Below are 57671 nucleotides of genomic sequence, written 5' to 3'. Positions count from 1 at the left end.
GTTTTTTGTTTGTGTTTGCAATTTATGTATTTGCAAATAAAAAACTAGATATAAAAAAATATATTATATCTAGTTTAGGACTAGCTATTAGTATGTTTATAGTAAGAAATTTTCCAATAGGATATGGAACACATACTATACTTAATATAATTTTATTAGTTTGTATTACTAATTTTTTTAATAAAATAAATACTGTAGAATGTATAAAAGGTGGAATAATAACAGCTATACTTTTGTTTTTTTCAGAAGGTATAAATTTATTTTTAATACAGCTTAAAGTTGGTGAAAATGTTACATCAGTATTTAGTGATCCTGTTTTAAAAACAATTTATGGATTACCATCTTTAATTATATTTTTAGTAATTATATTATTAATAAATTTTTTGAAGAAAAGGAAAAAAATTAATAATGATTAATTTAGATATTATATCAAAAAATATTGCAAGTAAAATTTCCTCTGAAAATAATGAAATAGATAAAGATAAAGAAGAAGTAATAGCATATGGAATATATGGTATACTTCAAATAGGAATGTCAATATTACTTGTAATTATATTTGGAATTATATTTAATGTGCTTATAGAAGCATTAATAATGTCTTTTGGAATTAGTATACTTAGAAAGTATTCTGGGGGAGTTCATTCAAATAGCGCCTTAGGATGTTTAATTATTGGAACTTTAGTATGTATTTTAATTCCAATTTTAATTAATAATTTAAATATTAGTTTAAATTTTACTATGTTAATATCAATTTGCATCTTTTTATTTTCTTATATTGTTATTTATAAATTAGCACCTGTAGATAGTGTTAATAAACCTATAAAGAAAATAGAAAAAAGAAAAAAGCTAAAAAAAATATCTATACAAATATTAACAATTTATTTGCTAATATTAATAGCATTTATAGTAGGTTATTATGTAAATAATAATTATACTTTATTATTATATGCTAATGCTTTAGGATTTGCTGTTTTATGGCAATCATTTTCACTTACTAAGTTAGGACATAAATTGTTAGGTGCTTTAGATACTTTTTTATAAAAAATTTTCATTTATAAATTAAGGGGGAATAAATTATGAAAAAACTAAACAATAAGGTATTAATGGCTCTTGCAACAGTAGCAACAGTTGTTGCTGGAACAGTAGCTACATCAGCTTGTTTCTGGTGTTTTCATCAACCAGAAGAACCAAAATCTTTAAGAGAAGAGTAGAAGTATAAAGGGCCAGAGAAATTCTGGTCCTTTAGATTATGAGGAAGTAATTATGAATGAAATAGATAAACAAAAATATAAACAGTTAAATGATATAGTTGCAGTAGTTAAAATTTCTACACTTTTATTTACAGGAATGATAATTATACAATATTTTTTTAATGGAGGAATATTAAAAGATAATATATTATATAGTCAATATGGAATATTATTAGTTGGATTTATAACATGTTTATTGTTATTTATTTATGTTATATGGAAATTTTATACGCCAAATAAAGTTAAAAATAAACATCCACTATTATTTCAAATTATAGAAAATATAACTTTTGTTATTATATTTTCTGTAGTTATAATAATTTCAGGGGCTAATACTAGTGAATATAAAATATTATTTTTATTTATAATAATAACTACAACAATACAGTCAGGTATGAAGCAAGGAATGATATTTGCTACAATTTCATCAGTTATAGTATTAGCAATAGATATGATTTGCATGCCTAATGTTCAGATAAATAAATATTTTGAAAATGATTTAATATTAGTTGGTGTCTTTTTCTTGACTGCATGGCCATTAGGTTTTTATGTAAAAATAGAAGGTGAGCATATAGAAAGGTTAAGAGATTTAGCCAATGAGGATGGGCTTACTGGAGTTTATAACCATAGATATTTTTTTGATGCATTAGAAAAAGCATTAGAAGTTTCGAAAACAAAGAAAGAAAAGTTATCTGTTATTTTTATAGACATAGATTATTTTAAAAATTATAATGATTTATATGGTCATCAAGAGGGAGATAAAGTTTTAAAAAAAGTAGGAGAAATATTAAAAGAAAGTATAAGACATAGAGATATTGTTGCAAGGTATGGTGGTGAAGAATTTGCCATAATTTTACCAAATACAAATGAAATTATTGCAAATGAAATTGCTGAAAGTATAAGAAAGAATATTGAAACAGAATATTTTTATGGTCAACAAAATCAACCTAATGGAAACTTAACAGTATCAATTGGAATTTCGATTTACCCAGATAAAGCAAAGGATGAATTGGAACTTATAAAAAGTGCTGATGATGCGCTTTATAGAGCAAAATTCTTTAACAAGAATAGAGTTGAAACGTATGCATCTATACTGGAGGAAATAAAAAGAGATATTAGTGAAGATGAAGTTAAATTAGTTACATCTATAAAGACTTTAATAAGTGTAATAAATGCTAAAGATAGATATACATATGGACACTGTGAGAGAGTAGTTCTTTATAGTAGATTACTTGCAAATAAGTTAAATCTTAATGAAGAAGATAAAAATAGTTTAATATATGGTGCCTATATGCATGATGTTGGTAAAATTAATATAGCAAAGGAAATATTAATAAAGAGAATGCCGCTTAATAATGATGAATGGAATACGCTTAAAGAACATCCACAAAATGGAGTGGATATTATAAAGCCAGTAACTTCTTTAAAAAGAATTGAACCTATAGTACTTCATCATCATGAAAAATATGATGGTACTGGATATCCAAAAGGGTTAAAAGGAGAAGATATACCTTATTTGGCTAGAGTTTTAACTGTTGTAGATAGTTTTGATGCCATGACATCAAATAGACCTTACAATAAAAGAAAAACTTATGAAGAAGGAATAGAGGAGTTAAGAAAATGGAGTGGAAGGCAGTTTGATCCGGAAATTGCTGATAAATTCATTGAAGTAATAAAAGAAAATAAAGATAAATTAGGTGAATTACCAGATCATTAAGATGGTTGTTATAAGCAATCATCTTATTTTTTTATATAAAATGGAAGGAAATGTATGATGACAGTAGAAATATATTATTAATAGTATATTTAGAATTTTGGGGGAAGAAGCATGGCTATATTTCATGGTAATTTAAAAGGGATATTACCAAATTTAAATGATTCTTCTTTAAATTTAATAAAAAAATTTAAAGAAGAGCTAGATAATAGTTTTAATATATTTTTAAAGCATAATGTAAATGGAGATGATTTTAATATATTAATAATTAGAGAAGGGGCAGGAATATTAATTTTAGATGTATTAAATTGGAATCTAGAAAATTATATATATGTAACTGGTGGAAATGCTGGAAAGTATGGAATTATAATAAATAAAAACAATAGAAATAATAAAATACCATTTATAACACCTTTTGAAAAAATTACAAGACTTAAAGAAAATATTTATAAATATCATATAGAAGAATTTATGAAAAGAAGTATATTAAATTTAAATTATATAAATTTAATTCATACTTCAATATATTTTTCAGGATGTAAAAGTTATGATATAACAGATAAATTTAGCAATAATACAAGAGAGATGAAAAAGATAAAATTATGGGGAGATAATTCAAAAATTTTAAATGATATAAAGTTTATATTAAAACCAAATAAATTATTTGATCAGGAACTTTATAATATAGCTTTAAGAAATATTAAATATAAAAGTTATAACAATAGTAATAGCAAGTATTTAAATTTAGATAAAAAGAAGATAGAACTTATGAAAAGTAAAGAAGGAGTAAATGCAAAAATAAAAGGAATTGCTGGAAGCGGAAAGACAACTTTGTTATGCAATAGAGCAATATCTGCATATAAAAGAATACATGGAAATGGAAGAATTCTTATATTAACATATAATATTACTTTAAGAAATTATATAAAGGAAAAAATGAGTAGTTTTAAAATTAAATTTAATTGGAGTGCATTTTATATAAATAGTTATTATATGTTTTTAAATCAGAGAGCATTAGAATTAGGGGTAGATATAAAAAATATTAATAATGAAGGTATATATAAGTTATTTAGTATATTAGTAAAAGAAGAAAATAAATATGATGCTATTTTTATAGATGAAGTTCAGGATTTTGAAAGAGAATGGCTTGATTTACTTAAAGATGTATTTTTAAAAGAAAATGGTGAATATATATTATTTGGAGATGAAAAACAAAATATTTATAATAGGGAGTTAGATACTAAAAAAAGAGTAAAAACTAATGTTAGAGGACGATGGAACGAACTTACAACATCATATAGAATATCAAGTAATATTGCAATATTACTTAAAGAATTTCAAAAAGAGTTTTTTATAAAGAAATATGAATTAGATAATATTATAATTGAAGAACAAATAGGATTAAATATAAATGAAGATGAAATAACTTATATATATTGTGACAATTTATTTCCATTAGATATATTTGAAAAAGGAAAATTTTATTTAGATGAAAAGAAATTAAATTATAAAAATACATGTATTATATGTGCAAATTTAGAAGAATTAAGAGAAATGGAGTACTATGCAAGAAATGAATATAATATAAAGGTTGAAAGAATGTTTGAAACAAAAGAAGAATTTTTAGAAATATGTAAAAGAGAAAACAAAATAAAAATATTAGAAGATTTACGTGAATCAAGACAATTTAATTTTTTTGTTACATCTGAAGGTTTGAAAATGTGTAATATAGAAAAATTTACTGGACTTGAAATTGATAATTTGATTTTTGTTATAGATAAAAATGATAAAAATATGGAACTTATATATACTGCAATAAGTAGATGTAGAAAGAATTTATTTATAATAAATAGAGGTAATGTTAAGTTTGATAATTTTATAAATAGTTTAAACATAAAATAAGAAGGAGGATATAGGTATTATTTTTAGAAGGTTTATCTATAAGTCTTAGTTAATGCTTATAAAATATTTAAAGGAGATTAAATATATTAAAGTATATCCTCCGATTCTTAGTGATGCATTTAAATTATTGACAATATTTATAATAATATACAAAAAAAGTATTAAAAACATAATTATTGAAAATAATTTTATGGTACAATAATATAGGGGTGGGGATAATGAATTTAGATGAGCTTATAAATAGCAATTATAAAAGTTTAAATTTTAATGATATGCATATATGGAAGTGTATATCTAAAAATAAAAGGGATTATTCAAATTTAACAATAGAAGAATTAGCAATTAAATGCAATGTTTCTAAAACAACTATATTAAGATTTATACAAAAGTTATCCCTTAGAGGATATGAGGAATTAAAATTATATTTAAATTATGAAGATAATGAAATTGAATGTGATTTAGATGAAAACAATAAATTGATATGTAATGTTTTAGATTATAATATAGGCGGAATAAAAGAAAAAGATTTTAAAAGTGCATGTAAGATGATATATAAGGCTAAAAAAGTTTTTATATATGGAACAAGTCATATTCCTAAGTATGTTGTAAAAGAAATGAATAGAATATTTATTTTATATTATAAAAATGTAAGTATATTAGAGCCGTTTTATAAAAGTAATATAAGTTTAAATAATATATCAGATGATGATTTAGTAATATTAATATCGTTGAGTGGTGAATCTGAAGAAATATTAAAATTGGCTAAGGAGTTAAATAAAAATAAAATAAAAATATTATCAATAACTAAATATAGTAACAATAGACTAGCGAAGTTAAGTAATGAGCATTTATATACTACAGAGTGTATAAGTATTAATAAAAGTTTTGAATATGAAACTACATCAGAATTTTTTGTATTAGCAGAAGTTTTATTTGTAAAATATAGAAATTATAATAAAAATGTATTTAAAGAGCATAATTATAAAAAAGTGAAACTTGTCTAAATAGATAAGTTTCATTTCTTTTTGTACATAAATTTAGTATATAATATAAGAAAAAAGTTTGGAAAGTAGGGAGTTATTATGTATAGTATGCCACTTTATAGACCACCTAGTGAAGCAAATAGTTTAATAGTTCAAGCAACTATAGGATGTTCTCATAATAAATGTACTTTTTGTAGTATGTATAAATCAAAGAAATTTAGAATAAAAAGTTTAGAAGAAATAAAAAAGCATATAGATGAACTTAAAAATATATATGGAGATATAAGAAGAATTTTTTTAGCTGATGGAGATGCTTTAATTATAAAATTTGAAGATTTAAAGGAAATATTAAAATATATAAATTATAAATTTCCAAGTTGTGAAAGGGTAACAATGTATGCTTCACCAAAATCTATAGCATCTAAAACAGTAATTCAACTTAAAGAATTAAGAAATCTTAATTTGAAGATGGTTTATATTGGTATAGAAAGTGGAAATGATGAAGTATTAGAAATTATAAATAAAGGAGCATGTAGAGAAGAGTTAATAAAAGCATGCAATAAAATAAAGATGAGTAATATAGCAATATCTGCTACTATAATTGCTGGAATTGCACCAAGGGAACTTTCAATGAGGCATAGTATAGATACTGGAACATTAATAAGTGAAATATCACCAGAATATGCTAGTGTATTAAGTCTTATGTTAGAAGAAGGAACACCTTTATATAATCAAGTTAAATGTGGAAATTTTAATATGTTAAATAGTATTGAAATTTTAGAAGAAATAAAAAATATAATAAAAAATATAAATGCTAGTAAGAATATAATATTTAGAGGGAATCATGCATCAAATTATATAAGTTTAAAAGGTGAATTTATGAAAGATAAAGATAGATTAATAGAAGATATTAATTGGTGCATAAAAAATAATTATTTAAGTAATAAAGAATATAGAAGATTATAAAAGAAAAAGAAGTACAATTTGTACTTCTTTTTTTATAAATTAATTAGTTTGTTTCAACTACTTCTTGAGCAATTTGATTTTTTCTTGCTTCTAATTCATCACTAGTATATATGAACTTATGAACAATATTTTCTAATTTTGGCATAAAGAATTGTATTGATGGTCCTGTAAGTAAAGCTGCTATTATAGTTCCAACCCCAACAACTCCACCAAGGAAAAATCCAACTATTAAGAAAGTTGCATCTAAACACATACGAACAACACGGTATTCCTTTTTACTTTTATCTGATAATATAAATGGAATAACATCATTTGGAGAAACTCCAAGTTCTGTAGCCTTAAGTAATGAGAAACCAATAGCTATTATTATACAACTAACTGCTAATAAGATCATTTTTACTATAAGGTTATATTGTGAAAAATTAAATGGTTCAAAAAATCTTATCATTAAATCAATAAATGGACCTGCAGCAAACATGGCAAGAACAGTACCGATATTAATATAACGTCTTTCAACTATTAATATAATAACTAAGAATGTAAATGTAATTATCATATTACCAATACCAGGAGTTATTCCTATAACATCCGCTAAACCTTGAGTAAATACAGTGAATGGGTCAGACCCTATGTTAGTTCCTATAAATATTGCTACACCAGTTTGAATTATCCATAAACCAAGAAAGAAAAATACTAATTTCTTAGTTAATTGTTTACAGTTAAGTTTCTTCATCATTAGACCTCCGTAATTTTAAAATATAAAAAAGCTTCTAAACTTGTCCCAGAAGCATCGTGAATACAGAATATCATAAATGTGAATCTAAATAAAATATTTGAAATTTTAAATGTTCATGTTTACATAAGCGTTTACATAAAAAATTATTAATAGAAAAGAATAATACTTAACAAAAATACAAAGAAATGATAAATTCATTAGTAAAAATACAAAAATAATACTAATAATAAGTGTCAAAATAGTGGATAATTATAGTATAAGTGTAACTGAAAATATGACAATTTAAACATCTGTCATCATAATATTATAATATATGGTTTTATATGGAATTTCAAGTGCTTTTATGGTATATTTTATATATTATGTATAAAGAGGTGTTGGATGAGAAATAAATTAAAAGAAATTTTTATGACTTTTTACATGCTTATAGTTTCTTTATTATGTGCTATATTATTGGTTTTTAATTGCACTTATATATACAAACTATGTATAGAGATTTTTAATTTGGAAAGCAAAAGTAATATATCAAAAAATTTATTAATGGGAGATTATAAAAAAATAATATCATATGTTACAAACCCATTTATAAAAAAGCTTGAGTTTGATAATTTCAATATGAGTGCTCAAGGGGAATTTCATTTTTTTGAAGTTAAAAATATAGTCTTTGTAGTAGAAATTATATTTATATTTTTATTAATATTAGGAATTATATTATTTTTATTAAAAAGAAAAAGAAGATTTAAATTTCCAATTAGAAGTTTAAATTATTTTTTTTATTTTACTATTATAATTATAGGAATTTTATTAATATTAATTTACTTTGATTTCTCATATGTATTTGATAAATTTCATGAAATGCTTTTTAATAATGATTACTGGGTATTCAACCCGAATACAGATCCTATAATAAAAGTATTACCGGAAGAATTTTTTATGTTTTGCGGGGTTATAATCCTATCCATTACATTAATAGTATCTATAATTTCAAAAATTATTTATTTAAATTTAAAAAGATTAATGAAGAATAATAAGTAATATTATTTTTATTTATTTTAGTTGCTATGGTATTAGCAACTTTTTTTTATTTGTAGTTAACTATTATTTTATATAGAAATTTTAATATTATTATAAGTGAATTTGAAATTTAAAAGTATATATTTTAGGTAATTATAGAAATGTTAAAGGTTAACATAAAATATTGTTAATTTTTTGGACATAAAATAGTAAAAGTAAATAAAAAAAATTAAGTTATAATAAATTAGACAATTAATAAAAGACAACTAAAGTTAAGGAGAAAATATGGACTTTATAAAAATTTATAGTAATATTTTAAAGAATAATATGGAAAACCCAGATAAAGTAAAGAAATTACTTAAAGCAGGATATAATTTAGAGTACTTAAATTTAAATTTATTAGGGGATAGAAATTTACCTAAATCTCTTAGATATTTATCAAAACTTTGTATGAAATTCACATTGGAACCATTAAAAGATCCTGATAATACAGCTTTTGTAAATGTATTTACACCAACTGAATTTTTGCATGCATTTGATATGAATCCACAACTTATAGAAGCTTTTTCATCATATATATCAGGAACAAAGCTTGAAGATGTTTTAATTGATAAAGCTGAAACTTATGGTATATCAGATAGTCTTTGCTCATATCACAAGACTTTTTTAGGTGCTGCAATGACTAAAATTTTACCTAAGCCTAAATTTGCAATAACAACATCAACAGCTTGTGATGGAAACATTAATACATTTAGATATATATCAAATATTTATAATATAGAAAAGTTTATTATAGATGTACCTTATGAATACAATATTGATGCAGAAGAATATGTTAAGGAACAACTAAAGGAAATGGTGGTTTTCATTGAAGATAATACACATAAAAAATTAAAAGAAGAAAAATTAAAAGAGATTATTTTAAATGAAAATCAATCAGTAGAATATTATAATAAATATTTAGATAATTTAAAAAATAAGTATTTCCCAAATACAATAACTTCAGAAATGTTCAAAGTATTTGCAACTCATCCTGGAATGGGAAGAAAGGATACTTTGAAATTTTATAAATTATTAGCAGAGGATATAGAAAAATATCCTGATGAAAAGGCTAAAAAAAGGTTATTATGGGTACATTTATTGCCATTTTATAGTGATGGAATGAAAGAATTATTAGACTTAAATAAAGAATATCAATTACTTATTTCAGATATGAATGTAGATTATATGAAACCATTAGATATAAATAATCCATATTCATCTATAGCAAAAAAAATAATTTTAAATTCATATAATGGCTCATATGAAAGAAGAGCAAACAATATATTAAAATATTCAAAAGAGTTAAATGTAGATGGGGTTATTAATTTTTGCCATTTTGGATGTAAACAATCAAGTGGTGGTTCATTAATACTTAAAGATACATTAGAAAAAAATAATATTCCTATATTAAGTATTGATGGTGATGCTGTAGATAGAAGAAATAGTCAAGAAGGACAAAATAAAACAAGACTTGAAGCCTTCTTTGAAATGTTAGATAGTAAGGAGGGATTTATAGATGATAGCTTGTATGTGCAAATATAGTCCTTTTGCAGTATTTGATGCTTTTGACGAAAAAGGAATTATTATAGATGATGAAGTTGATCAATTTAATGAGTCAGATAAACTTTTGCATCCTAATATGTGTTCATATAGTAAAGGACTTTTAGATACAATAATTTTAAAAAAGATAGATAAGGTATTTTTAGTAAATTGTTGTGATTCTATAAGAAGACTTAAAGATACTTTAGATAAAATACCTTCAATTAAATTTGTTTATATTATGGATCTTCCAAGAAAAAATAATTGCTGCGCAAAAAATATGTTGAAAATAGAAATTTTAAAATTTATTAATGAGTATGAAAAATTTAGTGGAAAAAAATTTGATATAGAAAAGTTTAATAAAGGTCTTTATAAATATTTAGATAATAATAAAAATCCAAGTATTCCATATATAGCTGTAATTGGTGCGAAAATATCAAGAGAATTTATACATAAAGTAGAAGATTTATTAGAGTATCCTTTAGTAAATCATACTTGTTCTAGAGAACATTATTTAACGAATGTTAGAAGTTTTAATAATAAAGAAGAAGCTATTAAATGGTATTCAGATGAAATATTAGGTTATACACCTTGTATGAGGATGGAAGATACTACAAATAGAAGAGCACTTATAGAAGATCCTAATTTAAAGGGTATAATTTATCATACAGTTAAATTTTGTGATCATTATTCTTTTGAATATGTAGATTTACAAAGGGGAAAAACTCCTATTCTTAAAATAGAGACAGATCTTACAAGTCAAAGTGCAGGACAAATAAAAACACGTATTGAGGCTTTCAATGAACAGCTAAGTGGAGGAAAAATGCAAATGAAAGAAATAAAAAATAAAGATAAAATTTATGTTATGGGAATAGATAGTGGATCAACGTCTACAAATGCAGTTATTATGGATAAAGATAAAAATATGTTAAGTAGTATAATAGTTAAAACTGGTGCAAAGAGTATGGATTCAGCAAATTTAGCTTATAAATTAGCTCTTAAAGAAGCAAATCTTTCAAAGGAAGATATTACACTTATAATAGGAACTGGTTATGGTAGATATAATATACCTTTTGTAGATGAAAATATAACGGAAATAACATGTCATGGAATGGGAGCTCATTTTTTTAATCCAGAAGTAAGAACAATTATAGATATAGGTGGACAGGATAGTAAAGCTATAGCATTAGATGAAAAAGGAAATGTAAAAAGTTTTGTAATGAATGATAAATGTGCGGCTGGAACAGGAAGATTTTTAGAGATGATAGCTAAAACTTTAGAGATTGATTTAAAAACTATGTCAGAAGAGGGCTTATCTTATAATGAAGATCTTACAATAACAAGTGTTTGCTCTGTATTTGCAGAATCAGAAGTTATAACTCTAATTGCTGAAAATAAAGAGAGAAGAGACATAATACATGGAGTAAACAAATCAATAGCAACAAAAACAGTAGGTCTTGTAGAGAGAGTTGGAAAGTGTGAAAAATATATGATGACAGGTGGAGTTGCTAAAAATAAAGGAGTAATAAAAGCTATAGAAGAAAAGTTAAATAGTAAATTAGTTATAGCAGATGAACCACAAATATGTGGAGCTGTTGGAGCAGCTATATTAGGATTAAATAAAATTTTAGAAAATATTTAATGTTAATTTACTTTTTTTATTAAATATAATATCATACTAATATATTATATTATGGAGAGGTATTTATGTTTAATATAGATGATTGTATTGGTTTTATAACAAATAAGTGTGCCAAAAAGATAGCAGATGAATTTAATGGAAGATTACAAGAACACGGTGTTACAAGAGTTCAGTGGATAGCTCTTTTTTATATAGGAAAATCTGATAGTATGTCTCAAAAAGAACTTTCAGATCTTATGAATGTAAAAGAATCATCCATGGTGAGACTTATTGATAGAATGGAAAAAGAAAAATTGGTTGTTAGAAAAAAGAATATAAATGATAGAAGAATAACTAGTATAGTATTAACTGATAAAGGAATAAATCTTAGAAATGAATTATTACCTTTAGGAGAGCAATTTCAAAAAGATGCTACAAGAGGAATTAGTAATGAGGAACTAGATAATTTCAAAAAAGTTTTAGAAAAAATGGTAAATAATATAAGTTAACGTTGACAATACCACCTAATGGTGGTATTTTTATATTATAATACTTGCTATACTAAGTATTAGTATTACAAGTAAATTGAGGATTTATATTTAGGAGGATTATTATGAAAAAAGATGTAAGACAAATGTTAAACGATTTTATGAATGGATTAAATAGTTTAGGAGAAACAAATGGAGAAAATGTTAATGCATTTATGAATTTGTTAGGTACAAACTATGCAGAAGGAGCTATAAGCACAAAAACAAAAGAGTTAATAAGTGTTGGTATAGCAACTTACAATAGATGTGAGTATTGTATAGTATTCCACACATATAAAGCTTTAGAAGCAGGTGCTACTAGAGAAGAAATATTAGAAGCTGCTATGGTTTCAGTCGCATTTGGTGGTGGCCCAACTATGGCATATACAGTTACTTTATTAAAAGATTCAATTGATGAATTTGAAAAGGATTTTAATTAAAGTTATATATGAATTAGATGCCATGTAAATTAAGAGATTGCTATAAAAGTTATAATATATTAATTTTTTTAATATTTTAGGGGAAGTTGAAAAAATTAATAAGTCAAATAACTTTTAAAGCAATCTTTTTAATTAATATATTAATTGAAAATTTTTGGGAAGAAGAGGAATAAATATGGATATAATTTTAAAAAACATAAATGGAAATTCTGCAAAAATAGGTAAAATAAATGTTTCTGTAGGAGATGTAGTAAAGAATAATGAAATATTATTACAATTAGAGACAAATAAAGGAAATAGTCCATTTAAAGCAAATGGAAACTTTAAAATAAAAGAAATAAAAGTTAATGAAGGACAAGAAGTGAAAAAAGGTGATATTTTATTTTTAGTAGATGATTTAGAGGAAAATTCCGATAAAAATACCAAAAATGATAATCCAAAAGTAGATTACTTTGGAAATTTAATTAAAGGTAAGAAGGAAAATATAACTACAGATTTGTTGATTATAGGAGCTGGTCCTGGAGGATATGTTTCAGCTATATATGCAGCTAAAAATGGATTGAATACTGTATTAGTAGAAAAAGATAATCTTGGAGGAACTTGTTTAAATGTAGGGTGTATACCGACAAAAGCATTTGTTAAATCATCTGAAGTATATAATGAAGCTATATTAAGTGAAAAATTTGGATTTGAAATAAAAGAAATAAAACTTAATATGGAAAAGGTTGTTGAAAGAAAAAATAATATAAAGAATAATTTAAAGTCAGGAATTGAATATTTAATAAATAAAAATAATGTAAAATTAGTTAGGGGAAATGCTGAATTTATAGATAATAGAACTGTTATTGTAAAAAAAGGAAAAGATGAATATAAAATTAATGCAAAAAATATTATAATTGCAACAGGGTCTAACATTTCAAAAATAAATATAGAGGGAATAGATTTACCATTTGTACTAAATAGTACTTCTATTTTAGATAATAAAAAATTACCTAAATCAATTACTATAATTGGTGGAGGGGTTATTGGAATGGAATTTGCTTTCATATATTCAAATTTTGGAGTAAAGGTAAATGTTGTTGAATATATGGATAGACTTTTAACTATGGTTGATTATGATATATCAGATGGAATTATTAAAATAGCAAGAGAAAATGGAATCAATATCTATACAAGTTCAAAAGTTAATAAGATTGAAAAATCAGAAAATGGAGAAGCTATAGTATCTTTTGAAAATGAAGGTAAAAATAAATATTTAGTATCAGAAAATGTATTAGTTGCAATAGGAAGAGAACCTAATATTAAAAATTTAGGAATAGAAAAAACTGATATAAAATTAAATGAAAATGGTAGAGGGATAAGTGTAGATAATAAGTTAAGAACTAATTTAGAAAATATATATGCTATAGGAGATGTTACTAATAAAATACAACTTGCACATGTTGCATCACATCAAGGAATTGTTGCTGTAGATAATATACTTTGTAAAGATAAAGAGATTAGTTATGATTATGTTCCAAATGTAATATTTACTTCACCTGAAATTGCAAGTATTGGATTAACAGAAAAAGAATGTAATGAGAAAAATATAAATATAAAAATAAGTAAATTTCCATTTTCAGCAAATGGGAAAGCATTAACTATGGGAGAAACAGAGGGATTTATAAAATTAATTAAAAATATTGATAATAATAAAATAATTGGAGCTTCAGTAATAGGACCAGATGCCTCTACATTAATAAGTTCATTAACATTAATTATAAAAAATAATATTAGTGAAGAAGAAATAATTGATACAATATTTGCACATCCAACAACTTCAGAAGTTATTCATGAAGCAGCACTTGGATTTGGTATAGGAGCTATACATTATCATGAATAGAATAGTCATATCAGAAGAAACAGATCCATATTATAATTTAGCATTAGAAGAAGAACTTTTAAATAATGTTAAATATGATGAAAATATTTTATATCTTTGGCAAAATGATAATACAGTAGTTATTGGAAGAAATCAAAATCCATATTTAGAATGTGATATTGATTATATGGAAAAAAATAATATAAATTTAGTTAGACGTATATCTGGTGGAGGAGCAGTATTTCATGATTTAAATAATTTGAATTTTACATTTATAACTAAAAATAATAATGCAGACTTAGAAAAACAATTAAAAGTTATAAAGAGAGCAATTGAAGAGTTTGGATTAAGTGTAGAATTTTCTGGAAGAAATGATTTATTAGTAAAGGATAGAAAGTTTTCAGGAAATGCATTTTATGATGATGGAGAAAATTATTTTCATCATGGAACTATTATGATAAATGTAAATACAGATATTTTAGTGAAAGTTTTAAAACCTTCAAAGTTGAAATTGGAATCTAAAGGGATAAAATCTGTAAAAAGCAGAGTAGTTAATCTTAGTAGTTTAAATGAGGAAATAAATGTTAGTACTTTGAAATTTACTTTAGAAAATTCTTTTAAGATGGTATATGGAAATATAACGAAAAAAGATATATATAGTAAAGATGTAAAAATACCTTATTTATATGAAAAATATAAAAGTAAAGAATGGAATTTTGGAGAAAGTCCAAATTATAATGTTTTTTTAGAAGAAAAATTTAAATTTGGAAATATGCAAATTTTATTAACTATAAAAAACAATAAAATAGATAGCATAAAAATATATTCAGATACACTAGAAAAAGTAGATTTTGATAAAATTAAAAATGAACTATTAGGTAAAAGTTTTTCAAGAAGATATATTTTAAAATATATAAAAAATAATATAAATTAATAGAATTAAGAAAGAAGATTATGTAATTAATCTTCTTTTTTTACTTTTTTATACAGTCTAGTTAAAAATAATTTTTAAAAATTACTTTTTTTATTGAATAAAAGTATTATAATAAGAGAATATGCTTTATAATAGTAATCTAGATTAGAAAATAATATAATAGGTTAATAATTATAGATAGAAGGTGATAATATGACAGAAAATAGATTTTTACCAATAAGTAAAAAAGATATGGAAGAAAGAGGATGGGAGCAATGTGACTTTATTATAGTTACAGGAGATGCTTATGTAGACCATCATAGTTTTGGTACTGCCATAATTTCAAGAGTTTTAGAAAATGCAGGATATAAGGTTGGAATAATACCACAACCAGACTGGCATAGCACAGATGATTTTAAAAGACTTGGTAGACCTAGACTTGGTTTTTTAGTTAATGGAGGAAACATGGATTCCATGGTTAACCATTATACTGTAAGTAAAAGAAGAAGAGATAAAGATATGTATACTCCAGGCGGTAAAATGGGAGCAAGACCAGATAGAGCTACTATTGTTTATTGTAATAAAATTAGAGAGGCGTACAAGCACGTTAATGTTATAATAGGTGGAATAGAAGCTAGTCTTAGAAGATTTGCACATTATGATTATTGGGGAGATAATGTAAGAAACTCAATACTTATAGATAGTGGTGCAGATTTACTAGTATACGGTATGAGTGAAAAGCAAATAGTTGAAGTTGCAAATAGTTTAAATGATGGTTTTGATGCTAAGTACATAAGACATATAAATGGAACATGTTATACAATAGAATCATTAGATGAAGTATATGGAGATTATAAAATGTTACCTTCATTGGAGGAAGTAGCAAGTGATAAAGTAAAATATGCAAAAGCATTTAAAATTCAATATGAAGAACAAGATCCAATTAGAGGAAAGCAACTTATACAAAAGCATGGAAATAGATATGTTGTTATAAATAAACCAGAAATGCCATTAACAAGAGAAGAACTTGATGAGGTTTATGCACTTCCATATACAAAAAACTATCATCCTATATATGAAAAGGATGGGGGAATACCAGCAATAGAGGAAGTTAAATTTTCTATAGTAAGTTCAAGAGGTTGTTTTGGTAATTGTAACTTCTGTGCTATAACATTCCATCAAGGTAGAGCTGTTCAAAGTAGAAGTGAGAAATCAATACTTGAAGAAGCAAGAGAAATAACAACATTTAAAGATTTTAAAGGATATATTCATGATGTAGGCGGTCCTACAGCAAACTTTAGAAAACCAGCTTGTAAACATCAACTTACAATAGGAGCATGTAAAAATAAACAATGTTTAACACCAGGAGTATGCAAAAATATGGATGTTGATCATAGTGAATATTTACATCTTTTAAGAGAAATAAGGAAAATTCCAAAGGTTAAAAAAGCTTTTGTAAGATCTGGATTAAGATATGATTACATAATGGCTGATAAAGATGATACTTTCTTTAGAGAACTTGTAGAGCATCATGTAAGTGGTCAACTTAAAGTTGCACCAGAGCACGTTGCACCACAAGCTTTAAAATATATGAATAAGCCATCAGGAAAGACATATGATAGATTTAGAGAAAAATTCTTTAAAATAAATAGACAACTTAAAAAAGAGCAATATATAATTCCTTATTTAATGTCAAGCCATCCAGGTAGTGGATTAAAAGAAGCAATTCAACTTGCTGAATATTTAAGAGATATTAAATATCAACCGGAACAAGTTCAAGATTTTTATCCAACTCCAGGAACAATGTCAACAACAATGTTTTATACAGGACTTGATCCATTAACTATGGAAGAAGTATATATTCCTAAGACAAAAGAAGAAAAAGCTATGCAAAGAGCACTTCTTCAATTTAAAAATCCTAAAAACTATAATCTTGTTTATGATGCTTTAATGAAAGCAGGAAGAGAAGACTTAATAGGTAATGGACCTAAATGTTTAATTCAATCAAAAGAAACAAGATATATAGCAAGTATGCATGGAAAATCTAAGTCTAAAGGAAAAGGACATCAAAAAGATAATAAAAAATCAAGAGATAATAGAAGTTCAAGAGATAATAAAAGAGGTAGAAATTCTAGTAAACAATCAAAAGGCGAAGAAACTAGAATGTATAAAGGTAAGAAAAGCAGAGGTCCTGCAAAATTAAGACTTAAAAAGAAAAAGTAAAATAATAAAAGATATTTAAGAGAGTTATTTTTGAAATAACTCTCTTTTTTATATAAGAAAGTAGAAAGATATTTTATTTAAAAGGATAAAATGTAGTAATAAATCTAGTAAAAATAAAGTAAAAAAATCTAGTAAAAATAAAGTAAAAATATATTGAAAATGTTTTCTTGAGGTGTTAATATTATATTAACAAATAAATTTGTATAAAAGGGTGTGGATGTTTTGAAACAAGAAATGTTAAATATTTTTACTAAAGTTTATGGAGATAATGAAGGAACTAGAGTGTTTTTTTCACCTGGAAGAGTTAATTTAATTGGTGAACATACTGATTATAATGGAGGGAATGTTTTTCCTTGTGCAATAAGTTTTGGAACTTTTGGAGTAATAAGATTAAGAGATGATAAAAAAATAAGAATGTATTCAAAAAACTTTGAGGATTTAGGAATTATAGAATTTAACGTAGATAATATAAAATATGAAAAAGAACATGATTGGGCGAATTATTGTAAAGGGGTTATAGATGTATTACAAAAAGAGGGTCACAATATAGATAAAGGATTTGATGTTGTAATATATGGAAATATTCCAAATGGAGCAGGACTTTCATCATCAGCTTCTCTTGAATTATTAATTGGAGTTATGATGGACAAGCTATTTAATTTAAATATTAATAGAATAGATATTGTTAAATATTCTCAAAGGGCAGAAAATAAATTTATAGGTGTAAACTGTGGGATAATGGATCAATTTGCAATAGGAATGGGAAAAGAGAATAAAGCTATATTATTAGATTGTAATACTTTAAAGTATAGTTATTCAAATATAGATTTAAAAGATGAAGTTATAATTATAGCAAATACAAATAAAAGAAGAGGACTTGCAGATTCAAAATATAATGAAAGAAGAAGTGAGTGTGAAAATGCTTTATCTGAGTTAAAAGAAGGATTAAATATTAACTCTTTAGGAGAGCTTACAATTGAGGAATTTGAGAATAATAAGAATTTAATAAAAGATGATATTAGAAGAAAGAGAGCAAAACATGCTGTATATGAAAATGTTAGAACTCTTAAAGCAAAAGAAGCACTTGAAAATAATGATTTGAAATTATTTGGTGAGCTTATGAATCAATCACATATTTCATTAAGAGATGATTATGAAGTAACAGGAAAAGAGTTAGATACATTAGTTGAACTTGCATGGGAGTGTGAAGGAACTATAGGTTCAAGAATGACAGGTGCTGGATTTGGAGGTTGTACAGTATCTATAGTTAAAAGAGATTTTGCAGAAAGATTTATAAAATATGTTGGCGATAAATATAAAGAAATTATAGGCTATGATGCAGATTTTTATATAGCAAGTGTAGGAGATGAAACTAGAGAAATATAGGGGGTTACCATGGGAATTTATAGAGATATTGATAGATTAATAAAGTATTCTGTAATGAAAAACTTAATAGAGTGTGAAGATGAAGTATATATAAGAAATAGTTTACTTGAACTTTTTAAGTTAGATGATTATGAGGCAAGTGATATAGAAGATGAGGTATTAAATACTCCAACACCAATTTTAGAAAGTCTTTTAGACTATGCATATGAAAAAGGATTAATTGAATATAATACTCCAATTTATAGAGATCTTTTTGATACTAAAATAATGGGGATTTTAGTTAAAAGACCTTCTGAGATAATTAGAGATTTTAATTATAAATATAAAAAAAATCCTGAAGAAGCAACGACTTATTTCCATAATATAAGTAAAGCTTGTGATTATATAAGAACAGATAGAATAGCTAAAAATCTTGTATGGAAAACAAATTCAGAATATGGAAATATTGATATAACTATAAATTTATCAAAACCTGAAAAAGATCCAAAGGCTATAGAAGCTGCCAAAAGTCTTCAACAATCAGGATATCCAAAATGTTTACTTTGTAAAGAAAATGAAGGATATGCCGGAAGAGTAAATCATCCAGCAAGACAAAATTTAAGAGTTATACCTATAGAGCTTTTAGATGAAAGATGGTTTTTACAATATTCACCTTATGCATATTACAATGAACATTGTATAGTATTTTCTGGAAAACACATTCCTATGAAAATAACAAAGGATAGCTTTGATAGAATTTTAGAATTTGTAGAGAAATTTCCACATTATTTTATAGGATCAAATGCAGATTTACCAATAGTTGGTGGGTCTATACTTACTCATGATCATTATCAAGGTGGAAATTATAAATTTGCAATGAATGATGCAAAAGATGTATTTAAATTTAATATAGATAATTATAAAGATATAGAATTATCTATAATTAAATGGCCATTAACAGTTATTAGATTAAGGGGAAAGGATAGGGAAAAGTTAAGTGAACTTTCAGGTAAAATATTAGAACATTGGAGAAATTACTCTGATGAAGATGCAGGAGTATTTGCTTATACAAAAGATGTGCCTCATAATACAATAACACCAATTGGAAGATTTTTTAATGAAAAATATGAATTGGATCTTGTATTAAGAAATAATAGAAAAAATAATGAGCATCCAGATGGAATATTCCATCCACATAAAGAACTTCACCATATAAAGAAGGAAAATATAGGACTTATAGAGGTATTAGGACTTGCAGTATTACCAGCTAGATTAAAAGAAGAACTTAAAGTTATAGAAAAGAATTTAATTTTAAATGATGAAAATAGTATAAACAAAGAAGAAATAGGAATACACTTAGATTGGTTTTATGAAATAATAAGAAATAATAAAGATATAAATGAAAATAATGTGGAAAAGATAGTGAAAGATGAAGTAGGAAAAGTGTTTGTAAAAGTTCTTGAACATTGTGGTGTATTTAAATGGAATGAATCTGGAATAAAATCAATTAAAAAATATATAGATTCATTAAAGAGTAGTATTTAAAATATAAAAATAAATATGGACTTGAATTTTAAAGTTCAAGTCCATATTTTTTATTATTTTGATATTTAAAATACCTTAATATATAATAAATTATGAGAAAGAGGTGAAATATATTGGCAACTATAAAAGATATAGCAAATATTGCAGGAGTATCAATATCAACGGTATCAAGGGTTTTAAATTTAGATAAGACATTAAATGTTTCAGAGGAAACTAGAGAAAAGGTTTTAGAAATTGCTGATAAAATGAATTATATGACTGCAAAGCAAAAGAAACTTAAAGATAAAGGTCATACTATAGGGATTGTAAGTAGTTTTGTAGGTGGAGAATCAAATGACCCATATTTTTTATATATTAGAATGGCAATTGAAAAAAGATGCAATGAAAAAAATATAGAATTTAAGTCTGTATATATAGATAAATTAGTTGATGAGCCTGTATCAAAATATAAAGAGATAAATGGAATAATAGCTATAGGAGTATTTACTTCTGAAGAAATAGAAAAGTTAGAATCTATAACTAATGAAATTATATTTGTAGATTCATCACCAGATGAGTGGAAATATGATTCAATAGTTGTAAATTTTAAACAAGGTGTTTTAAGTGCCTTAAATTATCTTGTTGACTTAGGTCATATAGATATAGGATATATAGGTGGAAGAGTAATAGCTCATAATGATAAAGAAAAAAAAGAAATGTTTAATGAGAGAGAAAAAATTTATATAGAATATATGAAAGAAAAAGGCAACTATAAAAAAGAGTGGGTATATAAAGGTGATTTTACATTAGAAGATGGATATGATCTTATGAAAAAAATGCTTGAAAATAAAAATATACCGACAGCTGTCTTCGTAGCAAGTGATCCTATGGCTATAGGAGCTTATAAAGCAATTAATGAAAAAGGATATTTTGTCCCAAAAGATATAAGTATAATTGGCTTTGATGATATTGCAACAGCAAAATTTTTAACACCATCTCTTACAACAATTAAAGTATTTGTAGAGCTTATGGGAGAAACTGCATTAAATACAATTTTAGAAAGATTAGAAAATAGTAGAGAAATAAGTAAAAAAATAGTTTTACCAGTAAAACTTATAGAAAGAGAAAGTTGCAAGTCAATTAAATAGAAAAACGTGTCAAAAGATAGACACGTTTTTTATTAAAAGTTAGAAAATGCATTAGATGGACGTCCTTTATAAGGACAAATTTTCATTGATTTTTTTATTAAATGTTGTTTTTCTAAATAAGAACAAATTGAACTAATATGTTCTGATGGATCTATTGAATTTTCAGCATTTGTAAAAGACAAAGCTGATTTTAAATTACTATAAGGTATTGAGTGTATATTTTCACTAATTTCTGTTGGAGTAAAAAAATTATTAGGATTAGACATTAAAAAGGTCCTAATATCATCTGCTAATGAATGAAATTCTAAATTACTTTCAGTATTTGTATAAAGTTCCATTTAAATCACTCCTTAAAATTTAATTTATAATTTATAGTATATAAATAAATTCAAATACTATGTAAATGTTTACTTAAATATATTATAACAAATATAAACAAGGAAATAAATGGGTTTTGAAAAATAAAATTATTGTCATCTAAAATTAATGAAGAAAAGTTGACAATATAAAAATCTGAATATATTATATAAATATAAAATAGTTTGATAATCAAAGTATTTGGAGGAGAAATTATGAATTTAAAAACTAGAGATTTAATATTGATTGCAATGTTTGCAGCTCTTACAGCAGTAGGAGCATTTATAAGAATACCAATACCTATAGTACCATTTACATTACAATATTTTTTTTGTGCATTAGGTGCAATTTTACTCGGAAGTAAAAATGGAGCATTAGCACAGATTTTATATGTATTTGTAGGATTAATAGGAATTCCAGTTTTCACAAAAGGTGGAGGTCCACAATATATATTACAACCTACTTTTGGTTACTTAATAGGATTTATAGTAGCAGCATTTATTATAGGCAAATTGACAGAAAGTGTTAGAAATTTAACTTCAGCTAAAATATTTTTTTCATGTTTATTTGGATTAGCAATTATATATTTATTTGGGGTAATACATATGTATGTTATTTATAACTTTTATTTAGGTAGCACAATGAGTATTTTTACAGCAATTAAAATAGGAGTTATAGCATGTTTACCTAGTGATTTATTATTAAGTTTTATAATATCTTTAGTTGGCCTTAAAATTACTAAGGTATTAAGAAATATAGGATATCAAAATTAAATTTAAGAGGTAAGTAATATGAGTTTTTGTGAACAATTAAAATTAAAAGTTATTAATGGATATAATGTAAAAAAAGATGAGGCTCTAAGGTTGTTTTTAGAGCCTTCTTCTGAATTATTTAAATGCGCTAATGAAATAAGAAAAGTATTTTGTGGTGATGAAGTTCATTTATGTTCTATAATAAATGGTAAAAGTGGAAAGTGTAGTGAGAATTGCAAATATTGTGCTCAATCTGTCCATTTTAAAACTAATATAAAAGAATATGAGTTATTGGAATATAAAAATATATTAGATGTTGCAAAAGATAATGAGAAAAATGGAGTAAATAGATTTTCGATAGTTACAGCTGGAAGAGGGGCAAGCAATTATGAAATAGATAAATTATCAAATTATTATAGGTTATTAAGTGAACAATGTAATATTTCTTTATGTGCTTCTCATGGAATAATTGGAAAGGAAAGTTTAATTAAACTTAAAGAGGCTGGAGTCGAAAGATATCATCATAATATAGAAACTTCAAAAAATTATTATAATAAAATATGCACAACACATAGCTTTGAGGATAGAATAAAAACTATAAAATATGCAAAGGAAGTTGGATTAGAAGTTTGCTCAGGTGGAATAATAGGAATGGGAGAGACCATAGAAGATAGAATAGATATGGCAATTGAACTTAGAAATTTAAAAATAAAATCTATTCCTATAAATGTTCTTATTCCTATAGATGGAACACCGTTTGAAAGTTTAAATGTTTTAAGTGAAGAAGAAATATTAAAAACTATATCAATATTTAGATTTATAAATAAGGATGCGAATATAAGACTTGCAGCTGGAAGAAGCACTATGAAAAATAATGGAGAAAATGCTTTTAATGTTGGTGCTAATGCAACAATTACAGGTAATTTATTAACGACATGTGGAAATAAAATAACAGATGATTTAAATATGATATATAAAATTGGGTTAAAAGTATGTAAAAAAAATATGAAATTGGAAGAAATATTTAATAAAAAATGATAAACTATTATAGATAGATTTTTAGCTTATAGAGTATTAAAGTAGTAGAGTAAGAAGGTTAAGTTAAAGTTTATTATTTTAAATTTACAAAAATAAAAGAAATGTAGGATGGAAGGTGAATACATGAGCGTAGGAATATTTGTAACAGGAACAGATACTGATGTAGGAAAAACTTTTGTATCTTCATTATTAGTAAAAGGACTTAGGGAATATGGTATTCAAGCAGGTTATTTCAAAGGGGTTTCTAATAAAGCCGCTGAAGATGCTAAAAAAGTATGTGAAATGTCAGGACTTAGTGAAGATTATAAAGAGATGTCATCTTATAATTTAAAAAATAATTATTTTCCTCATTTAGCAGCACGTATTGAAGAAGTCAATATAGATATGCAAAAAATAATTTTTGATTATCAAAAAATGATGAAGAAGTATGAATTTTTAGTTGTTGAAGGTAGTGGAGGAGTTGTTTCTCCTATAAAGATGGAAGGTAATGAAATAATTTTATTAGAAGATATTATTAAAAATTTAGGGTTATCTACTATATTGGTTGCAAGATCAACTGAAGGAACTATTAATCATACAGTTTTAACTGTTGAACATTTAAAAAGAAAAGGGGTCTCTGTTAAGGGAATAATATTAAATGGATATGATAAAAATAATATTATACACTTGACGAATAAAGAGGTTATAGAGAAGTTAACAGGGATAAAAAATATATGTACTATACCAGCTATTGAAGATAATAAAATAAGTAATGAAATAATTATGGATTTAATAAAAATGATGAATGAAGTCAGATAAGAAAAGAATGAAAAGGTACCTAAAATAAAGGTATCTTTTTATTTTCTGTGTAAATATTTAAAATATAATGTATAAAATAATAAAAAAATAAGGTAAAGTGTGAATTTATTACAATAGATTTATATAGAATAAGTATAATATTTACACACATTTGTAACTAATATAAGAAATAATATATAAATACAAGTAAAATAGCTAATTTAAAATGTTGGCATATTATTTGCTATAAAATATAGTATAAAAATATTTTTATAGCAAAGGGGTATATTTATGGATAATTTAGAATTAGTATCATTTCAAATAATAAGTAGTGTAGGAGAAGCAAAATCAGCTTTATTTGAAGTTTTAGAACTATCAAGAAATGAAAACTTTGAAGAGGCTGAAAAGAAAATAGAAGTGGCAGAAGAAGCAATTTTAAAAGCACATGAGTCACATTTTTCATTAATCCAAGAAGAAGCTAATGGAAATAAAGTTGAACCATCTTTATTATTAATTCATGCAGAAGATCAATTAATGAATGTTGAAACATTAAAAGCATTTGCAAAAGAAATGATTTTATTACATAAAAAATATAGTAAATAAATTTATAATAAAAACTAGATACTAAAAATTTAATATATGAGCTTAAGTTAGTGCAAGAAAAAAGAGAGTTTAAAAAAAACTCTCTTTTAGCTATTTAAAATAGTATTTAAATCATCAATTAAAACTTTTAAGTCATAAGCATCTTTAGGTACTAATACTCTATATTTTCCTGAGCTTTCGTCTTCAAATTTAGTTTTTAAAGTTTTGAAATAATTTTTTATTTCACTAAATTTATGCTCACCTAATTTTTGTCTATTTTTAGAATCAATAGTGATTTTATGGCAATTGATAGAACATTTTTTATCATCATTTTGCTCTACATTTATGTAATCATGTATATTTTTCATATTTATCACCTCTATTATATTTTAACATTAAATAATGAATAATATTAAAAAAAATATATTATTTTACCATAATTTAATAATTAAAAAGATAGATAATAAAGTGTTTTATTATCTATCTTTTTATGAAGGTACAAATTCATAGTGAACTATTTGTTATGAGATAATTTTGAACGTTTAGTATATTTTTTACCATTTGCATGGCTACCAAGTTTCTTGCCATGTTCTATGCCTATTTCTGCACCTTGTTCAGAATACATCTTTCTAAGTTCAGCATTAGATTTTGGTCTATCTTTTAATCTGTTTTTATTATTATCCATAAAAGAAAACCTCCTAAAATAAAAATTTGCACAAAAATAGTTTGCGTAAATAATATTAAATTATTTACGCAAACTATAATTAATTAAATGTTAAACTATTTTAAAATAGGATTAATTGTATTAATCTTCATATAAATATTTTCTAGTTAAAGGTAATTCGTTATTTATACCTTTTGAATATAAAGTTTGATGAATATCTATAGTCCAGTAATGGAAAGCAGCAGCACATGAAGCAAGATATATATGCCACATTCTTAAAAATCTTTCATCAAACATTTCTCTTTCTTCTTCTAGATGTTCTTCGAAGTTTTTAAGCCATTCTTGTAAAGTCTTCATGTAATGAAGTCTTAAACTTTCAACATCAAGAACGTGGAAGTTTAATTCACTTGCAACTGAAATTTCTTCTCTTAATGTTGGTAAGTATCCACCTGGGAATATGTAAGTTGTTATCCATTTGTTACCTTCAGTTTCAACAAGATTAGTTATATTATGAAGTAGGAATAGACCGCCTTCTTTTAATACAGAATCTACATTTTTAAAGAAAAGTGGTATGTTAGCATGGCCTACATGTTCAACCATACCTACACTTACAACTCTATCAAACATAAGACCAGATTTTTCTAAATTTCTGTAATCCATAAGTTTAACAGTTACTAAGTCTTCTAAACCTTCTTCTTTGATTCTTTCATTAGCTTTAGCAAATTGTTCTTCGCTTAAAGTTATACCAGTAGCTTTAACTTTATAAAGTTTAGCTGCTTCAATTATTAAGAATCCCCAACCACATCCTATATCAAGTAGTGATTGTCCTTCTTTTAAGTTTAATTTTTTTAATATATGTTTGATTTTATTCATCTGAGCATCATAAAGCGTATCATCTTCGCTTTCAAAATATCCACATGAATAACTCATTGTTTTATCTAACCATAAGCTATAGAAATCATTTCCTATATCATAGTGATGGGCTATATCTTTTTTTGATTTTAAAAGTGAAGGAGCTTTAACTTTTCCTGCAAGTTTTAAAAGAGTAGAGTGATTTAAAAAACTATCTTTATTTCTCATCATACTTTCAAATATTTCTTGAGGGTCTCCTTCAAAATCTATATCTCCATCCATGTAAGCTTCGCCTAAAGCTATACTTGCATCAGATAATAAATCTTTTTTACTTGGGAATTTATTTATTATTATTGTGAATTTTGGTTCACCTTCGCCAACCTTAACAGTTTCTCCATCCCAAAGTTTTAAGTTAAATGTCTCATCAGATAAATGTTTAGTAAATGATTTTACTATAGTTTTATTCATTTCCATAATTAACACCTCATTTGTTTAATTCATATTAAATTATAGACTTTATAAAAAATAAAATTAACATGCATAAATTTTATTATATTAGTATTTTTTGACTACTCATTAAGAAAGTTTTTAAAATACTCCTAAATTCTTTTAAATACTTTACTTTGCTTTTGATTTTGAAAAGTTTGAATAATATTTGAATAAAGGAATACTGTTATTTAGATGTATCTGATATAATGTAAATAGAATATGTTACAAAATTTTATATATTATAATTTTTTTTAAATAAAATATAAAATACGTTAATTTAACTAAGAAAATTTAGTATAATGATGAAATATAGGATTAATTTTTTAAAATACATTTATTATAAGGTTAAATTATTAATTAATATAGATAAAATGTAAATAATGTTTATAAAATAAATAACTAAAATATTTATATTTAAGGGGGAAATATGAAAAAATTAATAAGTCTAATATTAGTATCCATGCTTTCATTTAGTTTAGTTGCTTGTGGTGGAGATAGTCCAAGTGCTGTTGTAGATAAATTTTATTCTGCTTTAAAAAAAGGCAACATAAATGAAATTAGTGAATTAGTTAATAAGGATATAAGTACTAAGGAAAAAACAGATAAAAAATTAACTGCTGAACAAGAAGAAGCTTTAAAGAAAGTTTTATCAGGTACAGAAATAAAGATTAGTAACACAGAAGAAAAAGATAATGAAGCTAAGGTAACAGCTACAGTAACAGCTGTAGATGCTGGTGACATAATGGGGAATTATATGGTTACTGCTATACAAAAATCATTAGCAGCATCAATGAGCGGGAAAAGTGATAAGGAATTACAACAAGATTTAGAAAAAGATTTAATTAATACAGTAAATAAAGGTGATTTAAAGAAAATAACTCAAGATATAAATATTGAGTTAATAAAACAAGATAAAAAATGGGTAATAAATGATCCAGAATCTGTTTTATTAAAAACTTTTAACTTAGAAAAATTCTCAAAATTTATAAAAGAATTTTCTGATAAAGAAAAATAAAATAAAAGGTAGCTAATATTTTAGCTACTTTTTATTTTATTTATAATATTAAATGTAGAGATTAATTTTTAATAAAAATATATAAAAAGTTTATGTTAAAAATTAGTATACTTAAAAGTGATATATAACCACTATGTATTAAAAATATAAATTTAGTGGTTCTTTCTATAAAGTTAAAAAGATTTATAATAGTATTATAGAGACAATAGTAATTTAGAGGTGAACTTATGGAAAAATTATTAAGACCTGTATGGGCTGAAATAGATTTAGATAAAATAGCATTAAATATGAGAAATATAAAAGAATTAGTTAATAACAAAGAAGTAATAGCAGTTATAAAAGCTGATGCTTATGGGCATGGAGCATTAGATATTGCACCGGTTTTAATAGAAAACGGTGCTTCAAGACTTGCAGTTGCTGTTATAACAGAAGCATTAGAACTTATTAATGGTGGTATAAAATGTTCTATAATGATATTAGGATATACTCCTTTAGAATTTGCAGAAGATTTAATAAACAATAATATAGAGCAAACTGTATATGATTTAAATTATGCGAAAAAATTATCTGAAATTGCAACTAAGATTGGAAAAACTGCAAAAATTCATATAGCTTTAGATACAGGTATGGGGAGAATAGGATTTATTCCAAATAGAAAAAGCTTAGAAGAAGTTATTGAAATATCAAAATTGAAAGGAATAGAAATAGTTGGCATATTTACACACTTTTCAACATCAGATGAAGAAGATAAAGAATATACAAATAAACAATTTAAGAAAATACAAGATTTTAATGAGGAACTTATAAAAAATGGATTAAATATAAAAATAAAACATGTATCAAATAGTGGAGCTATAATAGATCTTCCAGAAACATATCTTGATTCAGTAAGAGCTGGAATAATATTATATGGATATTATCCATCAGATGAAGTTAAAAAAGAAAAGCTTAATATAGAACCTGTATTAACATTAAAGACTAAAGTGGCTCATGTAAAAACATTAGATAAAGATATGTATGTAAGTTATGGAAGAACATTTAAAACAGATAGAAAAAGTGTAATTGCAACAATTCCAATAGGTTATGCAGATGGTTATTCTAGAGCTTTAAGTGGAAAAGCTAAAGTAATAATAAATGGAAAATTTGCAAATGTAGTAGGTAGAATATGTATGGATCAATGTATGGTAGATGTTACTGATATTGGTGAAGTAAAAGTTGGAGATGAAGTTATTTTACTTGGAGAAAAAAATGGGTTGAAATTTAATGCTGATGACATGGCAGAAATAATTGGAACAATAAATTATGAAGTTCTTTGTATGCTTAAGCATAGAGTTCCTAGAGTTTATAAAAGAAATGGAGAAGCAGTGCATATAAGAAATTATATTTAATTAATTTTCTGATATAATAAAGGAAGATTAAATTAGAATAGAAGGTGAGAATATTTGATTTTTTCGTCCTTTAAAATAAATGAAGAGGAAAAGATACACACTCAAATAGAAAGACACATAAAAGAAAATATAGAAAATGGAATGTTACAAAAGGGGTGTAAATTACCTTCAACAAGAGAGGTTAGTAAGATAATTTCAGTAAGTAGAAATTCTGTAATATTAGCTTATGATACTTTAGAAGAAGAAGGTATTATAGAAAGTATAAAAGGAAAAGGAACCTTTGTAAAAATAGAAAAAAAGTTAAATGATGGTGATTTAAATATAAATTGGGACAATATGATTAGTGGTTATTGTAAATGCTGCGAAGACCTTGATATAGTTAAAAATGAATTACCTTGGAAGAAGGGTATGATTTCTTTTAAAAGTATTGCACCGGATGAAAGTCTTTTTGATTTAGAAGAGTTTAAAAGATCATTTTTGACAGTTTTCTCACTTGAAGGAGATAAACTATTAAATTACGGTTATGCAAAAGGATATAAACCTTTAATAGAATATTTAATGAGTTATATGAAGCATAAAGGTGTTAATATAGAAGGAAAAGATATATTAGTAACAAATGGATTTACAGAAGGTTTTGATATATTGTTAAGTGGAATTATGAATGAAGGGGAGTCAATAGCTTGTGAAGAACCAACTCATAATACTGCTATAAAAATTATGAAAAGTCATAATCTTAATATTAAACCAATAAGTATGGATAAGGATGGAATAAACTTAAATGAATTAGAAGATACAATAAAAAGATGTAATCCAAAGCTTATATATTTAATACCATCTTATCATAATCCAACAGGAATTGTTATGAAAGGTGAAAAGAGAAAAGCTGTATATAATATATGTGAAAAATATAATTTACCAATAATAGAAGACGGATTTAATGAAGAACTTTTATATACAAGTTCGCATGTAGTACCACTAGCATCACTTTGTGACAAAGGAAATGGAATAGTTTATATAGGAAGTTTTTCAAAAATATTATTTCCAGGTATTAGAATTGGGTGGATATTTGGTGATAAAAATTTAATTTCTAAATTAGAAAGTATAAAAAGAACTAGAAATATACATTCATCTTTTTTAGATCAAGCAATATTTTGTAAATATATGGAAAGTGGATCTTTTCAAAAGTATATGAAAAAAATAAGAAAACATTATAAGGACAAGTATAACTTTACATTAAAGCAAGTTAAAAAGTATATTCCTCATGATTATATTTTAGGTGAAGGAGGACTTCATATATTTATAAAATTAAAAGGGGTAAATGGAAGAGATGTTTTAAAAGAATGTTATAAAAGAGGTGTAGTTTTTATGCCTGGTGATATATTTTATAATAATAAAGATGGTTTAGAAAAAATAAGAATAGGGTTTTCAAGAGTTAGTGAAGAGGATATAGAAAAAGGTATAAAAATAATTGGTGATGTTGTTAAAAGTTTAAGTAATAAAAAGGGCTAGTTATAGCCCTTTTTAAATTGCCTGTGATAAAACATATACTTTTTTAAATCCGCTATTAAGTAAAATTCTTGAAGCGATAGATGCTCTATTGCCATTTGAACAAGTAGTTATTATTAGCTTATCTCTATAATTTTCTAATTTATGCAATGACTTTGGTAAATCTTTAAGGGGTATATTTATATAATTATCAAAATTATTATTATTTTTAATTTCTCCAATTTCTTTAACATCTAAAATTACTATATTTTCATAGTTGGATTTTAATAGTTCACTAAAGTTTTTGTTATTTATATATATAGGACTAATTTTAGGAACTTTAATATACATACTTTGACAAATACCTTCTTCAGAAGGTATTTTTATTGAATTTATACTTGTATTACACATAGTATTTAATGAAACAACTTCAAACATCCAATTTGGTGGTTTTTCTGTATATGTTGTTAATTTAAGAAATTCTTTTCTATTTTTTATTTTAAAGTATTGATTTATTTTTTTTATATAGTGAAGTGTATATGGTGGAGAATCTGTATAGTTATGAGAAGGATACACAATTAAGTGAGAAGGAAGCTTAGATATATTAAATAAGCTATTATAATGATCTAAAGGGTTACCAGTTGGTAAATCATCTCTACCACCACAATTATCTAAAAAAATAGTATCTCCAGTTAATAGTTTATCTTCGAATATAATGCACATACTATCTATTGAATGGCCAGGAGTATGTATGCATTTTAATATAATTCCATCTATATTAAGTATTTCATGATTTTTAATTTTTTTTGTTATAAGACTAGATTTTGTATTTTCGTTCATTAAATAACTGCACCCAGTTTGCTCTTTTAGACTGTGGCAAGCACTTAAATGATCTGAATGTGTATGAGTATCTATAACTGCTTTAAGAGTTAAGTTATTTGTAGTTAGATGACTTAAGTAATAATCTTCATAATCAAGTTTTGGATCAATTAATACACAGGAGTTATTTTTAGTATTTACTATTAAATAAGTAGAGCAATAATCAGGGTTTAATCTATAAAATTTCATAAAATACTCCTAAAAATTAATATATTTTATTATATTATATGTAGTTACTTAAAAGAGTGTTTTATAAAGTATAAATAAAAAAGGAATTACTAAAAGTAATTCCTTTAAATTATTTATTTCTATACTTTTCAAGTTCTGCATCTAGATTATCAGTTTCAAGTGCTTTGAATTCGTCATCTAATAATGGTGTTCTAAGATCTTGTAATCCTTCAGCGTAACTTTCTTCTTTAGCGATTTTTCTTTCAATATCATCTAAGTTTATTGAATTTTTCTTAGTTTGAACATTTGCCATAATTTCATTAACTTGTTTAGTTGCATTTGCAGTATTAAGTCTTGCAGCAGCTTCATCTCTATAACTTCTAGTTTTTTCAATTTCTTCTTGAAGTTTAACTAAGTTTTCTTTAAGAGTTTTTGCTTTAACTTCTAATTCACTATGAGAATTAGTTAATGTTTGAAGCTTTTTATCAGCATCAAGTTTTAATTTAAGAGCTTTTTTAGCAAGTTCTTCATTATTTTTACTCATAGCAAGCTTTACTTTCTCGTCATATTCAACAGAAAGAGATTTAGTCTTGTCCATTTCTTTTTCAATTTCTTTTAGATTACCAAATATTTGAGCTGATGAAAGTTTTGCTTTATTTAAGCTTTCTTCCATATCTCTTATTTTTTGATCTAATAATTCTATTGGATTTTCCATACTATCTAAAGCTGAATTAGTTTTTGCTTTTAACATGTTTGAGATTCTATCAAATATACCCATAATTATGAGCCTCCTTTTAAGTTTACACAATATAGTATTGATTAACTTTTCTTATAATTATATAATTTTTTGAAAATTTGGCAAGGTTCAATTATAATATTAATAAAATTTTAATTAAGATTATTATTTTTTAAACTTAAAGAAAATAAAATAAATAATAAAGAAAATAATTGTAATTACACAAAGAATAACTATTGCTTTAAAAATAAATGACATTCCAAAAAATGAATGACCAAACGATGAAAAGAATGGGAATGCACTATAATTTCTGTTGTATCCTCTAGGTATTTCAGAATCATTGGTATCTTTTTTAGCGTTGTCATTATTAGTAGTATTATTTTCATCAGAAGTATTATTGTTTTTATTACTATTATTATATTTATCTGATGTATTGAATTTAGAATTAAATTTGTCATTAGTAGAATTTTTGTTTGAGCTATTTGGTTTACTATATTTATCTGATGTATTAAATCTTGTGTTCCAATTAGAACTCTTTGGGGTGGAAGTACTACTTTTAGTTGATGATGAAGATGATGGTTTACTGTAACTAGATGAACTTTTAAAACTAGTAGCATAAGCTGGAACTATAAAAGATAAAATATTAGATAAAAATATAGTTAGTATAATTATAAATTTAATTATTGACTTGTTCCGAAGTTTCATTAAATATAATCCCCTTTACAGCATATTTTGATATTCTATTATTTAAATAATATTATAAAGTAAAGTAGAAAAATTAACAAATTGTATTATTTTAATAAATTAATATTTAAGTTATTTAAAAAGTATGATAGTCATTTATAATAAATATTAGAGAGGTGATAAAATGAATATAGAAAAGGCAAAAGAAATTATAAAAAGTGAAAGAGATAATATAACAGAATATTATACAAATATAACTTTTTCTATTAATGATATTATTGAATTTTCAGAAGGCACTGATATAAAGACAAGATATTTTATGAAAAATATAAAAATTTTGGACAAGTATATAGAGCTTTTAGATAGTGCTGAGAGTAAATTAAATAAGAAAAAGAAAGTATTATTTTTTGAAGTTGATGCAGCAACAGCTAGTGAAATAAATGATTCTATAAATAGTATATTAGATTATAAAAATAAATATAATGATATATTTTTAAAATTGAAATGTTGTTCTAAATGTCAATGCTTAAGCTGTATGAGAGATTGTAAGTTTAAAGCATGTCTTTCATGTGGTAAAAGTGGTAAAGTTACAGAATGTGATAAGGAAAAATATAATATAACAATGTTTAATGGAGAATTTTCAAAGCTATACAATGGTGAAACCAATATGTATGATAGTGTAGAAATATTGGCTCAAGTTGATATATTAACAGAAAAAACTTCATTTAGAGTAGTAAAATCAAATAATGAATTTTTAATACTTACATATGAGCATAATCCTAAAGATGGGGATAGTTATGGAAGTGTAAGTGATAAAGATACATTTAATTTCATAGCAGATTTATATGAAAGAAATGTTGAAAATATTATATAGAAAAAATCTCTTATATTTTATAAGAGATTTTTTAATTACAAATAAAAAGTATATACTTTTTATTTACAAAGTATATTGTTTTGTTATAATAAAATTATAAAATAAATTTAGGAGATAATTATGCTTAAATATGAAGAAATAGCATCTTATTTAAAAGAAGAGATTTTAAATGAGAAGTATAAAGCAAATGAACAATTACCCTTTGAAAAAGATATATGTAAAAAATTTAATACTAGTAAAATGACTGTAAAAAAAGCTTTAGATATATTAGTTAATGAAGGACTTATAGTAAAAAGAAGAGGCTCTGGAACATTCGTAAAAGATATATCAAAAAAAGATATACTTTCTTTAAATGAAAAAAGACAGTTATTAGGACTTACAAATAATAAGACTGGGCATAAAATTACAAGTGAATTATTAGAATTTAAAATAATAAATGCTAATAAAAAGATTGCATATGCTTTAAAAATAGATGATGAAGATTTTGTATGTTTAATACATAGAGTTAGGTATATAGATAATGAAGCCTTTTCAATAGAAAAGACATATATGCCAATATCTGTAGTTGAAGGAATAAAAAAATCTGATGCATTAGGATCAGTATATAATTTTTTAGAAAATAAACTAAATTTTAAAATACAAAGTGCTCACTCAACAGTTAGGGCAAGTAAAAGTGAAATTTTAGATAGAAAGTATCTTTTATTAAAAGAAGATGAACCAGTTATTGAGGTTGAGCGAATTGGTTATTTAGAAAATGGAAGAGTATTTGAATATTCATTTTCAAGACATAGATATGACAAATTTGAATTTAAAGCTGTTACAGTAAGATAATATAATAAAAGGATAGGAGAGTTTGGGGAATATGGGCGAATTTTTAAAATTTAAAGATAATTTTTGGTGGGGATCTGCAACTTCTGGGCCACAATCAGAAGGTAGATTTAATAAAGTAAATAAAAATATATTTGATTATTGGTATGATAATAATCCAGAAGATTTTTTTGATAAAGTAGGACCAAATGTTGCTTCAAATTTTTATAATAGTTATAAAGAAGATATCAAATTAATTAAAGAAATTGGACTTAATTCACTTAGAACATCAATTCAGTGGACAAGACTTATTAAAGATTTTGAAACTGGTGAAATAGATGAAGATGGAGTAAGGTTTTATAATAATGTAATAGATGAATGTATAAAAAATAATATAATACCTGTAATGAATTTGCATCACTTCGATTTACCAATAGAACTTTATAAAAGATATGGCGGATGGGAATCTAAATATGTTATAGATTTATTTGTAAAGTTTTCTAGAAAAGCCTTTGAATTATTTGGGGATAGGGTTAAGTATTGGACAACTTTCAATGAACCTATGGTTATAGTAGAAGGGTTATATTTATATAAATTTTATTATCCTAAATTAGTAGATGGTAAAAAAGCAGTTCAAGTTATGTACAATTTAAATTTAGCATCAGCAAGAGTAATTGAAGCTTATAGAAGTTTAAAACAAGATGGGAAAATAGGAATAATACTTAATTTAACACCATCATATCCAAGATCAAATAGCTTAGAAGATTTAAAAGCTAGTCAGTTTTCAGATGACTTTTTCAATAATTCATTTTTAGATCCAGCTATAAAAGGTGAGTTTCCTAAAAATTTAGTTGAAATTCTAAAGAAAGATAATGTAATTTGGGAATCAACAAAGAAAGAACTTAATATTATAAAAAATAATACAATAGATTTTTTAGGAGTTAACTATTATAGTCCAAGAAGAGTTATGGCTAGAGAAAATGAATTTAATAATGACTGCTGGATGCCAGATAAATATTTTGAAAATTATGATATGCCTAAGAAAAGAATGAATCCTTATAGAGGTTGGGAGATTTACCCTAAGTGTATGTATGATATAGCTATTAATATTAGAGATAATTATAATAATATTCCATGGTATATTTCTGAAAATGGAATGGGTGTTGAAGGTGAAGAGAGATATGTAAATAATTATGGAGTAATAGAAGATGATTATAGAATAGAATTTTTTAAAGAACATTTAGAATATCTACATAAAGGAATAGAAGAAGGCTCTAATTGCTTTGGATTTCATTCATGGACTCCTATAGATTGTTGGTCATGGGCAAATGCATATAAAAATAGGTATGGTTTTATTTCTGTAGATTTAAAAACTCAAAAGAAGACTATTAAAAAATCAGGTAGATGGATAAAAGAAGTTTCTAAAAATAATGGGTTTGAAATAAAAAAAGCACTAAATAAATAGTGCTTTTTTTATGAGTCAATAGATGAAATTGCAGCATCTTCAACTAATTCTTTTGTTCCTAAAACTTCATCTGAAGAATTAGTATTTAAAGAATCATTCAAATTATTTAATTCAGTTTCTAAAGATTTATATTTTAAATATTTTTTATATAAAAGGAAAGCAACTATTCCAAATAATACAGGACCGCCTCCAACCCATATACTATTTTCAATATTTCCTTCAAGTGCTGGTTCTATTATTGAAAATATATTTGTAAAAGTAACAACAATAAAACATATTGTAGCTACAAATATTCCTGATTTTTTTGAGAAAAATTCATATTCTTTTTTTATTTCATCATTTTTTTTGAACTTTATATAAGAATATATAATAAATGATAGTGGTACAGTACCAGATACAAATGTCATAAGTGTCATTTTATTAAATATAGAAGATACACTTCCACCACCAAATCCAAGTAATAGAACAAAGAATACTATAATACAAGTTTGAAGAATTATTGCATTTTGAGGCATTCCATGTTTATTATCTTTTAATAGTTTTTCAGGTAATAATCCCTTTGGTAATCCTTCAAACATATGCTTTATAGGAGTGTATATTCTAAGAGGAACAGAAGTTAAACCTATTAAAGTTAAAATTTTCATAATTCTATTAATCCATTGACCTAAAATTACAGCTTTTGAAGGGTCAAAACCTAATAAAATACCAAGTCTATAAAATTCTTGTTGATATATATATACTGAAAAATTAGCCAAGTTTACTTTATCAGAACCAAAAGTGTCATTCCAATTACATACCATACCTAATATTAAAACTCCAACTACATAAAGTATAGTTATAACTATAGTTGAAAGAACAATAGCTTTTGGTACATTTTTTTTGGCATTATGAACTTTATCAACTAATCCACCGCTATTTTCCATTCCAGCAAATGTGAATATAGTAAATACTAAAAATCCAAGTGCAGGTAAAAATGTTGAATAATTTGGATTTGGGCCATAAAAATAAGAATTTATATTTGTAAAATCAAAACCTTGTTGAAACTTAAATCCTTGAAGGGCAAATATTACTAATCCTCCACCTAATATAAGAATATGTCCTAAAATAACAGTAACTATTGATATATTAGAAAGGATAGTTAATTTTTTTAAGCCTTTTGTTGCAACAAATGCAACTATTATCATATAAAATGCACCAACTAAAGCCAAAGTTTGTGGTGAATTAAATCCTAAGAAGTGCCAATTTGAAGTAGTATCAACACCAAATATTGCAACTGATAAAGAAATACATATAGTAGAAGCAGAGAACCATAATATTACAAATCCTCCGTACCATATAAATGTACCTATAAGTGAGAATTTCTCACTTACACTTTCACGCATCCATGAAAAAATACCACCAGATTTTTCTTTAAAAGCTGAACTCATTTCAGCAACTATAAATGAATATGGAATAAAGAAAAATACTGCTGCAATTAATAAATAAGTAATTGAAGCATATCCCATTTGATAATATACTTGTAGACTATTTCCAAGCCCATATACAGTTAAGAAAATCATTGAAACGAAACTCCAAAATGATATAGAGTATTTTTCATTACTTTCTTTTATTTTTACATTTTTTGATTTATTTTTACTCATAAAGTTGCTCTTAATAAAATAAGAGCTTACCCCCTTCCGCGTATTAAACAAGAAAATATTAATAACGTTGATTTATTGTGTGCTCATATGATAAACAAATGTTTATAAAACTTGTATTTGTCCTTAGTGTAAATACAGATGTATTTCTAAATTAATATAAGTTTATACCTAAAAAATTAACTTAAAATAAATAAAATAAATATAAAATGTAAATAAAATTGAATTAACTGTATAACGTAAATAAAAAAAAGGCTAGTTTTCCAGCCTTTTAAAATGAATATAAATGTTTGTATTTTTTAATAAAATAAATTGATATTAAAATTGTCAATATTTCTGCAAATGGTACTACAAGCCAAAGTCCATCTAATTTAAATAGTGGTGGCAATATTAAAGCTCCTATTATTACGAATACAAATGATCTTGCAAAAGATATTAAAGAAGATATTTTACCATTTGAAAATGCTGTAAATAATCCAGAGGCAAAAATATTAATACCAACAAATAAAAAGGCAATAGAAAATATTTTTAAGCCATTAAGTGCCAATAAATAAACAGGATTATCTGGTTTTACAAATACAGAAACAATATTTTTTGCAAAAATTATAGAAACTATAAAAATTAATACAGAAGATATAATTAAAAATAATTTTGAATAGTTAAAAGTCTCTTTAAGTTTTTCAGGATTATTAGCCCCATAATTATAACTTATAAGTGGTGAGATTCCTGATGTAAATCCTAAGTAAGTAGAAATTAATAAAAAGTGTGCATATAAAACTATAGTAAGAGCTGCAACACCATCTTCACCAGCATAATTTAGTGCTATAACATTAAAAATAAGAGTTGTTATACCAGTAGATAATTCTGTAACCATTTCAGATGATCCATTGATTAAAGTTTTAATTAAAGTTTTACTATGAAACTTAAATTTAATAAATTTTAAAGTTGAAGTATTTTTAAAAAAATATACTATACCAAATATAAGAGATATAAAGACTCCAAGAACTGTTGCGTAAGCTGCACCAGATATTCCAAGGTTGAAAATTTTTATAAATAAGTAATCAAATACTATATTTATAATACCACCCATAACTGATATATATAAACTAAATTTAAAATCTCCATCAGTTCTTATATAATATTCTGCTAATGATTTCAATATGAAAACTGGTGTAAATAAGGCAATTATTTTTCCGTAAGAAATACAATAAGGTAATAATTTAGAAGTTGCTCCAAGAATTATAGATATATTATCTATAAATATAAAAAGAATAATACCTATAATAGTACCTATTAATAATGCAGTGAAGCTTAAAAATGAAAATATTTCACTAGCTTTTTTTATATTTTTTTGTCCAAGCATCCTTGAAATTATTGCACTACCTCCAGTTCCAAACATAACAGCAATGGAAAAAATTATGCTTATTATAGGAAGTATTATATTTATACTAGCTAATGCATTAGATCCAACAAGAGTTGAAACAAAAATTCCGTCAATAATTGTATATAAAGATATAAAAATCATTGAAATTATAGCTGGTGAAATAAATTTTAAAAACTCAATAAAGCTTAACTTTTTGCTAAATTCTAATTCCATAAATGTCTCCTTTTATATATTTTTTTATATGTTCGTATTATAATGTGTATATTAACTATACAGTCAATATAATAATAAAAATTATTTTTGAAAGGACTTTTTATGGATTTTAAAAGAGAAAATTATTTAACAATAAGTGAGTTTGGTAAATTGTGTGGAGTAGAAAGAAAAACTTTAATATTTTATGATAAGGAAGGGGTATTTTCACCTATATATAGGGATGAAAAGGGATATAGATATTATAGTATAAAACAATATGATACTTTAAATATAATATTAGATTTAAGAAATGTTGGAGTAAGTTTATCTTTTATAAAAAAATATTTAAATAATAGAAGTCCAAAGCAGTGTATAAGCCTTTTGGAAGAAGAAAATATAAATATAAAAAAACAAATAAAAAGGTTAAATTATATATCAAAGGTTATTGAGAAAAAAATAGAGATAACAAGAGAGGGTATAAAAGAAATAGAAAATAATGATGTATATATAGAAGAGGTAGATGATGAATATTTAGCTTATAAGGAATTAAATGAGGCATTTGATGAGAAAAATTCAAATAAAATTTTTTTAGATTTTATAAATTATTGTTTAGAGAATGACATAAATTATGGATATTCAATAGGGGCTATTATAAATATAGAAAATATAAAAAATGAAAAATTTTCAAGTTTAAATAAATTATTTGTTAGAGTTAGTGAAAAAAAAGCTAAAAGTTTAGAAGATTATATTTTAAAGTCTAAAGGTATATATGCATCTATAAATCATAAAGGAAATTATAAAGATACATATAAATCATATAACATTCTCTTAAAATACTTAAATAAAAATGGATATGAAATTTTGGGCGATTCATATGAATATGGACTCCTAGATTATTTATCATCCAAAGATGAAGATGGATATTTAACTAGAATTTCAATAAAAGTAAAGAGAAAAGTATAAATATGTTTTTTTTTAGTACAAATTTTTATTAATAATTAGTTAATAAAGTTTACTAATTGACAATAAAAGCTTACTATGTGAAAATAAATGTATAATTGGATAAAATTTGTCGAATGATGGGGGATGAATGATATAAAGAGGGGTAAGTTTATAATAAAGATATTATGTGTATTTATAATGATAAATACTTTTTTTTCTATTGGGGCAAATGCAGTTGAAGAAAATAAATATTTAAAGTTTACTAATATAACAGTAAAAGATGGATTATCGCAAGGGTCAGTTTTTGCCATTTTAAGAGATAGTGACGGATATATGTGGTTTGGAACAAATGATGGGTTAAATAGGTTTAATGGATATGAGTATGAGGTTATAAAATCTGAAGATAAGGATAACAATACTATATTTCCAGGTATAATTGGTTCTATAGTTGAAGATAAGTATGGCTATCTTTGGATAGGAACAAGTTCTGGATTAAGTAAGTTAGATAGGAATACATTAAAAGCAGAAAGAATTGGAGCAGATAAAAATGATCCATATAAAACTTCAGGAAATCATATTTGGGACATTTATATTGATAGTTCTGGAACTATGTGGGTTGGAACTGAAAATGGTCTTAATGAATATAATCCTAAAGATAAGAAATTTAAGAAATATTTTAGTGAAAAGGATAATGAAAATACACTATCAGATAATTTTGTTACATCTATAATGGAAGGTTCAAATGGCGACATATGGATAGCTACTTCAAAAGGTTTAAATATATTAAATAAAAATACTGGTAAAATTACTAGGGTTTTAGATAATAAACTTCCAAGCAAAAATATATTAAAACTTTACAGAGATATGAATAATAACATGTGGATTACAACTCAGGATAAAGGTGTATACAAATATAATCTTAAGACTAAAGAATTTGATAACTTAGATGAAATAAATAAAAAATATGCATTTGAAAAATATGCTATAAACAGTATGTATGAAGACTTTAATAATAATATGTGGCTTGGTAGCAAAGGTGGTTTAATAAAATATAATATTAAAGATAAATGTGTTAATTTTTACATGAATAAACCATATGATCCAGAAAGCTTAGTAAATAATAGTGTTCAAAGTGTTTATAGAGATAGTGACGGACTTATGTGGATTGGAACATATAATGGAATTAGTATGTTAAATCCTAATCCAGAATTTACTCATTATAAAAGTCAACCAGGCGAAAAAAATACACTAAGTGGTAATAGTATAGGTGGAATTTATGAAGATGAAGATGGTATCTTATGGATAGGAACTAGTAATGATGGATTAAATAAATTTGATAGGAAAAATGATAAAATAACCCATTATAAATTTGATAGAAATAACCCTAATAGTATACCAAGTAATACAATATTTCAAGTTACAGGTGATAATAAGGGAAATATATGGATAGCAACTAAAGAAGGATTAAGTAAGCTTAATAAAAAAACAGGTGAAATAAAAACATATAGACATGAATCAGGAAAGAATTCTTTAGTTTATAATGATGTTAAAGAAGTTTATTTTGATAAAAATGGATTGCTTTGGATTGGAACTCGTCAAGGATTAGATGTTTTTGACCCTAAAACAGAAAAATTTACAAATTTAAATTATTTATTTGATAAAGCTGGAGTATGTGAAAATTATGTTAGAAGAATATTTCAAGATTCTAAGGGGAATTATTGGATAGCAACTGGATGGAATGGAGGAATATTAAAATTAGATGTAGAAAAAAAGAAAGCTATAAACTATACATCTATAGAGAATAATCCAAATTCTTTAAGTAATAATGCTATAAAAGGTATAAATGAAGATAAAGAAGGAAATATATGGTTTTCTACATCGGTTGGATTAAATAAATTTAATCCAGAAACAGGAGAATTTGTAGTATTTACAGAAAAAGATGGACTTGCAAATAATTATGTATATGGTGTACTTATAGATGATAATGATAATATTTGGGTAAGTACAAATGGTGGAATTTCAAAATATGATAAATTAAAAAAAAGATTTGAAAACTATAATGTACTTGATGGACTTCAAGGAAACGAATTTAATGGAACTGCAGAGTTTAAGAGCAAAGATGGTGAAATATTTTTTGGTGGAGTAAATGGTGTTACTGCATTTTATCCAAGGGACATATATACAAAGCCACTTTCAAACCCAAATATAAAAATAAGTAAATTTAAAGTGTATAATAATAAAGATATAAATCTTAAAGGAGATTCTATAGAATTAAAGCATAATGAAAATGCATTCTCTTTTGAATTTTTTCTACCAGATTATAAAAGCATGGGATCTGGAAATTTCGAATATAAACTTGAAGGTTTTGATAAAGATTGGATATATTTAGGCAAGAGAAATTACGTAAGTTATACTAATATACCACCAGGAAAGTATACATTTAAGGTAAGAGCTAGAGATAAAAATGGTGAAGTAACTGATGTTAAACAAGTTAAGATAAAAATAAATAAGCCTTGGTATAATTCAACATTTGCTTATTTAGTTTATTTGTTTTTAATACTACTTATAATATATTTCATAGTTAATTATGTAAAAATATTAAACAGTTTAGTTAAGCAAAGAACGGAAGAATTAAATAAAGAACTTTTAGAAAATGAAAAAATGTATAATAAATTATTAAAATATGAGAAGTTTAGAAATACGTATTTAGTAAATCTTTCTCATGAACTTAGAACCCCTCTTAATGTAATATTATCAAGTGAACAACTGATTAGTTCATTAAATAATACTGAGAATGGAATTAATAGAAAAGATTTATCTAAATATATGAAAATAATAAAGAAAAATTCCAATACTCTTTTAAAAGTTATAAATGATTTAATAGATAGTTCCAAAATAAGTTCAGGGGCATATAAGCTTAATATAGGAGAAGAAGATATTGTTTATTTAGTGGAAGAAGTTGCATTATCTATGAAAAGTTATATTGAAAGTAATGGCTTAGAACTTATAGTAGATCCAGAAATAGAAGAAAAAATTATAGAATGTGATAAAACTAATATAGAAAGATGTGTAATTAACTTAATTTCTAATGCTGTTAAATTCACAAATGCTGGAGGAACTATATTTGTTGGAATAGAAGATAATGGAGATACTATAAATATAATAGTGAAAGATACTGGAATTGGAATTCCAAAAGATCATCAAGATATTATATTTGATAGATTTGCACAAGTTGAAACACAAGTTTCAAGTAAGCATTGTAGTAGTGGAATAGGATTAACTTTAGTTAAAAATCTTGTTGAACTTCATAAAGGGAAAATAACATTAAAAAGTGAAGTTGGAAAAGGTAGCGAATTTATAATAACTCTTCCAGTAAAGCAAGATAAAAGTGAAGAATAAAACTTTTTAAAAGCCTGATGTATATTAGGCTTTTTATTTATACATTAAAAGATAGAAAAATAATTGAGTAGATTTTTTAATAGTTTGTTAATGTATAATTAAATAATGGATGATAAAATTAAAATAAATAAATTTAAATTACTATTTACTATATAACTATATTCCTATATAGTTATATAGTGAGGTGATAAGATGAAAAAAATAGACTTAACTGAGGGAGATATTACAAAATCACTTATAACATTATCACTACCAATAATAGCAACTAATTTTATACAAACTGCTTACGGTATGATAGATATGCTTTGGATTGGGAGAGTTGGAAGCGATGCAGTTGCAGCAATTGGTACAGCTAGTTTTTTTATAAATCTTGCAATGGCAATTTTTACAGTTGTATCTATAGGAACAGGGGTTAAAATATCTCATGCAATAGGGCGAGGAAGAGAAAAAGAAAGTAAGATATACATACAAAATGGTATAATACTTACAATAATTATAAGTTTGATATATACAATTTTTCTTTTAGTATTTAAAAAACAATTAATAGGTTTTTATAATTTAGGAAGCGATGTAGATATTATGGCTCAAAAATATCTTTTAATATCTGCAATAGGAATTATATTTATGTTTTTTAATACACTATTAACATCTATACTTAATAGTTATGGAGATAGTAAATTGCCATTTAAAGCAAATACAATTGGATTTGTTTTTAATATAATATTAGATCCAATTCTTATATTTGGTATTGGAATAATAAGTCCTTTAGGTGTAGTTGGAGCTGCACTTTCAACTCTTATTTCAAGAATAGCTGTATTTTTTATGTTTATTAAAATGGCGAAAGGAAAATTGAATATATATTCAAAAGAATTTAAATTTAATAGAGATAAATGTTTGGAAGTATTTAAGCTTGGGTTACCAATAACTATGCAAAGAGTTATATTTACATTAATATCTATGTCCATTGCAAAGTTGGTTGCAGATTATGGAGCTACTGCTATAGCAGTTCAAAAAGTTGGAGTTCAGATTGAATCTATATCGTATATGACGATTGGAGGTCTTCAAGGTGCGATTGCTGCCTTTGTAGGTCAGAATTATGGAGCAATGAAAAAGGAAAGAATAAAAGAAGGTTATTATAGAGCTTTAAGGTTAACTATAATATTTGGACTTACAATAACATTAATATTTATAGTATTTTCAAAACAGATATTTGGAATATTTTTATCTGATAGTGAAAGTTTAATTATGGGAAGTACTTATATGAAAATACTAGGTTTATCCCAAGTATTTATGTGTATAGAATTATTAACTGTTGGAGCCTTTAATGGTATAGGAAAAACTTATGCACCTCCAATTATTAGTGTTGTATTTACAGCACTTAGAATACCAATGGCAATAGCTTTATCTAGTATAACAATTTTGGGTATTAATGGTATATGGATGAGTATAAGTATTAGTAGTCTTTTTAAGGGTGCAATATTACTTAGTTGGTTTTTAATAGATATGAATAAATTAAAGTTTAATAATATTATTAAAAAGGAGATAAAGAGAAATGTATGATGAATTATTAGAAATAATTAAAAAAAATAATTTAAATAGAAAATTACTACAAAGTGGATTTGGACTTGAAAAAGAAAATTTAAGAGTAGAGAAAGATGGAAATCTTGCTTTAACTAAGCATACAAATATATTTAATGAAGATAATCCATATATAAAAAGAGATTTTTCAGAAAGCCAAGTTGAAATGATAACACCTGTATGTAAATCAATAGATGAAGTTTATGATTTTATGGAAAATCTTCATAATATAGTTTCAACTAGTTTAAAAGGAGAATATTTATGGCCACAAAGTAATCCACCTATAATACCTAAAGATAACAAGATACCAGTTGCAGATTTAAAAAATAAAGATGAAGTAAAATATAGAGAAGGACTTCTTAAAAAATATGGAGCTAAAAGACAGTTAGTAAGTGGAGTTCATTTTAATTTTTCATTTAATGAAGAGCTTTTAAAAGAACTTTATGATATTAAAAATATAAAGGAAAGTTATAAAGATTTTAAAAATAATATATATTTTAAAATTGGTAGAAATTTAATAAAATACAAGTGGTTTTTAATATATTTAACAGGAGCAAGTCCAGTTTTTCATAAAAGTTATAAAGGAACTTGTAAAAGAAGAAGCGAAACATTAGGAAAAGATGAGCATTATTTTAAAGGAGTTAACTCTCTTAGAAATAGCGAATGCGGATATAAAAATGTAGAAGATTATTATGTGTCTTATAATAATATTTATGAATATGTTGAAGATATAAAAAGACTTATAGAAGATAAATGTATACAAGGGGCAAGAGAATATTATAGTCCTATTAGATTTAAAACAAAAGAAACAGGAGATATGTTAGAAAATTTATTAGAACATGGTGTTAAATATATAGAAATAAGACTTCTTGATTTAGACCCATTAAGCCCAATTGGTGTAAGTAAAGATACATTAAATATAATTTTCTTATTTTTATTATTTACATTATTTACAGAAGATGAAAAGTATACAACTAGACTTCATGATGAATATGTAGCAAATGATAATAGAGGTATAGAGACAAAAGAATTTAATATGATAAAGATGGCTGGAAAAGAAGTTTCATTGAGACAAGAAGGCCTTAAAGTTTTAGATGAAATAGAAGAGATATGTAATGTTTTATTTAGCGACAATGAAGAGTTAAAGGAAGTAGTTAGAGTTGCAAGGAGCAGGTTTACACATTATAAAGAAACTATATCTGCAAGACTTATAAAAAACATAAAGAAAAACGGATATATAAATTATTTTATGGATTTAAGCAAGGAATATTTAAAATATAGTGAAAAAAATGTATTTAAGCTAAAAGGTTATGAAGATTTAGAACTTTCAACACAAATATTAATTATTGATGCAATAAAAAATGGTATACAATTTGATGTGTTAGATAGGTTAGATAATTTTATATCACTTAAAAAAGGCAATCATATAGAGTATGTAAAACAAGCAACTAAAACATCAAAAGATACTTATATAACAGCTTTAATTATGGAAAATAAATTAGTTACAAAAAAAGTTTTAGAAGAACATAAAATAAGAGTCCCAAAAGGTGGATATTACGATAATATAGAAGATGCATTAGATGACTTTTATAAGTATAAAAATAAACAAATAGTTGTAAAACCAAAATCAACAAATTTCGGAATAGGAATTACTATTTTTAAAGCTAATTTTACAGAAGATGAATATAAAAGAGCTTGTGAAATTGGATTTGAAAATGATAATGAAATATTAATAGAAGAGTTTATAAAAGGAAAAGAATATAGATTTTTAGTAATTGATGATGAAGTTGTAGGAATACTTCATAGAGTACCTGCAAATGTAATTGGAAATGGAATAAATACAATTAGAGAACTTGTAATAGAAAAAAATAAAGATCCACTTAGAGGAAAAGGATATAAAACTCCACTTGAAAAAATATCTTTAGGAGAGGCTGAAAAGATGTTTTTAAAAGATCAAAATAAGGATTTTAATTATATTCCTAAAAAAGATGAAATAGTATATTTAAGAGAAAATTCAAATATAAGTACTGGTGGAGATAGTATAGATTTTACAGATGATATAGATTCTAGTTATAAAGAAATTGCAATTTTGGCTGCAAAAAGTGTAAATGCTAAAATAACTGGTGTAGATATGATGATAAATAATATAAAGGAAAAAGCTTGTGAAGAAAATTACGGAATAATAGAAATAAACTTTAATCCAGCTATACATATTCACAGTTATCCTTATAAAGGAATAAATAGAAAAGTTGCTGGAAAAGTATTAAAGTTACTTTTTAAGGAGAGTAATTAAAATGGAAGAGAAAACAAGTGAAGTTTTAAAAGCTCTCTCTCATCCTGTTAGAATAAAAATAGTAAAACAATTATATGACGGACCTATTTGTGTCTGTCATATAAATAGTAATATTGAATATTCTCAAGCAAATGTATCGAAGCATTTAAAGATTCTTAAGTCAGCAAAAATAGTTGAATCAACAAAGGAAGGAATGTTTAGATATTATAAACTTACAAATGAAAAAATAAAAGATTTAATAAAATTAGCAGAAGATATAGTACTAGAAGGAGAAAATTAGGATGAAAATAACAAATCCTTATGGATATAAAGGTGAGTATTTAAAAGGAAACTTACATACTCATACTAAAAATAGCCCATGTGGACATTATGATGTAAAGAGGATAATAGAACTTTATAAATCATATAAGATGGAATATGATTTTTTAGCTATTACAGATCATTATTTTTTAACAGATTTAAATGAATTTAATAATGATGAGATAATTATGATACAAGGTGTTGAATATAAAAGAAAAGAGCATCAAACATTAGGTATAAATATTGAAGAATATGATGATGATTTAGATGACGATAATAATCATCAAGAGTTGTTTAATAAAGTAAATAATCAAGGTGGGATAAACATTATTTGCCATCCTCATGTTGTATCAGATGATTATTGGACTTTGGATAGACTGTTAAAATTAGATAATTATTTAGGTATAGAAGTTTTTAATAATAATGTAAGGATGGATTGCAAGGGTAGAGCAATTGCATCTGATTTATGGGATGAGTTATTGAGTAGAGAGAAGGTTATTTTTGGATTTGCAAATGATGATATGCATATTTTTTCAAGAATTGGAGGGGCTTATAATATGGTTCTTTCAGAAAAAAAAGATAAGAACAGCATAATAAATGCACTAAAAAGAGGTAGTTTTTATGCTAGTTTTGGAATGACATTAAAAGATATAAAGTTAGAAAATAACAGAATATCATTAAAAAATGGTGATAGTAGAGTTCCGTACATACATTTTAAATTTATAGGTAAATATGGTAAAATATTAAAAGAATCAAAAGGAAATGAGGCCTTTTATGATATTAAAGGTGATGAGGGTTATGTAAGAGTTGAAACTTATAGAGAAGATGGGGCAAAAGCATGGCTTCAGCCATTTATAATAAACAATTAAAATTTAGAATATTTTGAAAATTCACTTGAAATAATTAATAAGCGGTGATATACTAATTTTGTAAATTAAATCAAATAAAGGTCAAAGTAGTTAATTATTTTCTGTTTTTCTTGGTTACTCCAAAGTTCAGAAAGTTTAATTATTTGGATGCTTTATATATTTTGGAGGAATGAAAAATGGAAGATAAGACTATCGTATGTAAAGATTGTGGAAAAGAATTCGTTTTCACAGTTGGAGAACAAGAATTCTACAAAGAAAAAGGATTTGATAACGAACCAGTTAGATGTCCTGAATGTAGAAAAGCTAGAAAGCAAAGATTCAATAAAAGATAATATTGAACATTTATAGCCATAGAACAATTTTGTTCTATGGTTTTTTTAAATTCTTTTGCTATAATTATTTTAGACAATGATTAAAGAAAGGACAATAGATATGAATTATTTATTTGATAATCATATAAATGTAGCTAGAAATTTTAAGGAAGAAGGAAATAAATTAAAAGCACTTCAATTTTATAAAAAAGCATATAATTTATTAGATGAAAAAAATGATATTGAGCTACTTTTAGATATGGCACTTTTATATCATGAATTAGAACAATTAGATTTAGCAGAGGAAAAATATAGAGAAGTAATACATATAGATAGTGAAGAACCACGTGCATATTATGGACTTGGTACATTATATGATGAAGATGGATTTTTTGAAGATGCAAAGAAATATTATTACAAAGCTATAGAATTAAATAAGTCATATGATAAAGCATATTTTTTTCTTGCAAATATATATGATGAAGAAGGCAATAAAGAAGAAGCAATAAAATTATACAAAAAGGTTTTGGAAATAAATGAAAATGATTTGTGGGCCAATGCTAATTTAGCCTGTATAATGGAAGAATTAGATAGATTAGATGAAAGTGAAAATTATAATAAAAAAGCTTTATCAATAAATTCTAAGCAATATAGAATATTGTTTAATATGGGTGTAGTTCAAAAAAGGTTAGGAAATATTGAAGAGGCAGAAAAGTATTATAGAAAATCTATAGAAAATAATGAAAAGTATCCTTATAGTTATTTAAACTTAGGAGTGTTATATAGAGAAAAAGGTAACTATAAAAAAGCAATAGAAATAATAACAGAAGGTATAAAAAATAATGAATATGAAGGATTTCTTTATTATAATAGAGCTTGTTTTTATGCCTTAATTGGAGAAAAAGAAAAAGCTTTAGAAGGGGTTATTAAGTCAATAGAATTAAATGATTTTTTTATTGATTATATGAAAGAAGATAAAGAATTAGACTGTATAAGAAGTTTAAAAAAATATAAAGAACTTTTTAGAGAATAATTAGATAAAACATGTAAGTATATAAATATTTACATGTTTTAATTTTTAATAAAATGTAGTATATTAGAAAAAATATAATCTTGAATTAACATATTTTTAATAAGGTGTAAAATATAAATTATAATATATAAATATAAAAAAATTTGATGTAAACTTATAAAGAAGTTAAATAGTTTAAAGTAAGGTGACTTAAAATGGGAGAAGCAAAGAGAGCATTATATATTTTTTTAGGGATTATATGCATGATTCTAGCACTGATTGGTGGAATATTACCTATAATGCCAGGGGCTATATTTTTAGTTCTTGCAGGAGTATGTTTTGCCAGAGGTTCTAAAAAATTTAATAAGTGGCTTGTAAATAGAAAGTTTTATAAAAAATATTTACAAAAACATATGGGAAAATATATAGAAAAAGATTTAGAGAAAGATATGAAAAAATATAATAAATCTTTAAAAAAGAAAAAAAGGATAAGATCAAAAAAAGGTTTTGTTTAAAATAAAAATAAATTATATAAGAGAAGGAGCTTTATTTATAAAGTTCCTTTTTTATTTGTAGATAAAAATATAAAGTATTATATAAAAACAAAAAATAACTTTTTTATTATAAGATATTGATAATCGATATCAATTATGATAAAATATCATCGAAATAATTAGAAAGGGGATTTTTAATATGATGATTAATAAAAGATTAATTAATCTTTGTAGTGAATCAAAAAAGTACATAAAACTCACTGTGCTTTCAAGTCTAATAACGACTATATGTAATTTAATTATGGTACTTTTAATAGGTAAAATTATAAATAAAGCATTTTATACTGAAAATTTATTACATAATTTTAAAGCGTTCATAAAGGGAGATATAATAATTTATTTATTAGTTTTTGTGGGATTATTAATAATAAGGTTTTTAGCTAATATTATGTATGGATATTTTTCTAATAAATCTTCAGATATTGTAAAGATAAAACTTAGAGATGAAATATATAATAAACTCTTAAAATTAGGACTAAATTATAATAAAAAATTATCCACATCTTCAATAGTTCAAAGTGCAATAGAGGGAGTTGAGGCTTTAGAAATATATTTTGGTAAATATTTACCTCAGTTATTTTATTCACTTTTAGCGCCTATAACATTATTTTTTGTAATTTCATTTATTTCATTTAAATCTGCAATAATATTTATATTATGTGTTCCATTAATACCAATATCCATCATTGCAATAATGAAATTTGCAAAAAAACTTCTTAAAAATTATTGGAATAACTATTCTAATCTTGGTGAAACATTCTTAGAAAATCTTCAGGGATTAACAACGTTAAAAGTATTTAATATTGATGAAAAAAAACATAAAAAAATGAATGATGAGGCAGAAAACTTTAGAAAAATAACAATGAAAGTATTAAGTATGCAACTTAATTCAATAACAGTTATGGATCTTATAGCTTTTGGAGGAGCAGCTCTTGGGTCAATTGTTGCACTTTATTCCTTTAAAAATGGAAATATAAATTTAGGTGAAACTGTAGTTATAATTTTAATTTCATCAGAATTTTTTATTCCATTAAGGCTTTTAGGATCATTTTTCCATGTTGCTATGAATGGTGTAGCTGCATCAGATAAAATATTTGAATTATTAGATAGTGAAGAAAGAGTTAGAAATACAAATTGTAAATTAGATTTATTAGAAGAAGTTGATATTAATATTAATAATGTAACATTTTCTTATGATGGAAAGAGAGATGTTATTAAAAATGTATCAATGAAAATAAAAAATAATAGTTTTACAGCAATAGTTGGTAAAAGCGGAAGTGGAAAAAGTACAATTGCTAACCTTTTAATGAATGCTTATGTAGTAAATAAAGGTGAAATTCTTTTTAATAATAAAAATATAAATAATATATCATTAAATGATTTATATGACAAAATAATGCTTGTAAGTACTAACAGTTATATATTTAATGGAACTATTTTAGATAATTTAAAAATCGGAAAAGAAGATTTAAGTAATAATGATATTCAATATGCTTTGAAAATAGCTAATCTTAAATCTTTTATTGATACTTTAAAAGATGGATTAAATACTAAAGTTGGAGAAGGAGGATCACTTTTATCTGGTGGTCAAAAACAAAGATTAGCTTTAGCAAGAGCAGTAATTGCAAATAGAGATATTTATATATTTGATGAAGCAACATCAAATATTGACGTAGAATCAGAAGAAATAATATGGAAAGCTATAAATGAGTTAGCTAAAGAAAAAACAGTAATTGTAATTTCACATAGATTAGCAAATGTAAAAAATGCTGATAAAATATATCTTCTAGAAAATGGTGAAATATTAGAATACGGAACCCATATGGAACTTTTAAATAATAAAGAAAGATATTTTAAAATGATAAAAGAACAGGAATTATTAGAAAGGAAAATGGTAGTTTAAATGGAGAGAAAATCAGGATTTTTAATTATGAAAAGATTAATTTTAGAACTTAAACCATTAATTCCTTATATGTGTATAACAATAACTATGGGAGTTTTAGGTTTTTTAGCTGCTATATCAATAGCTTCTTTTAGTGCAGTAGCTATATTATTAGTAATTGATTCTGGATTTAAAATATCATTTATTACAGCAATTATGATAATAGCTTTATGTGCTATTTTAAGAGGACCTTTAAGATATATAGAGCAGCTTTCAGGACATTATATTGCATTTAAGATATTAGTTATATTAAGAGATAAAGTTTTTACTGTACTTAGAAAACTTGCACCAGCAAAGTTAGAAGGAAAAGAAAAAGGAAATTTAATATCATTAATTACATCAGATATTGAACTTTTAGAAGTATTTTATGCACATACAATTGCACCAATCTCAATAGCAATAATTACAAATTTAATTATAACAATAGTTCTTTATAGTATAAATCCATATTATGGAATATTATCATGTTCACTTTACATTATAATAGGACTTTTAATTCCTTATTTTACATCAAAAATTGGGAAAAAGGCAGGAATGGAATATAGAAATAAATTTGGAGAAACAAATTCTTATCTTTTAGATTCTTTAAGAGGGCTTAAAGAAGTTTTAATTTTTAAAAATGGAGAAAAAAGAAAAGAAACTATTCATAGACTTTCAGAAGAATTAAATAGTAAGCAAAATAAAATAAAGTTTCATGAAGGTGTAATAAGAGCGACAACAGATTTTACAATAATGATTGGAATGATAGGGTTTACAATATTAGGCTTATATCTTTATTCATATGGAAAAGTTAATTTTGGAGAAATGATTTTGGCAATAGTAATATTATCATCATCTTTTGGACCAGTAGTTGCTTTAAGTAATTTATCTAATAATTTACTTCAGACATTTGCATCAGCAGAAAGATTATTTAATCTTTTAGATGAAAAACCAGAAGTTATAGAGAATCCAGGGGATAGAATTTTAAATAATACAGATATAAAATACGATGATGTTACTTTCTCTTATAAAGATAGAGAAGATATATTAAAAAATATAAATATACATATTAAAAAGGGAGAAAGTCTAGCTATAGTTGGAGAAAGTGGTAGTGGGAAAAGTACTTTTGTAAAGTTACTTATGAGATTTTTTGATACAAGGTCTGGAAAAATAACATTTGGAGATGAGAATTTAAAATCATTAGAAACAAAGGCGCTTAGAGATAATCAAGTTTTAATGAGTCAAGAAACATATCTTTTCAATGAAACTATTTTAGATAATATAAAAATAGGAAATGAAAATGCAACTAAAGAAGAAGTTGAGGAAGCTTCAAGAAAGGCAGCTATACATGAATTTATAGTTAGTCTTCCAAAAGGGTATAAAACAAAGGTTGGTGAACTTGGAGGATATCTTTCATCTGGAGAAAAGCAAAGGATTGGACTTGCTAGAGCATTTTTAAGTAAAGGAAATACATTAATATTAGATGAGCCAACAAGTAATTTAGATACTTTAAATGAAGGGGAAATATTAAAATCAATTAAAGAAAATAAAAATAATAAAACTATAATACTTATAACTCATAGAAAATCAACTGCATCTATATGTAATAAAACATTTAGATTAAAAAACAAAAAGTTAGTAAAAGAAATAGTATAGGAGGAAGTTTGGAATGAATAAATTTAAAAGAGCAATTTATATTACTATTGGTTTTTTATCTTTTGGATTAGGAACAATAGGAGTAATTTTACCAATTTTACCAACGACACCATTTTTATTACTTGCATCTTTTTGTTTTGTAAGAGGCTCTGAAAAATTTGATAGATGGTTTAAAGGAACTAAAATTTATAAAAAATATTTAGAAAGCTTTGCCCAAAATAGATCCATGACAATGAAACAAAAAATTACTATATTATTATTTGCTGATTTAATGATGTTATTTCCACTAATAATATTAGATTCTCTTATAGCAAAGGCATTTATAGTATTAGTTATGATAAGTAAATATTGGTATTTTATGTTTAGAATTAAAACTATAAAAGAAGAAGATCTTCAAAGGGGTTAATATAAATGTCAAAGCAGGGAAGGGTTTATAAGGAAAAGAAAATAGTAAAGTTTATGATTGAAATTTATTGTAATAAAAAGCATGGTAAAAATAATAGTGAGTTATGTGAAGAATGTAAAGAACTTTTAGATTATGCTCATAAGAGACTTACTTATTGCAAATTTGGAGATAATAAAAAATCTTGTAGTAAGTGTCCTATTCATTGTTATAAAAAAGATATGAAAGAAAAGATAAAAGAGGTAATGAGATTTTCAGGACCAAGGCTTGTTATATACAAACCGTATGAATTTATAAGACATATATTTAAATAAGTGGGGGATTTTAAAAATGAATAATAAAGTTATATCATTAATTATTGCAGGTTGTTTAGTTTTTTCTATATCTGTACCTGCAAGTGCAAATAATTTAAATGAAATAATAAATGGTAGTGGGATTAATAAAGAAGATAAATTAAAAGATGGAGTTTATAAAATAGAAAATGACGCATTTCATATTAATGAAGACAAAGACTCTATGGCTAGAAAATTTTTAGAAAAAGATTCTTCTTTAAGAGTTTTAGGTGGAGAGATATTTGTAATAGCAACATTTACAAATAAGAGTATGATGAAAGATGTTAAGGTAAATGTTAATGATGAAAATGCAGAATTAAAAATACTAGATGAGACTAAAGATAAAATTACCTATGAGTTTAAAATTAATTCTATAAAAGATAAAATTATTATAAGTTCAACTCCTTTTACTGGAATGAATGTTAGTTTTAGATTTTTGCTTAAAGAAGACACTTTAAAGATTGAAGAAGATTATGAAAATAATTCAGATCAAGAAAAGCCGGGTGAAAGTGATAAACCAGGTGAAAGTGAAAAGCCAGATAATAATGGACAAGAAAATAATAAACCTAATACAGATAATAATAAACCAGAGAGTGGAGAAAATAATATAAATAAACCTAATAATAATGGTGGTAATTCATCAATTGAAAAAGATGAAACTATAAATAAAGAACTTTATAAAATGCAAAACCAAATAATTACTGATAGTGAAATAGGATATGCAGCAGCAAGAGGCGTTATAGCAAAAACAAATTATATGGAAGTTAAAAATGGAAATAAATATATAACTATGAGCATTTCAGGAACTAATTTAATGTCAAATATAAGAGTTTTACTAAATGGTAAGAATATTAATTATACTATTCTAAAAAATGATACTTCTAATAATCTAATGGATATACAATTTAAAATTGGTAGTTTAAATGATAGCGTAAAGTTTAAAATGCATATAGAGGCTTTAGGAGAAGACATAGAATTTGGAGTAAAATTTTTGCAAAGTACAATGACACAAATAGGATTTTTACCAGAATCAAAGCCAAATACAAATTTGAATATTCCAAATATAGATAATATTTTAGAAGGTTCTAAAGAGGAAAATAATACTTCTTCTAAAAATGAAAGTGAGAAGGATAAAAATAATAAAGAAAAAATGAAAACTTTAGCTAAAGAAAGTTATAAGGAATATACAATAAAAAATGAAATTATAAGTGATAGTTCTGTTGGAAAAAATATGGCTAGAAAATATTTAAATGAAACTTCTTTTATACAAGAAGTAGATGGAATAAAATATATAACATTAAGATTTTCAGGAATGGATCTTATGAATGATATAAAAATAAAGATTAATGGAAAAGATGTTGAGCTCGAACTTGTAGATGAAGATAAAGATAAAAATATAAAAGCTTATAGATTTAAAATAAGTAGCATTGAAGATGAAATAAAAGTTTATGCCCACATAATACCTATGAATATGGATATTGATTTCGGTGTAAAACTTTTAGAGGATACTATGAAGTTAGTAAATGAGTATAAACCAGAAGATATTACTATAAATGGAGATGATTTAAAGAGGACATTAGCTACAACATTTGGAGGCGGAATGTTTTTACTTGGAGTTTCAACAAGTGCAGTAGGAAGTAAATTAATAAAAATTAGAAGAAAAAAACAGAATGAAAAATAAGTAATTAAAAAATAAAAGCTTTATATATAAATAAAAAGAAACTATAGTAATTAGTTTCTTTTTATTTTATGAAAAATTTAATCAAACTAACAATAAATTATGAACATTTGTTTATTATTGCTATAAAGTGCAATATAAATAAAAAATATAAATAAATATTCATTATCAAAATAATAAAAAGTTATAATATAGTATAAATACAGCATAAATAGTAGTTTTGTAAATGTTATCAATATGATAAGTTTATTATCATATTGATAAATTTTTATATGTTCAATGAATAAAAATACAAAAATAATTAATAAATGCGTTTTTAAATGTATAATTATTCAAAAAAATAACAAAAATTAAAAGGAATAATGGCATATTATTTGCTTGAATAATTAATGAATAAAATATTTTTACAGAAATAAGGGGGAGAAATTAT

52 protein-coding genes (1 of these 52 running past the window's edge) are annotated in these 57671 nt (G+C 24.5%); 42 read left to right on the top strand and 10 right to left on the bottom strand.

Features of this window, described 5'->3' with window-relative positions; all coding sequences use genetic code 11:
- From O212_RS0100270 to O212_RS0100240, 7 genes are all read left to right on the top strand, one after another.
- A protein-coding gene (locus O212_RS0100270) for a hypothetical protein (RefSeq protein WP_024613172.1) crosses the window boundary here: on the top strand, positions 1 to 416 show its 3' portion. 49 nt of this gene lie to the left of the window's left edge; only the last 416 of its 465 coding nucleotides appear in the window; its start codon lies off the left edge, out of view; the stop codon is at positions 414 to 416.
- Positions 409 to 1041, top strand: coding sequence for an accessory gene regulator B family protein (locus O212_RS0100265; protein WP_024613171.1), 633 nt, complete (start codon positions 409 to 411; stop codon positions 1039 to 1041). Before O212_RS0100270 ends, O212_RS0100265 begins: the two co-directional genes overlap by 8 nt.
- Before the next feature lie 35 nt (positions 1042 to 1076).
- Positions 1077 to 1211 (top strand): cyclic lactone autoinducer peptide, encoded by a 135-nt coding sequence (locus tag O212_RS15815; protein WP_035278887.1) that lies wholly within the window; start codon positions 1077 to 1079, stop codon positions 1209 to 1211.
- 52 nt (positions 1212 to 1263) lie between these two features.
- On the top strand, positions 1264 to 2967 hold the full coding sequence (locus tag O212_RS0100255; RefSeq protein ID WP_024613170.1) for a diguanylate cyclase: 1704 nt from the start codon (positions 1264 to 1266) through the stop codon (positions 2965 to 2967).
- Positions 2968 to 3078: 111 nt separating this feature from the next.
- The gene (locus O212_RS0100250; RefSeq protein WP_024613169.1) at positions 3079 to 4866 is read left to right on the top strand and encodes an AAA family ATPase; all 1788 of its coding nucleotides are present in this window, start codon (positions 3079 to 3081) and stop codon (positions 4864 to 4866) included.
- A 218-nt stretch (positions 4867 to 5084) separates the two neighbouring features.
- Complete coding sequence (locus tag O212_RS0100245) at positions 5085 to 5870, top strand: MurR/RpiR family transcriptional regulator (RefSeq protein ID WP_024613168.1); 786 nt, start codon at positions 5085 to 5087, stop codon at positions 5868 to 5870.
- A gap of 78 nt (positions 5871 to 5948) precedes the next feature.
- Entirely contained in the window at positions 5949 to 6815 is an 867-nt protein-coding gene (locus O212_RS0100240) for a radical SAM protein (protein ID WP_029699055.1), read from the top strand.
- 43 nt (positions 6816 to 6858) lie between these two features.
- Here the strand turns inward: O212_RS0100240 and O212_RS0100235 are convergent, their stop codons facing one another.
- Entirely contained in the window at positions 6859 to 7551 is a 693-nt protein-coding gene (locus tag O212_RS0100235) for a DUF6198 family protein (RefSeq protein ID WP_024613166.1), read from the bottom strand.
- Between the two features lie 381 nt (positions 7552 to 7932).
- On the opposite strand from O212_RS0100235, the gene O212_RS0100230 reads away from it, so the two are divergent.
- The 11 genes from O212_RS0100230 to O212_RS0100175 all read left to right on the top strand — a co-directional run bounded on the left by O212_RS0100230 (position 7933) and on the right by O212_RS0100175 (position 21768).
- Positions 7933 to 8586 carry a TIGR01906 family membrane protein gene (locus O212_RS0100230; RefSeq protein ID WP_024613165.1) on the top strand — a complete coding sequence of 218 codons (654 nt, stop codon included), beginning with the start codon at positions 7933 to 7935 and terminating at the stop codon, positions 8584 to 8586.
- 264 nt (positions 8587 to 8850) lie between these two features.
- Entirely contained in the window at positions 8851 to 10149 is a 1299-nt protein-coding gene (locus O212_RS0100225; RefSeq protein ID WP_024613164.1) for a 2-hydroxyacyl-CoA dehydratase family protein, read from the top strand.
- Positions 10124 to 11788, top strand: coding sequence for an acyl-CoA dehydratase activase (locus O212_RS0100220; RefSeq protein ID WP_024613163.1), 1665 nt, complete (start codon positions 10124 to 10126; stop codon positions 11786 to 11788). Before O212_RS0100225 ends, O212_RS0100220 begins: the two co-directional genes overlap by 26 nt.
- 65 nt (positions 11789 to 11853) lie before the next feature.
- Entirely contained in the window at positions 11854 to 12276 is a 423-nt protein-coding gene (locus O212_RS0100215) for a MarR family transcriptional regulator (protein WP_024613162.1), read from the top strand.
- A gap of 104 nt (positions 12277 to 12380) precedes the next feature.
- Entirely contained in the window at positions 12381 to 12734 is a 354-nt protein-coding gene (locus tag O212_RS0100210) for a carboxymuconolactone decarboxylase family protein (RefSeq protein WP_024613161.1), read from the top strand.
- A 175-nt stretch (positions 12735 to 12909) separates the two neighbouring features.
- The gene (gene lpdA, locus O212_RS0100200; RefSeq protein WP_024613160.1) at positions 12910 to 14616 is read left to right on the top strand and encodes a dihydrolipoyl dehydrogenase; all 1707 of its coding nucleotides are present in this window, start codon (positions 12910 to 12912) and stop codon (positions 14614 to 14616) included.
- A complete protein-coding gene (locus O212_RS0100195) occupies positions 14609 to 15529 on the top strand; it encodes a lipoate--protein ligase (RefSeq protein WP_024613159.1) in 921 nt (306 codons plus the stop codon). Before lpdA ends, O212_RS0100195 begins: the two co-directional genes overlap by 8 nt.
- A gap of 192 nt (positions 15530 to 15721) precedes the next feature.
- Entirely contained in the window at positions 15722 to 17731 is a 2010-nt protein-coding gene (locus O212_RS0100190) for a YgiQ family radical SAM protein (RefSeq protein WP_024613158.1), read from the top strand.
- A 213-nt stretch (positions 17732 to 17944) separates the two neighbouring features.
- Positions 17945 to 19117 carry a galactokinase gene (locus O212_RS0100185; protein WP_242829540.1) on the top strand — a complete coding sequence of 391 codons (1173 nt, stop codon included), beginning with the start codon at positions 17945 to 17947 and terminating at the stop codon, positions 19115 to 19117.
- A 9-nt stretch (positions 19118 to 19126) separates the two neighbouring features.
- On the top strand, positions 19127 to 20641 hold the full coding sequence (gene galT, locus O212_RS0100180) for a UDP-glucose--hexose-1-phosphate uridylyltransferase (protein WP_024613156.1): 1515 nt from the start codon (positions 19127 to 19129) through the stop codon (positions 20639 to 20641).
- A gap of 113 nt (positions 20642 to 20754) precedes the next feature.
- Positions 20755 to 21768 (top strand): LacI family DNA-binding transcriptional regulator, encoded by a 1014-nt coding sequence (locus tag O212_RS0100175; RefSeq protein WP_024613155.1) that lies wholly within the window; start codon positions 20755 to 20757, stop codon positions 21766 to 21768.
- Positions 21769 to 21800: 32 nt separating this feature from the next.
- Here O212_RS0100175 and O212_RS0100170 read toward each other — a convergent pair whose 3' ends face one another.
- The gene (locus O212_RS0100170) at positions 21801 to 22106 is read right to left on the bottom strand and encodes a hypothetical protein (protein ID WP_024613154.1); all 306 of its coding nucleotides are present in this window, start codon (positions 22104 to 22106) and stop codon (positions 21801 to 21803) included.
- Between the two features lie 234 nt (positions 22107 to 22340).
- On the opposite strand from O212_RS0100170, the gene O212_RS0100165 reads away from it, so the two are divergent.
- The 4 genes from O212_RS0100165 (at position 22341) to O212_RS0100150 (ending at position 25295) form a co-directional block, all read left to right on the top strand.
- Positions 22341 to 22898 carry a biotin transporter BioY gene (locus tag O212_RS0100165; RefSeq protein WP_024613153.1) on the top strand — a complete coding sequence of 186 codons (558 nt, stop codon included), beginning with the start codon at positions 22341 to 22343 and terminating at the stop codon, positions 22896 to 22898.
- An 18-nt stretch (positions 22899 to 22916) separates the two neighbouring features.
- Positions 22917 to 23915 carry a biotin synthase BioB gene (gene bioB, locus O212_RS0100160; RefSeq protein ID WP_024613152.1) on the top strand — a complete coding sequence of 333 codons (999 nt, stop codon included), beginning with the start codon at positions 22917 to 22919 and terminating at the stop codon, positions 23913 to 23915.
- Between the two features lie 123 nt (positions 23916 to 24038).
- Positions 24039 to 24713, top strand: coding sequence for a dethiobiotin synthase (gene bioD, locus O212_RS0100155; RefSeq protein WP_024613151.1), 675 nt, complete (start codon positions 24039 to 24041; stop codon positions 24711 to 24713).
- Between the two features lie 270 nt (positions 24714 to 24983).
- Positions 24984 to 25295 carry a PTS lactose/cellobiose transporter subunit IIA gene (locus tag O212_RS0100150; RefSeq protein ID WP_024613150.1) on the top strand — a complete coding sequence of 104 codons (312 nt, stop codon included), beginning with the start codon at positions 24984 to 24986 and terminating at the stop codon, positions 25293 to 25295.
- A gap of 86 nt (positions 25296 to 25381) precedes the next feature.
- Here the strand turns inward: O212_RS0100150 and O212_RS0100145 are convergent, their stop codons facing one another.
- The 3 genes from O212_RS0100145 to O212_RS0100135 form a co-directional block, all read right to left on the bottom strand.
- Positions 25382 to 25642, bottom strand: a complete 261-nt coding sequence (locus O212_RS0100145) for a hypothetical protein (protein ID WP_024613149.1) — start codon at positions 25640 to 25642, stop codon at positions 25382 to 25384.
- A 146-nt stretch (positions 25643 to 25788) separates the two neighbouring features.
- Positions 25789 to 25959: a hypothetical protein gene (locus O212_RS16545; RefSeq protein ID WP_152524837.1), complete on the bottom strand. Its 171-nt coding sequence runs from the start codon at positions 25957 to 25959 to the stop codon at positions 25789 to 25791.
- A 120-nt stretch (positions 25960 to 26079) separates the two neighbouring features.
- Complete coding sequence (locus O212_RS0100135; RefSeq protein WP_081705781.1) at positions 26080 to 27264, bottom strand: cyclopropane-fatty-acyl-phospholipid synthase family protein; 1185 nt, start codon at positions 27262 to 27264, stop codon at positions 26080 to 26082.
- A 442-nt stretch (positions 27265 to 27706) separates the two neighbouring features.
- On the opposite strand from O212_RS0100135, the gene O212_RS0100130 reads away from it, so the two are divergent.
- From O212_RS0100130 to O212_RS0100120, 3 genes are all read left to right on the top strand, one after another.
- On the top strand, positions 27707 to 28294 hold the full coding sequence (locus O212_RS0100130; RefSeq protein ID WP_024613147.1) for a DUF4878 domain-containing protein: 588 nt from the start codon (positions 27707 to 27709) through the stop codon (positions 28292 to 28294).
- Positions 28295 to 28521: 227 nt separating this feature from the next.
- Complete coding sequence (gene alr, locus O212_RS0100125; protein ID WP_024613146.1) at positions 28522 to 29682, top strand: alanine racemase; 1161 nt, start codon at positions 28522 to 28524, stop codon at positions 29680 to 29682.
- 54 nt (positions 29683 to 29736) lie between these two features.
- A complete protein-coding gene (locus O212_RS0100120) occupies positions 29737 to 31191 on the top strand; it encodes a PLP-dependent aminotransferase family protein (RefSeq protein WP_024613145.1) in 1455 nt (484 codons plus the stop codon).
- A gap of 12 nt (positions 31192 to 31203) precedes the next feature.
- On the opposite strand, the gene O212_RS0100115 is transcribed toward O212_RS0100120, so the two are convergent.
- From O212_RS0100115 to O212_RS0100105, 3 genes are all read right to left on the bottom strand, one after another.
- Positions 31204 to 32235 (bottom strand): MBL fold metallo-hydrolase, encoded by a 1032-nt coding sequence (locus tag O212_RS0100115; RefSeq protein WP_024613144.1) that lies wholly within the window; start codon positions 32233 to 32235, stop codon positions 31204 to 31206.
- A gap of 109 nt (positions 32236 to 32344) precedes the next feature.
- Positions 32345 to 32992, bottom strand: coding sequence for a PspA/IM30 family protein (locus O212_RS0100110; RefSeq protein WP_024613143.1), 648 nt, complete (start codon positions 32990 to 32992; stop codon positions 32345 to 32347).
- 123 nt (positions 32993 to 33115) lie between these two features.
- On the bottom strand, positions 33116 to 33655 hold the full coding sequence (locus O212_RS0100105) for a hypothetical protein (RefSeq protein WP_024613142.1): 540 nt from the start codon (positions 33653 to 33655) through the stop codon (positions 33116 to 33118).
- Positions 33656 to 33818: 163 nt separating this feature from the next.
- Between O212_RS0100105 and O212_RS0100100 the strand changes: the two genes are divergently transcribed.
- From O212_RS0100100 to O212_RS0100090, 3 genes are all read left to right on the top strand, one after another.
- Positions 33819 to 34508, top strand: coding sequence for a hypothetical protein (locus tag O212_RS0100100; RefSeq protein WP_024613141.1), 690 nt, complete (start codon positions 33819 to 33821; stop codon positions 34506 to 34508).
- A 120-nt stretch (positions 34509 to 34628) separates the two neighbouring features.
- Positions 34629 to 35339, top strand: a complete 711-nt coding sequence (locus O212_RS0100095) for a GntR family transcriptional regulator (RefSeq protein WP_024613140.1) — start codon at positions 34629 to 34631, stop codon at positions 35337 to 35339.
- Between the two features lie 31 nt (positions 35340 to 35370).
- Positions 35371 to 36780 carry a glycoside hydrolase family 1 protein gene (locus O212_RS0100090; RefSeq protein WP_024613139.1) on the top strand — a complete coding sequence of 470 codons (1410 nt, stop codon included), beginning with the start codon at positions 35371 to 35373 and terminating at the stop codon, positions 36778 to 36780.
- Positions 36781 to 36788: 8 nt separating this feature from the next.
- Here O212_RS0100090 and yjeM read toward each other — a convergent pair whose 3' ends face one another.
- Both yjeM and O212_RS0100080 read right to left on the bottom strand, forming a co-directional pair.
- Positions 36789 to 38420 carry a glutamate/gamma-aminobutyrate family transporter YjeM gene (gene yjeM / locus O212_RS0100085; protein WP_024613138.1) on the bottom strand — a complete coding sequence of 544 codons (1632 nt, stop codon included), beginning with the start codon at positions 38418 to 38420 and terminating at the stop codon, positions 36789 to 36791.
- A gap of 268 nt (positions 38421 to 38688) precedes the next feature.
- On the bottom strand, positions 38689 to 40014 hold the full coding sequence (locus O212_RS0100080) for an MATE family efflux transporter (protein WP_024613137.1): 1326 nt from the start codon (positions 40012 to 40014) through the stop codon (positions 38689 to 38691).
- Between the two features lie 102 nt (positions 40015 to 40116).
- On the opposite strand from O212_RS0100080, the gene O212_RS0100075 reads away from it, so the two are divergent.
- The 14 genes from O212_RS0100075 (at position 40117) to O212_RS0100010 (ending at position 57244) form a co-directional block, all read left to right on the top strand.
- Positions 40117 to 40956: a MerR family transcriptional regulator gene (locus tag O212_RS0100075; protein ID WP_024613136.1), complete on the top strand. Its 840-nt coding sequence runs from the start codon at positions 40117 to 40119 to the stop codon at positions 40954 to 40956.
- Between the two features lie 123 nt (positions 40957 to 41079).
- Positions 41080 to 44334, top strand: coding sequence for a sensor histidine kinase (locus O212_RS0100070; RefSeq protein ID WP_024613135.1), 3255 nt, complete (start codon positions 41080 to 41082; stop codon positions 44332 to 44334).
- A gap of 192 nt (positions 44335 to 44526) precedes the next feature.
- Entirely contained in the window at positions 44527 to 45894 is a 1368-nt protein-coding gene (locus tag O212_RS0100065) for an MATE family efflux transporter (RefSeq protein WP_024613134.1), read from the top strand.
- Positions 45887 to 48205 (top strand): bifunctional glutamate--cysteine ligase GshA/glutathione synthetase GshB, encoded by a 2319-nt coding sequence (gshAB, locus tag O212_RS0100060; RefSeq protein WP_024613133.1) that lies wholly within the window; start codon positions 45887 to 45889, stop codon positions 48203 to 48205. Before O212_RS0100065 ends, gshAB begins: the two co-directional genes overlap by 8 nt.
- Position 48206: 1 nt before the next feature.
- Complete coding sequence (locus tag O212_RS0100055; protein ID WP_024613132.1) at positions 48207 to 48485, top strand: winged helix-turn-helix domain-containing protein; 279 nt, start codon at positions 48207 to 48209, stop codon at positions 48483 to 48485.
- A 1-nt stretch (position 48486) separates the two neighbouring features.
- Positions 48487 to 49374, top strand: a complete 888-nt coding sequence (locus O212_RS0100050; protein ID WP_024613131.1) for a PHP domain-containing protein — start codon at positions 48487 to 48489, stop codon at positions 49372 to 49374.
- A gap of 176 nt (positions 49375 to 49550) precedes the next feature.
- A complete protein-coding gene (locus tag O212_RS0100045) occupies positions 49551 to 49706 on the top strand; it encodes a zinc-ribbon domain-containing protein (RefSeq protein ID WP_024613130.1) in 156 nt (51 codons plus the stop codon).
- A gap of 100 nt (positions 49707 to 49806) precedes the next feature.
- Entirely contained in the window at positions 49807 to 50718 is a 912-nt protein-coding gene (locus tag O212_RS0100040) for a tetratricopeptide repeat protein (protein WP_242829539.1), read from the top strand.
- Between the two features lie 194 nt (positions 50719 to 50912).
- Complete coding sequence (locus O212_RS0100035; RefSeq protein ID WP_024613128.1) at positions 50913 to 51212, top strand: YbaN family protein; 300 nt, start codon at positions 50913 to 50915, stop codon at positions 51210 to 51212.
- 178 nt (positions 51213 to 51390) lie between these two features.
- On the top strand, positions 51391 to 53154 hold the full coding sequence (locus tag O212_RS0100030) for an ABC transporter ATP-binding protein/permease (RefSeq protein WP_024613127.1): 1764 nt from the start codon (positions 51391 to 51393) through the stop codon (positions 53152 to 53154).
- A complete protein-coding gene (locus O212_RS0100025) occupies positions 53155 to 54828 on the top strand; it encodes an ABC transporter ATP-binding protein (RefSeq protein WP_024613126.1) in 1674 nt (557 codons plus the stop codon).
- Between the two features lie 13 nt (positions 54829 to 54841).
- Positions 54842 to 55234 carry a YbaN family protein gene (locus tag O212_RS0100020; RefSeq protein WP_024613125.1) on the top strand — a complete coding sequence of 131 codons (393 nt, stop codon included), beginning with the start codon at positions 54842 to 54844 and terminating at the stop codon, positions 55232 to 55234.
- A 5-nt stretch (positions 55235 to 55239) separates the two neighbouring features.
- On the top strand, positions 55240 to 55545 hold the full coding sequence (locus tag O212_RS0100015; RefSeq protein ID WP_024613124.1) for a nitrous oxide-stimulated promoter family protein: 306 nt from the start codon (positions 55240 to 55242) through the stop codon (positions 55543 to 55545).
- A 16-nt stretch (positions 55546 to 55561) separates the two neighbouring features.
- On the top strand, positions 55562 to 57244 hold the full coding sequence (locus O212_RS0100010) for an NEAT domain-containing protein (protein ID WP_024613123.1): 1683 nt from the start codon (positions 55562 to 55564) through the stop codon (positions 57242 to 57244).
- Positions 57245 to 57671 lie beyond the last annotated feature (427 nt).

The sequence above is a fragment of the Clostridium sp. Ade.TY genome (assembly GCF_000498355.1).
Taxonomy (GTDB): Bacteria; Bacillota; Clostridia; order Clostridiales; family Clostridiaceae; genus Clostridium.
This window is presented reverse-complemented; position numbering and strand designations above follow the sequence as displayed.

Coding starts and splice junctions, on each gene's coding strand:
- O212_RS0100010 (WP_024613123.1), top strand. CDS start 55,562: ATGAATAATAAAGTTATATCATTAATTATTGCAGGTTGTTTAGTTTTT.
- O212_RS0100070 (WP_024613135.1), top strand. CDS start 41,080: ATGAATGATATAAAGAGGGGTAAGTTTATAATAAAGATATTATGTGTA.
- O212_RS0100130 (WP_024613147.1), top strand. CDS start 27,707: ATGAAAAAATTAATAAGTCTAATATTAGTATCCATGCTTTCATTTAGT.
- O212_RS0100190 (WP_024613158.1), top strand. CDS start 15,722: ATGACAGAAAATAGATTTTTACCAATAAGTAAAAAAGATATGGAAGAA.
- O212_RS0100145 (WP_024613149.1), bottom strand. CDS start 25,642: ATGAAAAATATACATGATTACATAAATGTAGAGCAAAATGATGATAAA.
- alr (WP_024613146.1), top strand. CDS start 28,522: ATGGAAAAATTATTAAGACCTGTATGGGCTGAAATAGATTTAGATAAA.
- O212_RS0100210 (WP_024613161.1), top strand. CDS start 12,381: ATGAAAAAAGATGTAAGACAAATGTTAAACGATTTTATGAATGGATTA.
- lpdA (WP_024613160.1), top strand. CDS start 12,910: ATGGATATAATTTTAAAAAACATAAATGGAAATTCTGCAAAAATAGGT.
- O212_RS0100015 (WP_024613124.1), top strand. CDS start 55,240: ATGTCAAAGCAGGGAAGGGTTTATAAGGAAAAGAAAATAGTAAAGTTT.
- yjeM (WP_024613138.1), bottom strand. CDS start 38,420: ATGAGTAAAAATAAATCAAAAAATGTAAAAATAAAAGAAAGTAATGAA.
- O212_RS0100255 (WP_024613170.1), top strand. CDS start 1,264: ATGAATGAAATAGATAAACAAAAATATAAACAGTTAAATGATATAGTT.
- O212_RS0100220 (WP_024613163.1), top strand. CDS start 10,124: ATGATAGCTTGTATGTGCAAATATAGTCCTTTTGCAGTATTTGATGCT.
- O212_RS0100235 (WP_024613166.1), bottom strand. CDS start 7,551: ATGATGAAGAAACTTAACTGTAAACAATTAACTAAGAAATTAGTATTT.
- O212_RS0100150 (WP_024613150.1), top strand. CDS start 24,984: ATGGATAATTTAGAATTAGTATCATTTCAAATAATAAGTAGTGTAGGA.
- O212_RS0100225 (WP_024613164.1), top strand. CDS start 8,851: ATGGACTTTATAAAAATTTATAGTAATATTTTAAAGAATAATATGGAA.
- O212_RS0100165 (WP_024613153.1), top strand. CDS start 22,341: ATGAATTTAAAAACTAGAGATTTAATATTGATTGCAATGTTTGCAGCT.
- O212_RS16545 (WP_152524837.1), bottom strand. CDS start 25,959: ATGGATAATAATAAAAACAGATTAAAAGATAGACCAAAATCTAATGCT.
- O212_RS0100090 (WP_024613139.1), top strand. CDS start 35,371: ATGGGCGAATTTTTAAAATTTAAAGATAATTTTTGGTGGGGATCTGCA.
- O212_RS0100215 (WP_024613162.1), top strand. CDS start 11,854: ATGTTTAATATAGATGATTGTATTGGTTTTATAACAAATAAGTGTGCC.
- O212_RS0100075 (WP_024613136.1), top strand. CDS start 40,117: ATGGATTTTAAAAGAGAAAATTATTTAACAATAAGTGAGTTTGGTAAA.
- O212_RS0100045 (WP_024613130.1), top strand. CDS start 49,551: ATGGAAGATAAGACTATCGTATGTAAAGATTGTGGAAAAGAATTCGTT.
- O212_RS0100065 (WP_024613134.1), top strand. CDS start 44,527: ATGAAAAAAATAGACTTAACTGAGGGAGATATTACAAAATCACTTATA.
- O212_RS0100265 (WP_024613171.1), top strand. CDS start 409: ATGATTAATTTAGATATTATATCAAAAAATATTGCAAGTAAAATTTCC.
- bioD (WP_024613151.1), top strand. CDS start 24,039: ATGAGCGTAGGAATATTTGTAACAGGAACAGATACTGATGTAGGAAAA.
- O212_RS0100230 (WP_024613165.1), top strand. CDS start 7,933: ATGAGAAATAAATTAAAAGAAATTTTTATGACTTTTTACATGCTTATA.
- O212_RS0100025 (WP_024613126.1), top strand. CDS start 53,155: ATGGAGAGAAAATCAGGATTTTTAATTATGAAAAGATTAATTTTAGAA.
- O212_RS0100240 (WP_029699055.1), top strand. CDS start 5,949: ATGTATAGTATGCCACTTTATAGACCACCTAGTGAAGCAAATAGTTTA.
- gshAB (WP_024613133.1), top strand. CDS start 45,887: ATGTATGATGAATTATTAGAAATAATTAAAAAAAATAATTTAAATAGA.
- galT (WP_024613156.1), top strand. CDS start 19,127: ATGGGAATTTATAGAGATATTGATAGATTAATAAAGTATTCTGTAATG.
- bioB (WP_024613152.1), top strand. CDS start 22,917: ATGAGTTTTTGTGAACAATTAAAATTAAAAGTTATTAATGGATATAAT.
- O212_RS0100115 (WP_024613144.1), bottom strand. CDS start 32,235: ATGAAATTTTATAGATTAAACCCTGATTATTGCTCTACTTATTTAATA.
- O212_RS0100080 (WP_024613137.1), bottom strand. CDS start 40,014: ATGGAATTAGAATTTAGCAAAAAGTTAAGCTTTATTGAGTTTTTAAAA.
- O212_RS0100135 (WP_081705781.1), bottom strand. CDS start 27,264: ATGGAAATGAATAAAACTATAGTAAAATCATTTACTAAACATTTATCT.
- O212_RS0100035 (WP_024613128.1), top strand. CDS start 50,913: ATGGGAGAAGCAAAGAGAGCATTATATATTTTTTTAGGGATTATATGC.
- O212_RS0100030 (WP_024613127.1), top strand. CDS start 51,391: ATGATGATTAATAAAAGATTAATTAATCTTTGTAGTGAATCAAAAAAG.
- O212_RS0100195 (WP_024613159.1), top strand. CDS start 14,609: ATGAATAGAATAGTCATATCAGAAGAAACAGATCCATATTATAATTTA.
- O212_RS0100170 (WP_024613154.1), bottom strand. CDS start 22,106: ATGGAACTTTATACAAATACTGAAAGTAATTTAGAATTTCATTCATTA.
- O212_RS0100055 (WP_024613132.1), top strand. CDS start 48,207: ATGGAAGAGAAAACAAGTGAAGTTTTAAAAGCTCTCTCTCATCCTGTT.
- O212_RS0100020 (WP_024613125.1), top strand. CDS start 54,842: ATGAATAAATTTAAAAGAGCAATTTATATTACTATTGGTTTTTTATCT.
- O212_RS0100250 (WP_024613169.1), top strand. CDS start 3,079: ATGGCTATATTTCATGGTAATTTAAAAGGGATATTACCAAATTTAAAT.
- O212_RS0100040 (WP_242829539.1), top strand. CDS start 49,807: ATGAATTATTTATTTGATAATCATATAAATGTAGCTAGAAATTTTAAG.
- O212_RS0100050 (WP_024613131.1), top strand. CDS start 48,487: ATGAAAATAACAAATCCTTATGGATATAAAGGTGAGTATTTAAAAGGA.
- O212_RS0100110 (WP_024613143.1), bottom strand. CDS start 32,992: ATGGGTATATTTGATAGAATCTCAAACATGTTAAAAGCAAAAACTAAT.
- O212_RS0100105 (WP_024613142.1), bottom strand. CDS start 33,655: ATGAAACTTCGGAACAAGTCAATAATTAAATTTATAATTATACTAACT.
- O212_RS0100095 (WP_024613140.1), top strand. CDS start 34,629: ATGCTTAAATATGAAGAAATAGCATCTTATTTAAAAGAAGAGATTTTA.
- O212_RS15815 (WP_035278887.1), top strand. CDS start 1,077: ATGAAAAAACTAAACAATAAGGTATTAATGGCTCTTGCAACAGTAGCA.
- O212_RS0100245 (WP_024613168.1), top strand. CDS start 5,085: ATGAATTTAGATGAGCTTATAAATAGCAATTATAAAAGTTTAAATTTT.
- O212_RS0100100 (WP_024613141.1), top strand. CDS start 33,819: ATGAATATAGAAAAGGCAAAAGAAATTATAAAAAGTGAAAGAGATAAT.